The sequence below is a fragment of the Marinobacter shunpengi genome (assembly GCF_045449715.1).
Lineage (GTDB): Bacteria > Pseudomonadota > Gammaproteobacteria > Pseudomonadales > Oleiphilaceae > Marinobacter.
Map to the genome: position 1 here is coordinate 172291 of NZ_JBJJLA010000019.1, position 55615 is coordinate 227905.

The 55615-nt window shown below is 61.4% G+C and carries 57 protein-coding genes and 2 tRNA genes (2 of these 59 running past the window's edge); 17 read left to right on the forward strand and 42 right to left on the reverse strand.

Features of this window, described 5'->3' with window-relative positions:
* Positions 1-183 carry the 3' end of a Fe-S biogenesis protein NfuA gene (gene nfuA / locus ACJO3T_RS14250; protein ID WP_406963293.1) on the forward strand. 405 nt of this gene lie to the left of the window's left edge, so only the last 183 of its 588 coding nucleotides appear in the window; the start codon falls outside the window, past its left edge; it ends in the stop codon at positions 181-183.
* Between the two features lie 71 nt (positions 184-254).
* On the opposite strand, the gene ACJO3T_RS14255 is transcribed toward nfuA, so the two are convergent.
* The 9 genes from ACJO3T_RS14255 to ACJO3T_RS14295 all read right to left on the reverse strand — a co-directional run bounded on the left by ACJO3T_RS14255 (position 255) and on the right by ACJO3T_RS14295 (position 6170).
* Positions 255-572 carry a TusE/DsrC/DsvC family sulfur relay protein gene (locus ACJO3T_RS14255; protein WP_406963292.1) on the reverse strand — a complete coding sequence of 106 codons (318 nt, stop codon included), beginning with the start codon at positions 570-572 and terminating at the stop codon, positions 255-257.
* A 9-nt stretch (positions 573-581) separates the two neighbouring features.
* The gene (locus tag ACJO3T_RS14260) at positions 582-866 is read right to left on the reverse strand and encodes a DsrH/TusB family sulfur relay protein (protein ID WP_406963291.1); all 285 of its coding nucleotides are present in this window, start codon (positions 864-866) and stop codon (positions 582-584) included.
* Positions 863-1210 (reverse strand): DsrE family protein, encoded by a 348-nt coding sequence (locus ACJO3T_RS14265; RefSeq protein ID WP_406963290.1) that lies wholly within the window; start codon positions 1208-1210, stop codon positions 863-865. The genes ACJO3T_RS14260 and ACJO3T_RS14265 overlap by 4 nt, the downstream gene beginning before the upstream one ends.
* A 1-nt stretch (position 1211) precedes the next feature.
* Entirely contained in the window at positions 1212-1637 is a 426-nt protein-coding gene (tusD, locus tag ACJO3T_RS14270) for a sulfurtransferase complex subunit TusD (RefSeq protein ID WP_406978873.1), read from the reverse strand.
* A gap of 129 nt (positions 1638-1766) precedes the next feature.
* The gene (locus ACJO3T_RS14275; protein WP_406963288.1) at positions 1767-2483 is read right to left on the reverse strand and encodes a Bax inhibitor-1/YccA family protein; all 717 of its coding nucleotides are present in this window, start codon (positions 2481-2483) and stop codon (positions 1767-1769) included.
* Between the two features lie 204 nt (positions 2484-2687).
* Positions 2688-3128 carry a universal stress protein gene (locus tag ACJO3T_RS14280; protein WP_328189926.1) on the reverse strand — a complete coding sequence of 147 codons (441 nt, stop codon included), beginning with the start codon at positions 3126-3128 and terminating at the stop codon, positions 2688-2690.
* Positions 3129-3162: 34 nt separating this feature from the next.
* The gene (locus ACJO3T_RS14285; protein ID WP_406963287.1) at positions 3163-4446 is read right to left on the reverse strand and encodes a TRAP transporter large permease; all 1284 of its coding nucleotides are present in this window, start codon (positions 4444-4446) and stop codon (positions 3163-3165) included.
* Positions 4447-4478: 32 nt separating this feature from the next.
* A complete protein-coding gene (locus ACJO3T_RS14290; protein WP_406963286.1) occupies positions 4479-5069 on the reverse strand; it encodes a TRAP transporter small permease in 591 nt (196 codons plus the stop codon).
* A 69-nt stretch (positions 5070-5138) separates the two neighbouring features.
* Positions 5139-6170: a TRAP transporter substrate-binding protein gene (locus tag ACJO3T_RS14295; RefSeq protein ID WP_406963285.1), complete on the reverse strand. Its 1032-nt coding sequence runs from the start codon at positions 6168-6170 to the stop codon at positions 5139-5141.
* Between the two features lie 330 nt (positions 6171-6500).
* Between ACJO3T_RS14295 and ACJO3T_RS14300 the strand changes: the two genes are divergently transcribed.
* Positions 6501-7067 (forward strand): hypothetical protein, encoded by a 567-nt coding sequence (locus ACJO3T_RS14300; RefSeq protein ID WP_406978874.1) that lies wholly within the window; start codon positions 6501-6503, stop codon positions 7065-7067.
* A 49-nt stretch (positions 7068-7116) separates the two neighbouring features.
* On the opposite strand, the gene ACJO3T_RS14305 is transcribed toward ACJO3T_RS14300, so the two are convergent.
* The 6 genes from ACJO3T_RS14305 to ACJO3T_RS14330 all read right to left on the reverse strand — a co-directional run bounded on the left by ACJO3T_RS14305 (position 7117) and on the right by ACJO3T_RS14330 (position 11466).
* Positions 7117-7207, reverse strand: a tRNA-Ser gene (locus tag ACJO3T_RS14305).
* 165 nt (positions 7208-7372) lie between these two features.
* The gene (locus ACJO3T_RS14310) at positions 7373-8344 is read right to left on the reverse strand and encodes a 5-oxoprolinase subunit C family protein (protein ID WP_406963283.1); all 972 of its coding nucleotides are present in this window, start codon (positions 8342-8344) and stop codon (positions 7373-7375) included.
* The gene (gene pxpB, locus ACJO3T_RS14315) at positions 8341-9060 is read right to left on the reverse strand and encodes a 5-oxoprolinase subunit PxpB (protein ID WP_406978876.1); all 720 of its coding nucleotides are present in this window, start codon (positions 9058-9060) and stop codon (positions 8341-8343) included. Before pxpB ends, ACJO3T_RS14310 begins: the two co-directional genes overlap by 4 nt.
* A 3-nt stretch (positions 9061-9063) precedes the next feature.
* A complete protein-coding gene (locus ACJO3T_RS14320) occupies positions 9064-9810 on the reverse strand; it encodes a 5-oxoprolinase subunit PxpA (RefSeq protein WP_406978877.1) in 747 nt (248 codons plus the stop codon).
* Between the two features lie 41 nt (positions 9811-9851).
* Positions 9852-10949, reverse strand: a complete 1098-nt coding sequence (gene hemH, locus ACJO3T_RS14325) for a ferrochelatase (protein ID WP_406963280.1) — start codon at positions 10947-10949, stop codon at positions 9852-9854.
* An 82-nt stretch (positions 10950-11031) separates the two neighbouring features.
* Positions 11032-11466 (reverse strand): protein tyrosine phosphatase family protein, encoded by a 435-nt coding sequence (locus tag ACJO3T_RS14330; protein WP_406963279.1) that lies wholly within the window; start codon positions 11464-11466, stop codon positions 11032-11034.
* 440 nt (positions 11467-11906) lie between these two features.
* Between ACJO3T_RS14330 and ACJO3T_RS14335 the strand changes: the two genes are divergently transcribed.
* Positions 11907-12386, forward strand: a complete 480-nt coding sequence (locus tag ACJO3T_RS14335) for a phasin family protein (protein ID WP_406978879.1) — start codon at positions 11907-11909, stop codon at positions 12384-12386.
* Between the two features lie 7 nt (positions 12387-12393).
* Here ACJO3T_RS14335 and ACJO3T_RS14340 read toward each other — a convergent pair whose 3' ends face one another.
* From ACJO3T_RS14340 to ACJO3T_RS14385, 10 genes are all read right to left on the reverse strand, one after another.
* A complete protein-coding gene (locus ACJO3T_RS14340) occupies positions 12394-13026 on the reverse strand; it encodes a TetR/AcrR family transcriptional regulator (protein ID WP_406978880.1) in 633 nt (210 codons plus the stop codon).
* Positions 13027-13066: 40 nt separating this feature from the next.
* Positions 13067-13879 carry an exodeoxyribonuclease III gene (gene xthA, locus ACJO3T_RS14345; RefSeq protein WP_406978882.1) on the reverse strand — a complete coding sequence of 271 codons (813 nt, stop codon included), beginning with the start codon at positions 13877-13879 and terminating at the stop codon, positions 13067-13069.
* Positions 13880-13952: 73 nt separating this feature from the next.
* The gene (locus ACJO3T_RS14350) at positions 13953-14711 is read right to left on the reverse strand and encodes a hypothetical protein (RefSeq protein WP_406978883.1); all 759 of its coding nucleotides are present in this window, start codon (positions 14709-14711) and stop codon (positions 13953-13955) included.
* Positions 14708-15223 carry a DUF2878 domain-containing protein gene (locus ACJO3T_RS14355; protein WP_406963274.1) on the reverse strand — a complete coding sequence of 172 codons (516 nt, stop codon included), beginning with the start codon at positions 15221-15223 and terminating at the stop codon, positions 14708-14710. The genes ACJO3T_RS14350 and ACJO3T_RS14355 overlap by 4 nt, the downstream gene beginning before the upstream one ends.
* 5 nt (positions 15224-15228) lie before the next feature.
* Positions 15229-16509, reverse strand: a complete 1281-nt coding sequence (locus ACJO3T_RS14360; RefSeq protein ID WP_406978885.1) for a class I SAM-dependent methyltransferase — start codon at positions 16507-16509, stop codon at positions 15229-15231.
* A complete protein-coding gene (locus tag ACJO3T_RS14365) occupies positions 16497-17417 on the reverse strand; it encodes a DUF1365 domain-containing protein (protein ID WP_406963272.1) in 921 nt (306 codons plus the stop codon). The genes ACJO3T_RS14360 and ACJO3T_RS14365 overlap by 13 nt, the downstream gene beginning before the upstream one ends.
* Complete coding sequence (locus tag ACJO3T_RS14370) at positions 17414-18679, reverse strand: NAD(P)/FAD-dependent oxidoreductase (RefSeq protein WP_406978886.1); 1266 nt, start codon at positions 18677-18679, stop codon at positions 17414-17416. Before ACJO3T_RS14370 ends, ACJO3T_RS14365 begins: the two co-directional genes overlap by 4 nt.
* Entirely contained in the window at positions 18676-19473 is a 798-nt protein-coding gene (locus tag ACJO3T_RS14375) for an SDR family NAD(P)-dependent oxidoreductase (protein WP_406963270.1), read from the reverse strand. Before ACJO3T_RS14375 ends, ACJO3T_RS14370 begins: the two co-directional genes overlap by 4 nt.
* Positions 19470-19946: a nuclear transport factor 2 family protein gene (locus tag ACJO3T_RS14380; RefSeq protein ID WP_406978888.1), complete on the reverse strand. Its 477-nt coding sequence runs from the start codon at positions 19944-19946 to the stop codon at positions 19470-19472. The genes ACJO3T_RS14375 and ACJO3T_RS14380 overlap by 4 nt, the downstream gene beginning before the upstream one ends.
* Positions 19943-20896: an acyl-CoA desaturase gene (locus ACJO3T_RS14385; RefSeq protein ID WP_406978890.1), complete on the reverse strand. Its 954-nt coding sequence runs from the start codon at positions 20894-20896 to the stop codon at positions 19943-19945. The genes ACJO3T_RS14380 and ACJO3T_RS14385 overlap by 4 nt, the downstream gene beginning before the upstream one ends.
* 95 nt (positions 20897-20991) lie before the next feature.
* Between ACJO3T_RS14385 and ACJO3T_RS14390 the strand changes: the two genes are divergently transcribed.
* Entirely contained in the window at positions 20992-22041 is a 1050-nt protein-coding gene (locus ACJO3T_RS14390; protein ID WP_406978891.1) for an NAD(P)/FAD-dependent oxidoreductase, read from the forward strand.
* Here ACJO3T_RS14390 and ACJO3T_RS14395 read toward each other — a convergent pair.
* Positions 22022-23494, reverse strand: a complete 1473-nt coding sequence (locus ACJO3T_RS14395; protein WP_406978892.1) for an HD domain-containing protein — start codon at positions 23492-23494, stop codon at positions 22022-22024. The two genes, ACJO3T_RS14390 and ACJO3T_RS14395, sit on opposite strands and share 20 nt — an antisense overlap.
* A 117-nt stretch (positions 23495-23611) precedes the next feature.
* Here ACJO3T_RS14395 and ACJO3T_RS14400 point away from each other — a divergent pair, with 117 nt between their 5' ends.
* The 6 genes from ACJO3T_RS14400 (at position 23612) to ACJO3T_RS14425 (ending at position 28346) form a co-directional block, all read left to right on the forward strand.
* Positions 23612-24853 (forward strand): PP2C family protein-serine/threonine phosphatase, encoded by a 1242-nt coding sequence (locus tag ACJO3T_RS14400; protein WP_406978894.1) that lies wholly within the window; start codon positions 23612-23614, stop codon positions 24851-24853.
* A gap of 51 nt (positions 24854-24904) precedes the next feature.
* Positions 24905-25396 carry an STAS domain-containing protein gene (locus ACJO3T_RS14405; protein ID WP_328190008.1) on the forward strand — a complete coding sequence of 164 codons (492 nt, stop codon included), beginning with the start codon at positions 24905-24907 and terminating at the stop codon, positions 25394-25396.
* 51 nt (positions 25397-25447) lie between these two features.
* Positions 25448-26545 carry an NAD(P)H-dependent glycerol-3-phosphate dehydrogenase gene (locus ACJO3T_RS14410; protein WP_406963264.1) on the forward strand — a complete coding sequence of 366 codons (1098 nt, stop codon included), beginning with the start codon at positions 25448-25450 and terminating at the stop codon, positions 26543-26545.
* A 2-nt stretch (positions 26546-26547) separates the two neighbouring features.
* Complete coding sequence (locus ACJO3T_RS14415; RefSeq protein ID WP_406978895.1) at positions 26548-27000, forward strand: SixA phosphatase family protein; 453 nt, start codon at positions 26548-26550, stop codon at positions 26998-27000.
* A gap of 105 nt (positions 27001-27105) precedes the next feature.
* Positions 27106-27672 carry a DUF1285 domain-containing protein gene (locus tag ACJO3T_RS14420; protein WP_406963262.1) on the forward strand — a complete coding sequence of 189 codons (567 nt, stop codon included), beginning with the start codon at positions 27106-27108 and terminating at the stop codon, positions 27670-27672.
* A 212-nt stretch (positions 27673-27884) separates the two neighbouring features.
* The gene (locus tag ACJO3T_RS14425) at positions 27885-28346 is read left to right on the forward strand and encodes an FKBP-type peptidyl-prolyl cis-trans isomerase (protein WP_406963261.1); all 462 of its coding nucleotides are present in this window, start codon (positions 27885-27887) and stop codon (positions 28344-28346) included.
* A 111-nt stretch (positions 28347-28457) separates the two neighbouring features.
* Here the strand turns inward: ACJO3T_RS14425 and ACJO3T_RS14430 are convergent, their stop codons facing one another.
* Positions 28458-30110, reverse strand: a complete 1653-nt coding sequence (locus ACJO3T_RS14430) for an electron transfer flavoprotein-ubiquinone oxidoreductase (RefSeq protein WP_406963260.1) — start codon at positions 30108-30110, stop codon at positions 28458-28460.
* Positions 30111-30790: 680 nt separating this feature from the next.
* Between ACJO3T_RS14430 and ACJO3T_RS14435 the strand changes: the two genes are divergently transcribed.
* The 3 genes from ACJO3T_RS14435 to ACJO3T_RS14445 all read left to right on the forward strand — a co-directional run bounded on the left by ACJO3T_RS14435 (position 30791) and on the right by ACJO3T_RS14445 (position 33892).
* On the forward strand, positions 30791-31540 hold the full coding sequence (locus ACJO3T_RS14435; protein ID WP_406963259.1) for an electron transfer flavoprotein subunit beta/FixA family protein: 750 nt from the start codon (positions 30791-30793) through the stop codon (positions 31538-31540).
* Positions 31541-32482, forward strand: a complete 942-nt coding sequence (locus ACJO3T_RS14440) for an electron transfer flavoprotein subunit alpha/FixB family protein (protein WP_406963258.1) — start codon at positions 31541-31543, stop codon at positions 32480-32482.
* A gap of 162 nt (positions 32483-32644) precedes the next feature.
* The gene (locus ACJO3T_RS14445; RefSeq protein WP_406978896.1) at positions 32645-33892 is read left to right on the forward strand and encodes a saccharopine dehydrogenase family protein; all 1248 of its coding nucleotides are present in this window, start codon (positions 32645-32647) and stop codon (positions 33890-33892) included.
* On the opposite strand, the gene cydC is transcribed toward ACJO3T_RS14445, so the two are convergent.
* From cydC to ACJO3T_RS14465, 4 genes are read right to left on the reverse strand one after another with little or no spacing between them, the layout of a single operon-like run.
* Positions 33889-35520, reverse strand: coding sequence for a thiol reductant ABC exporter subunit CydC (cydC, locus tag ACJO3T_RS14450; protein WP_406978897.1), 1632 nt, complete (start codon positions 35518-35520; stop codon positions 33889-33891). The genes ACJO3T_RS14445 and cydC overlap by 4 nt on opposite strands.
* Complete coding sequence (gene cydD, locus ACJO3T_RS14455) at positions 35513-37189, reverse strand: thiol reductant ABC exporter subunit CydD (RefSeq protein WP_406978898.1); 1677 nt, start codon at positions 37187-37189, stop codon at positions 35513-35515. The genes cydC and cydD overlap by 8 nt, the downstream gene beginning before the upstream one ends.
* A complete protein-coding gene (gene cydB / locus ACJO3T_RS14460) occupies positions 37190-38191 on the reverse strand; it encodes a cytochrome d ubiquinol oxidase subunit II (RefSeq protein WP_406963254.1) in 1002 nt (333 codons plus the stop codon).
* Between the two features lies 1 nt (position 38192).
* Positions 38193-39605 (reverse strand): cytochrome ubiquinol oxidase subunit I, encoded by a 1413-nt coding sequence (locus ACJO3T_RS14465; RefSeq protein WP_406978900.1) that lies wholly within the window; start codon positions 39603-39605, stop codon positions 38193-38195.
* A 293-nt stretch (positions 39606-39898) separates the two neighbouring features.
* On the opposite strand from ACJO3T_RS14465, the gene ACJO3T_RS14470 reads away from it, so the two are divergent.
* Positions 39899-39985: transfer RNA gene (locus ACJO3T_RS14470), tRNA-Leu, on the forward strand.
* 141 nt (positions 39986-40126) lie between these two features.
* On the opposite strand, the gene ACJO3T_RS14475 is transcribed toward ACJO3T_RS14470, so the two are convergent.
* Positions 40127-40462 (reverse strand): YegP family protein, encoded by a 336-nt coding sequence (locus ACJO3T_RS14475; protein WP_406978901.1) that lies wholly within the window; start codon positions 40460-40462, stop codon positions 40127-40129.
* Positions 40463-40784: 322 nt separating this feature from the next.
* Here ACJO3T_RS14475 and ACJO3T_RS14480 point away from each other — a divergent pair, with 322 nt between their 5' ends.
* Positions 40785-41945 carry a C4-dicarboxylate TRAP transporter substrate-binding protein gene (locus tag ACJO3T_RS14480; RefSeq protein WP_406978903.1) on the forward strand — a complete coding sequence of 387 codons (1161 nt, stop codon included), beginning with the start codon at positions 40785-40787 and terminating at the stop codon, positions 41943-41945.
* A 124-nt stretch (positions 41946-42069) separates the two neighbouring features.
* Here the strand turns inward: ACJO3T_RS14480 and ACJO3T_RS14485 are convergent, their stop codons facing one another.
* The 7 genes from ACJO3T_RS14485 to ACJO3T_RS14515 form a co-directional block, all read right to left on the reverse strand.
* Complete coding sequence (locus ACJO3T_RS14485) at positions 42070-43365, reverse strand: DUF1552 domain-containing protein (RefSeq protein WP_406978904.1); 1296 nt, start codon at positions 43363-43365, stop codon at positions 42070-42072.
* Positions 43366-43375: 10 nt separating this feature from the next.
* Positions 43376-46630 carry a DUF1592 domain-containing protein gene (locus tag ACJO3T_RS14490; RefSeq protein WP_406978905.1) on the reverse strand — a complete coding sequence of 1085 codons (3255 nt, stop codon included), beginning with the start codon at positions 46628-46630 and terminating at the stop codon, positions 43376-43378.
* Positions 46631-46662: 32 nt separating this feature from the next.
* Entirely contained in the window at positions 46663-47709 is a 1047-nt protein-coding gene (locus ACJO3T_RS14495; protein ID WP_406978906.1) for a cellulose binding domain-containing protein, read from the reverse strand.
* A 164-nt stretch (positions 47710-47873) separates the two neighbouring features.
* Positions 47874-48503: a hypothetical protein gene (locus ACJO3T_RS14500; RefSeq protein WP_406963247.1), complete on the reverse strand. Its 630-nt coding sequence runs from the start codon at positions 48501-48503 to the stop codon at positions 47874-47876.
* A 218-nt stretch (positions 48504-48721) separates the two neighbouring features.
* Positions 48722-49228, reverse strand: a complete 507-nt coding sequence (locus ACJO3T_RS14505; RefSeq protein WP_406963246.1) for a DUF192 domain-containing protein — start codon at positions 49226-49228, stop codon at positions 48722-48724.
* A 13-nt stretch (positions 49229-49241) separates the two neighbouring features.
* The gene (locus ACJO3T_RS14510) at positions 49242-50003 is read right to left on the reverse strand and encodes an ABC transporter permease (RefSeq protein WP_406963245.1); all 762 of its coding nucleotides are present in this window, start codon (positions 50001-50003) and stop codon (positions 49242-49244) included.
* A 31-nt stretch (positions 50004-50034) separates the two neighbouring features.
* Entirely contained in the window at positions 50035-50958 is a 924-nt protein-coding gene (locus ACJO3T_RS14515) for an ABC transporter ATP-binding protein (RefSeq protein ID WP_406978907.1), read from the reverse strand.
* A gap of 198 nt (positions 50959-51156) precedes the next feature.
* Here ACJO3T_RS14515 and ACJO3T_RS14520 point away from each other — a divergent pair, with 198 nt between their 5' ends.
* Positions 51157-51606 (forward strand): hypothetical protein, encoded by a 450-nt coding sequence (locus ACJO3T_RS14520; protein WP_406978908.1) that lies wholly within the window; start codon positions 51157-51159, stop codon positions 51604-51606.
* A gap of 6 nt (positions 51607-51612) precedes the next feature.
* Here ACJO3T_RS14520 and ACJO3T_RS14525 read toward each other — a convergent pair whose 3' ends face one another.
* From ACJO3T_RS14525 to ACJO3T_RS14535, 3 genes are read right to left on the reverse strand one after another with little or no spacing between them, the layout of a single operon-like run.
* Entirely contained in the window at positions 51613-53103 is a 1491-nt protein-coding gene (locus ACJO3T_RS14525) for a PhnE/PtxC family ABC transporter permease (protein ID WP_406963242.1), read from the reverse strand.
* Positions 53104-53115: 12 nt separating this feature from the next.
* Entirely contained in the window at positions 53116-53772 is a 657-nt protein-coding gene (locus ACJO3T_RS14530; RefSeq protein ID WP_406978909.1) for a phosphonate ABC transporter ATP-binding protein, read from the reverse strand.
* Positions 53772-54638 carry a putative selenate ABC transporter substrate-binding protein gene (locus ACJO3T_RS14535; protein ID WP_406963240.1) on the reverse strand — a complete coding sequence of 289 codons (867 nt, stop codon included), beginning with the start codon at positions 54636-54638 and terminating at the stop codon, positions 53772-53774. Before ACJO3T_RS14535 ends, ACJO3T_RS14530 begins: the two co-directional genes overlap by 1 nt.
* A 126-nt stretch (positions 54639-54764) precedes the next feature.
* Here ACJO3T_RS14535 and senB point away from each other — a divergent pair, with 126 nt between their 5' ends.
* On the forward strand, positions 54765-55615 hold the 5' portion of the coding sequence (gene senB / locus ACJO3T_RS14540; protein ID WP_406978911.1) for a selenoneine biosynthesis selenosugar synthase SenB. Its footprint extends 124 nt past the window's final position; 851 of the gene's 975 nt are visible here — the first part of the coding sequence; it begins with the start codon at positions 54765-54767; its stop codon lies beyond the right edge, outside the window.

The window sequence follows — 55615 nt, forward strand, 5'->3', positions numbered from 1 at the left end:
GTGGAAATCGTCGACGAGTCCGTGGCCGTGCTCCGCTTCGGCGGTGGTTGCCAGGGTTGCAGTGCCGTCAGCCTGACCCTGAAGCAGGGCGTCGAGTCCACCCTGAAGGAGCGTGTTCCGGAGATCAGCGCAGTACGCGACGTCACCGACCACTCCTACAAGGAGAATGCCTACTACCAGTAAAGAGCCCGTCAGGGCTGATAGCTGGCGGTACCATGACCCTACAGTTTTCGGGCTGTGGGGTTTTTTATGGCCTACAGGCAGTTGGTGGGGCGGGGCAGCCCGGCAATACGGCAGGCGGTCTTGGCCGGGGCGCCGGAGAAGAGCTGCATCAGGTAGATGCTGTTGCCCCGGTCTTCTCCCAGGGTTTCCCGAACCGCCTTGACGAACAGCCGGTTGGAAGGGGGCGCCATTTCATGTTCCCTGTAAAAATCCCTCAGCAACCATATGATTTCCCAGTGTTTCTCCGTTAGCTCAATACCGGATTCATCAGCGATGGCCCTGGCCACCGCTTCGTCCCATCGCCAGGCGTCCTCCAGGAAACCTTCATTGTTTCGTTCGGGTAGTGCCACGGATGCCCCCTACCAGCTGATAATACGTGAGAAACGGTCGGTGAGTTGGACCATGCCCCGGTAGTCTACCAGCGGTATGCCACCGCCAACGCCCCGGGCCTCGCAATCGGCGGCGAGCGCCTGGGTTGATTCCGGTAGTCGGATATTGTCGTCCACCAGGGCGAGCACGGCATTTTCGGTCAGCAGCAACAGGTCCCCCTCAGCCATACCCACGAAACAGGCGGTAAATCGGGGATGTCCCGGTGTCTTGTTGAGGATATGGAGCGTGGGCGTGTTCTCGGTCTGGTTGCTCATAACTGCACTACCTGAAGGAACTGCCGGTAGAAGGCTGTATCCGGGGTGACGGACACGGCCTCCGGGGTCGGCTCGTTGAGGTCGAAACGGGCCATGGCGGAGGCGTCGGCATAGAGCTCCGACACCCCGAACATCCTGGCCGCTCCCAGGTTGCGGCTCACGGTCTTCTGCCGGATCGCATCACCGTCCTGGCCAGGGCGCAGCCAGTTAACCCCTTCACCGCGAAACAGCAGAGCCACCGGTCGGTCAAAGGCAGCCAGGGAGAAAGCCATGTCCAGCGTCTCGCGGCCATGCCAGTCGCCGTAGGGTGCCCGGTCGATCACCATCAGCAGCGTATCGTCCATCTCAGACGCCTCCGTGAAAATAGATAACGCGATCGGATGAGGTCTGGGCCTCCACCCATTCCCCAAGGCCGGCGATAGAGAAGCCGCTGGCCAGGTTGGAGGCCGGCCGCTCATACCGGGAGGCTTCCTGCTCATCCAGCAGGCCCCGGCGCAAACAGGAGGCTATGCAGGCCACGGCAGGAATCCGGTGTTGCGCCAGCAGGGCCTGCCACTCGGCGGTCCAGTCGGTTTCGTCCGATGGTGGGGTATTCAGGGCGGATGCAAGGTACACCCCATCACCATAGAGGAACAGGCGGTCACAGGTATGGCCAGTGTCGAGCAGGGCCTGACAGAAGGCGAGCGCCGTTGCCGGGGCCTGGCTGCTATACGGGGCACCGGTCACGACCAGGGTATAGCCGGGTGCCTGGTGTTCCTCGGTGTGGGGCATGGTGTGTCTCCTGGGATCCATGGGCGTTATTGTGCCATAAAGCGGCTGGTAGCAGGATTTCGGCCGGGCTGACGAAAAAGGCCCCGCGTTGCGGGGCCCTTAAGCGTACGAATAATGGCGCCGGAGCGTTTATTCGTTGAATGCCCCAAGGAGGTGGAGCAGGGACACGAACAGGTTGTAGATGCTGAGGTACAACCCAACCGTCGCCATCACGTAGTTGGTTTCGCCGCCGTTCACGATACGACTGGTGTCGTACAGGATGAAGCCGGACATCAGCAGCACGATGGCCGCGCTCAGGGCGAGGCTGAACATGCTGATATCAACGCCAAACAGGCTGGCGACCAGGCCACCCAGCATGGCAGCGATCACCACAACCATGCCTGCGACCAGGAAGCTGCGCATGAAGGAGAAGTCCTTCTTGGTGGTCAGCACGTAGCCGGACAGGGCAAAGAACACCAGGGCCGTGCCGCCCAGGGCCTGCATCACGACGGTGCCGCCATTGGACATGGCCAGGTAGTGGGACAGTAGCGGCCCAAGAGAAATGCCCAGCAGACCGGTAAAGGCGAATACCACACCGATGCCGGCGGGGCTGTTGGCGGTACGGGGAAGTACCAGCCAGATCAGCGCCAGGGCGCCGAGGGAGCACATCAGGCCGATGCCATGGCTCAGGTTGAGCGCCATGGCCACGCCCGCCATGACCGCACTGAATACAAGCGTCATGGCCAGCAGCATGTAGGTGTTACGTAGCACCTTCATGGCATCGGTGCTGATTCCGGTACCAGCACCGGCACGGGTGGCCGCGTAGGTACCCTGATTCTGGTTGACGTTAAAACGCCTGTTATCCATGTTCATCTCCGTCATCTGATCGATCGGTGTTACATCCGTACCGCCATAGTAATGGTCGGTGCTTAACTTTCAATCCTCAACATTATGCCATTGAGACATTTCACAGCGGAAATGGTTTCATGACATCTGCCTGATTTTTGTGAGTTGTCGTCTGTCCTCATTTTCAAACTGATAATGGGGGCAGGCGGCCAGTTTATCAATAGGTCAGACCACCAGGGTGGGGCACCTGGCCATGCTGGCCACCCGCTGGGAGACACTGCCCAGTATCATGCCATCCTTGTCGCTATGGGTACCACGGGAACCCACCACAATCAGGTCCACATCATGCTGTTTGGCAAACTTGACGATGGTCTTGGATGGCCTGCCGCCCTTGACGAAGCCGCGGACGCTCGGCGCGCCCGCCTGTATGGCATACTGCTTGGCATACTCAACCACATCCCTGGCGTACTCGGACAGGGCCTCATCCGGAATCTGAAGCTCCTGCGGGCGCACCATGGACAGTGACGCCTCAAACAGGCTGTGGTGTTTGTAGACGCAGATCAGGTACAGCTCGGCGCCGGTCAGTTTCTGGAACTCCACCGCCTTCTCAACCGCATCCAGTGCCGGCTTGGAGCCGTCCACGGCTACCAGGATTCGTCGAAACATGATCACCTCCTCAGCGCAAACCAGCGCTTTTTGATCAGCGGAATGCCACGTCCCGTAGGAACAGCGCGATTTGCGGGAAGGCAATGATCAGGCCTGCCGCTGCTATGAGCATGATGACAAACGGTGGCGTCCCTCGGATAACTTCCCAGTAGGGGCGTTTGAAAATCGCGATGGCCGTGAAAATATCGCAGCCGAAAGGCGGTGTGGCGGAGCCAATAGCCACCTGCAGCGTTATCAGCACACCCACCAGTACCGGATCGAGCCCGGTGGCCTGGATGGCCGGTGCGAAGATGGGCGTCAGCACCAGGATCACCACGATAGGATCCACAAACATACAGGCAATAAAGAACGACACGCAGATTGCGATCAGTACGCCCACGGGACCGGCTTCGTTGACACCAACCGCTGCCAGAATGGCCTGTGGAATCTGGGCGAACGAGATGATATAGGAGAAGCCGTTACCGGCGGCCACCAGGATAAAGACCACGGCGGTAATCAGGCCGGTGGACTTGGCGATGCGGTAGATATCGATGGTCTTGAGAGAGCGGAAGATCACGAATTCCAATAGCAGGGCGTAGAGCACACAGACCGCTGCCGCCTCGGTGGGACTGAAGATACCGCCATAGATACCACCCACGATAATCACCGGGAAGAACAGTGGCCAGAGGGCCTCCCGTACGGAGCGGGCCCTGTCGCCCCAGCTTGACTTATCTTCAGTGGGCACCTTGTTGCGGATGGCATAGAACAGACAGTAGGCAGAGAACATCACAAGGATCATGATGCCCGGGCCGATACCGGCAATGAACAGTTCGGCAATGGAGGTTTCTGAAATAACCCCGTAAATAATCATGCCGATACTCGGGGGGATCAGGAACGCAATATCACTGGCGTTGATGATCAGGGCCAGTGTAAAGGAGTCCGAGTAGCCGGCCTTGAGCATCTTGGGTCGCAGGGGCGAGCCGATGGCCACCACGGTGGCCTGGGTGGAGCCGGAGACAGCGCCGAACAGGGTGCAGGAGGTTGCCGTGCTGATGGCCAGGCCGCCTTTCACATGACCAATGAAGGACATGACCATGGCGATCAGCCGGTCCGCCGAGTGGCCGCGCGTCATGATGTCCGCCGCCAGGATAAACATGGGTACGGCGATCAGGGAGGCAGGCCGGATGCCGCCCATCATCTGCTGGACCAGGGTGGTCATCTGGCCAAAACCATTGAACATTTCGTAGAAGCCGACCAGTGCCGCGGTCAGCAGGGGAATCATCATCGGGAAGCCCAGCAGGAGCAGCACGATCATGATCACCAGTAGTAACGTTGCCATGTGTGATTCCTTTTTTCTTGCTCTTGCGGTGGTCAGACTTCGGTTTCAGTATCGGCGTAGCCGTCGAGCACCGACGTCGACAGGTAGACGTCCTTGGACACAAGGTTCTTGATGGCGGTCAGAACGTACTGCACGCCCGTGATGGCAAAGCCTATGGGAACCCATACATAGATGATCCAGATGGGGATCCCAAGGGCAGGCAGGACGCGACCACGGTCATACAGGTTAAGGATGTACTCCACCGAGTAGTAGCAGAGAAAGAACATCACCATGGAGGTAAACAGGGCGATGACAATCATCAGGATCTTGCGGCCCTTGGCGGGCAATGTGTCGTAGATGGCCGACATACGTATGTGACGCCCGTGGCGGGCGGCATAACCGAGGCCGGCAAAGGTAATCAGTATGATCAGGATGCGGTTGATCTCACCGGAGAAAAACAACCCCTCTCCGAAGGCAAACCGGGCAACGACGTTGATACAGGTATTAAGGGCCATCAATAGCACCCCGATGGCGAGCATCACGGCCTCTATCTTGGCTATTATCAGGTCGACAACGCCCAGTGGGCCAGGCAGGCCGGATTTGTAGCCTTCCGCTTCGTCCGGTTCAGTGGCTGAATTGGTCATGGTGAGAACTCCGTTTTAAATCCAGAAGAAAAGCCAGCCCCGGGGCACTACCCCGGGGCGGCTCAAGGATCAGTTGCTCTGGACCTCTTCCAGGTCTTCCTTGAATTGCTCAAGCAGTTCCTTGCCTCTTTCGCCGGTCATTTCGATAAAGGTTTCCTCTACCTGCGGCGCACGCTTGCGGAAGGCTTCGATCTGCTCGTCGTTCAGTTTGGTGACGGTCACGTCATCGCTGGCTTCCTGGATCTTCGCAAGGGATTCGTCCGCCAGACCGTCGATATGAGTGATGATCTTGTCGAACGCATAGTCCGCTGCTTCCTGAACCAGTTTCTGGTCTTCCTCGGACAGGCCCTCATAGAAATCCTGGTTGGCCATGATGGCGGTGGTGAACCAGCCGTGACCGGTAAAGATCAGGTTGGGGGATACTTCATACAGGCCGCCGGACTCAATCCAGAAGATGGGGTTCTCCTGACCGTCGATCATATTGGTCTGCAGGGCGCCGTACACCTCACCCCAGGGCAGCGGTGTCGGGGTGGCACCGAACGCCTCGTAGGTGGCCGACAGCAGCGGGTTGGTCATGACGCGGATCTTCTTGTTCTGCAGATCTTCGGGTGACGTGGCCTGCTCGTCCAGGGTGATGACCATCTCCCCTTCGGGGTACATCTTCAGCAGTTCCAGGCCCTGTTCCGAATAGAGCTCGGGAAAGTCCTCGTTGATGGCCTCACTGGTGCGGAAGAACTCAACAACGGTCTCCATGTCCGTGGGCATCAGATACGGAATGAAGAAGATCTGCGCTTCGGGAATCAGCGAACCGGTAAACCCGGGGGACTGGTTGACGAACTGCAGGATGCCGTTCTGGGTCTGCTCCATGATGTCGTCAGACTCACCCAGCTGTCCGAACTCGAAGATCTGGATGGTGTGATCGGAATTCTCTTCGACATAATCCTTGAAGTGTTCGGCGTAAACGTCCTGAACGTCTCCGTCGTATTCTTCGTGGGCATAACGCCAGGTTGCGGCGTTAGCGACACTGGTGGCGGCGATGGCCGTTGCCAGGGTCAGGGAGGATGCTCCTACGACTTTTCGAAACATTGTGCTCTTGTTCATGCCTTTCTTCTCCATCGTCCTCAAGAGGCACGGCTGGGGTATGACCGGCTTTATTATTGTATTAAGTGGGCCTGGATATCGGGCGCGAGAAACCCGAAGCCAGCCGTGGCAGTTTTGATTAACGCCTATTTAGACTGGCAAAACATTGATAATAAGGCAAGAAAACCACTGCAAAGGAAACGCAACTAATTGCTGTTTTGTGCTTGAATGGGCGGTTCTCAGGGGCCGTTATGGCATACCCTTGACGTTGCCGGAATGCCGTTGTGGCAGCTTTCGGGGCGATGCGGCCTGGATGGTTCGGCGACAGTCTTCAGAGTGGGAGGAACGTTTGTGACGAGGTGGATTGCGATACTCTGTACCGGTTTTTTCTTGTCGGTGGCAGTGAATGCCCAGGCGCTGACAGGGGATACGGTGAGCCGTTTTATTGCTTCCATGGAGGAGCTGCAGACGGATGAGTCCTTCTCCGGCCAGTTTATGGAAGCCTGGGAAGCGAGCCGGGAGGCACAGGATGATCCACGGTCACTGCTATTGTCGGATGCGGTCGCGTTCATGGAAGGCTCGGAGGGTTATGCCACCCTGCAAGCGGTGGTGAAAGAACACGGTTTTGACAGCCCTCAGGCCTGGGGGCGGGCAGGGGACCGGGCCCTGTTGGCGCTGACGCGACTGGATATGGCAGACAGCATCTCCGAGATGCAGGAACGATTGGTCGGTATGCGTAGGGAGGTGAGCAACAGCACCCAGTTCTCCGAGGAACAGAAGCGGCAGATGCGGGCTATGATCGACAGGACCGCCGGGATGCTTGAGCGCATGGAGCAGGTGCCTTCGTCGGATCTGGAAGCCGTCGAGCCACACCGTTCCGAACTGAAGCGGGTGCTGGAATACGATCTGGGGAACTGAGTTGCTGTTAGGTGTTCGAGGGAAGCGTTAAAAAAGAAGGAAAGAAAAATGGCGGTGGGCCAGGGATTCGAACCCCGGGAAGGCTACTAACCTTCGGCGGTTTTCAAGACCGCTGCATTCAGCCACTCTGCCAGCCCACCGTTTATCCATATTGTCACTGCCATTGCGACAGCGACGTGCATGATACCGGAATGTTCTGATGTGTCAACGCCCGGCCATAACGGTATTTTCCGCTTCCCGTGGACGCTTTGACCGTTGGTTGGGCGCCCTGTATCCGGGGGGCTGAGTCGATTTGCGCCATTGGCTCAGCCCGTCCAGCGGCAGTGCAGCGTGCCGTCGTTCCGCCATTGGCTGGTTGCCAGCAGCCGTTCGAACAGCATCCGCCCGGACTGGCAGTCGGCAACGTCCGACCACTGGAATTCGATCTGCTCCCCTGGACGTTTCTGGGCCAGCCTGCCGCAATCCAGTGCCGGAATAATCCCCGGTACCGGATAACCGCCAATGGTCTGGCGATCGTTGAGCAACACCATCGGCTTGCCGTCCCCGGGGATCTGAATGGTGCCACGGCAGACCCCACGGGAGGTGATGCCCCCCGGGGATTCCAGGGCGGGGCCCTCCAGCCGGTAGCCCATACGGTCGGACTGCTGGCCGATGGTGTACCACCCGTGGATGAAGCGGGCCAGGTCGGTGTGGGAAAAGGCGTCCCGTTCAGGGCCCGGCATCACCCGCAGTGGAGCATCGGCGGTCAGGTTCGGCCTCAGGTTGGCGGGCACCTCCCGTGCCCGGTAGTGTTCGGGGGCGGTGATGGGGCCTGACGCCATTACCGGCAGGTCGGCGCCGTCCTCCAGCAGACCCAGTCTCGCCAGGCCCTCCCGGGCAACGGCGGAGCGGCTGCCACAGAAAATGCGGGTCTGCCAGCCTCCGGCAACCGCGAGATAGGTGAGCAGGCCCGACCGTGGCCTGTCCAGCCGGAGCCGGTCCCCGGGCGCCATGGTAAAGGCCCGCCAGTGGCCCACTGGCTGGTCGTTGATCGTCGGCCCGCAGTCGGCGCCGGTGATTGCCAGCAGTAATGGCTGACGGGCGGTGGCGGTGAATCCGCCAAAGGTGATTTCCAGGCAGGCCGCATTGGGCGGGTTGTCCAGCAGGTGGTTGGCCCAGCGGTAGGAGGCCAGGTCGGCGGCCCCGCCGGGCGACAGTCCCTGGTGCTGATAGCCATGGCGCCCCAGGTCCTGGACCGTGGTTCGTGGCCCGGCGTGATCGATACTCAGGCCTGTCATGGCGTCGAATCCTCCCTGAAGGGGGTGTCGTCCCCGCCCAGGGACAGGAAGGTCTCCCGATCGACGGGCCGGAAGCGCACAGAGTCTCCCACGGTCAACAGGGCCAGGTCTTCCTCACTGAACAGTTGGGTGGGGCAACGGCCAATCAGCCGCCAGCCTCCGGGGGACGATGACGGATAGACTGCGGTTTGCCGGTTGGCGATGCCGACGCTGCCGGCGGGTACTTTCACCCGCGGTCGTTCCAGCCTGGGTTGCGCGATCCCGGGGTCTACCAGGCCCATAAACCCGAACCCCGGACTGAAGCCCAGCGCGTAGACCTGATAGGTGCCGGCGGTGTGTCGTTCGATAACCTGATCCACCGTCAGCTCACAGGCGATGGCAAGGGCTTCCAGGTCAGGACCCACTGACGGGTGGTACCAGACCGGCAATTCGATGTGCCGGCCACTGGTGGCCTCCGGTTTCGCTGGCAAGGTGTCGGGAATCGAGCGCAGGAGGTGGATCATCCGCCGGAAGTCGGCCAGCCCCGGATCGTAGTAGACTGTAATGGAGGTATAGGACGGAACCAGATCGGTGAGCATATCGCCCAGCCTGGTTCGTATGGCGTCACACCAGACCCGGATGACGGCGGTCAGTGCGGGATCAATGGTGTCGCCGAAGGAAACCAGTACCGCATCCTCGGAGACCGCCTGGATCGCTGGAACCGGACCGGTCACCATGGGTCAGGTGTCGGTGCTGGCCCGGTGAAGGGCCTTGCGGATAGCCCGGGTGGCGGCCAGGGCATGGACGTTGTCACCGTGCACGCAAAGGCTGTCGGCCTTCAGGTCCAGCCACTGTCCGGAGAGGCTGTGAAGGCCACCGTTGCTGGCCAGGGTCATGGCCTGGGCCAGGATCGTGTCCGGATCCTCGTGGACCGCGCCGGGCTGTTTGCGGGATACCAGTCTGCCGTTATCGTCATAGGCCCGGTCGGCGAAGGCCTCGAAGATCAGGGGCAGGCCCACCTGCTCCGCCAGGGTCTCGTGGTCAGCGGCGTGCACGGATACCGGGACCATCAGGGGCAGCCCGTCCTGATAGGCGGCAACCGCCTCCATCACGGCCCGTAAGGTGTCCTGGTCTTTCATCATGTCGTTGTTGAGGGCGCCATGGGGCTTGATATACTCGACCCGGCCTCCCTCGGCGCGACAGATCCCCTCCAAGGCGCCCACCTGGTACCAGATCAGGTGGCGGATCTCCTCGGCGGAGTGGGGGATGGAGCGGCGGCCGAAGCCCACCAGGTCATGGTAAGAGGGGTGGGCGCCGATCTGGACGTTGTGGGAGAGGGCCAGGCGAACGGTACGAGCCATGATGGAGGGATCGGACGCGTGGAAGCCGCAGGCGATGTTGGCCATGTCGATGTAGGGCATGACCTCCTCATCCTGGCCCATGGTCCAGGCGCCAAAGCTTTCGCCCAGGTCGCAGTTCAGTTTCATGGCGACAGTCCCTTCCTCTTATGGGAGATTCCAGTTTCAGTTTACCACCCGAGCTGTTTCCTGACTGCCTCCGCACGTTGCTGGCGGGCATCCAGTTCGTCCGGGTCATTGGCTGGAGGTTCCCAGCCCTCCAGGTTGTTTTCGATCAACTGGACCAGGGCATCGATATGTCCCTCGGTGGCATTGAGGGCGGGAATGTACTCGAAGGCCTTGCCGCCGGCCTTCATGAAATACTCCCGGTTCTCCTCGTTGATTTCCTCGATGGTCTCCAGGCAATCGGCGGAGAAGCCGGGGCAGAATACGTCTACGGACCCCACGCCCCGGGACGGCAGGGATTTCATGGTTTCGTCGGTGTAGGGTTTCAGCCATTCCTCCCGGCCGAACCTGGACTGGAAAGTGGTCATGTAGTCATCGGCGGAGAGCCCCAGCCTTTCCGCCAGTAAGCGGGAGGTCTTGTGACACTCGCAATGGTAGGGATCCCCCCGGTCCAGGTACTTCCGGGGAATACCGTGGTACGAGAGGATCAGTCGGTCCTGACGACCATGCTGGCGCCAGTGCTCCTCGATATGTCGGGCCATGGCTTCGATGTAGGGGGGGAAGTCATGGTAGTGGCTGACAAACCGGAAGTCCGGCAACCAGCGCCGCCGGGTGAAATCCGCCGCAATGGCATCGAAGGTGGACGCCGATGTGGATGCCGAGTACTGGGGGTAGAGCGGCAACACCAGCAGCTTGCGGACCCCCTGCTGCTGCATCTGGTCCAGCACGCTGGCAATGGAGGGATTGCCGTAGCGCATGGCAAAGCCCACCACCAGGTTGTCCCCGTACTTCTTCTGCAGGGCGGCGCGGATACCTTCGCACTGGTTGGCGGTGTGAACCAGCAGGGGAGAGCCCTCCGGCTGCCAGACCGAGCGGTAGGCCGCCGCAGAACGCGCTGGCCGGATGCGGAGGATAACACCGTGCAGGATCAGCCACCACAGCGGCCGGGGTGCTTCCACTACCCGTGGGTCCCACAGGAACTCGCCCAGGTATCGGCGAAGGGCACTGGTGGTGGGGGCGTCGGGTGTGCCCAGGTTGGTGACGAGTATACCCAGCCGTGAGGGCTGGTTGTGGCGGAATTCTTCCTCACCCTTGAAGCTCATGGGGCTGGTGGTCCTCGGCAAACGTGTTGGTCGGTTCAGGGCATGACAGCGCCCGGTTATACGGCGCGTCGGCAGGCCGGGATCAGTTCTGGTGGGTCTCGGCCTGTTGCTGTAGTCGCGGAATCAGGCCCCGCAGGTCGTAACCGGCCTGGCCGGCCCGCTGGATGATCGGCTCAAGGGGCATATGGCGGGCGGAACTCAGGGCCCAGAGCACGCTGCAGCGGGTACCGGAGCGACAGAAGGCCAGCACCGGCTTCTCGGCCTGCTCGAACATGGGGGCGAAGGCATCCACGTCCTCGTCCAGGATATTGCCGGACTCCACGGGCAGGTAGACCCAGGTGATGCCGTGATCACGGGCGGCCTGTTCCAGTTCCGCCATGGCGGGCTGGCCGGGTTCCTCGTGATCCGGACGGTTGGCCACCAGGGTGCGGAACCCAAGCCGGGCGATGTTGGCCACGTCGTCCGGGCTTATCTGCGGCGCGACGGAAATGGAGTCATCAATCTTGCGTATATTCACGGGCACTCGTCTCCTGGTTGATACCGGTGACAGGACCAACGGTCACTGGGCTTGACTGTGACAGGAATTCTACAGAAAACCATGGGGCAGCACAGCCAGCGGCGCCGGTAATAGTGCCTATCGAAGTGATTGGTCAGGGCTTTCATACCATGTCAGACAAAAAAAGGCCCGGCTCAAAGGCCGGGCAGAGGCGTGCGAGTAGTATCCATGAAAGACTTCCAGACAAACCGACATCAGCAGGGATGCCGGTCAGTTTCAGTATTGACGATATTTTGAACAGTTCAAGGAAAGACTTGGCTACTTTCAAACTGTTTTTGAATATAAATAGCACTCTTATAGTTAAACTGTATGGCGCCACTGGCACCGGCATGGTCACTGATTTGTGCGGAGGGATGTAATACACTAATCCAATTGGATTCACTCTGAAGGAAGTCGTGTTTATGACCGACCGCAAACGTCCCTCCCGGGAACCCCGGACATCGGCCCCGAGGACCGATGAAGACCCGCAACTGGCCGGACGCATCCGTGACTCGGCGCGGCAGATCTGGCTGGCGGGCCTGGGCGCCTATACCAAGGCGGAAGAGGATGCCGGCCGGTTCTTCGAGCGACTGGTGAATGAAGGCGAGGAACTGGAGAGCAGGACCCGTGGCCTGGTGGAACGCCAGGTGAAGGCGGTGGAACACCGGGTGGAGGATGCCCGTGACCGGGCCACCGGCACCTGGGACCGCCTGGAAACCCTGTTCGATGAGCGTGTGGCCGGTGCTCTCCGGCGCCTGGGCATTCCCCGCCGGGAGGATATCGAAGCCCTGGAGCAGCGGGTGGCGGAGCTGGAGCAGGAACTGTCCGAAATCAGGAATGCTGGCGGCAAGGATGCTGCTCCTCTGCGTGGAAGCCTGGTGGCCAGGGACGAGGAAGAATAGGCTCCGCTCAGTCCCGCCGGTAGTCTCCGGCCAGCAGCCGTAACTCGTCGGCTGTCTCCTTGTTCAGGTAGGGCATGAGCAGGTAGAACACCTGGTAGACGCCCCGGGCGGGATCCATCCCATTACGATTGCCCAGTTGCTTCAGGCTGTCGAAGCTTTCCCAGTAGCACACAGTGAGGGTCAGTTGCTCGCACAGGGCATCCTGGGCGTCCCGGCCTATGGACATCAGCCCTTGCCGGGTCAGACTCCCGCACAGAATATGGAAGCCCTTTTCCTTGCGTTGCAGTATCCGGCGGAAAGCCTTCTTCAGTTCCGGGTAACGGGACAGGATGTTCACCAGGTCGTGGTACAGGAAGCGGTAGTGTTCCAGGGTTTCGAACAGCAGGTGCAGGAAGAAGCCGAGCTGGTCCAGCCCCACGTCCACGTCCGGCGGAATCGCCAGCAGGTCGTCCATGGCCCCGCGGTAATGACTGAACAGCTCGTCCACAATATCTGACTTGCTGCGGAAGTGGTAATAGAGGTTGCCTGGGCTGATATCCAGTTCATCGGAAATCAGCAGGGTGGTGACGTTGGGCTCGCCCAGCTCGTTGAACAGGGCCAGGCTGGTGGACAATATCCGGTCACGGGTCTTTACCTTCACCGCCTTCTCCCTGGCCCTCGGACTCTTGTGTCAAGGGACACTATAGATCAAAGCACGCCCAGACCGGGCAATGATCCGATGGTCTTTCCATGCCCCGTATTTCATAGCTGACGCCGGCGGAACTGGCCCTGGGCAGCAACCCCTCGCTGGCCATGATCAGGTCAATGCGCAGGCCGCGCCTTGGGTCGCGCTCGAAACCGCGGCTGCGGTAGTCAAACCAGCTGAAGGTGTTGTCCTCGTCCGGATGCAGGTGACGGAACACATCCGTCAGGCCCCGGTTCTCCACGGCTGACAGCCAGTCCCGCTCTTCCGGCAGGAAGCTGCACTTGCCGGTACGCAACCAGCGCCGGGCGTTGTCGGCGCCAATGCCAATGTCCAGATCCGTAGGGGAGATGTTCATGTCTCCCATCACCAGCAGGTGATCACCCCGTTCCTTCAGCTCATCCACCAGGCGCATCAGGTCCTGGTAGAACTTCTCCTTGGTGGGGAACTTGACCGGATGGTCCCGGTTCTCGCCCTGGGGGAAGTACCCGTTGATCACGGTCAGCGGTTCGCCATTGATGGTGAAGCGACCACGGATCAATCGCCGCTGGGCCTCCCCATTGTCCCAGGGGTAGCCCTTGTGGACGTCCTCGGGTTCCTGGCGGGAGAGCAGGGCGACGCCGTAGTGGGTCTTCTGGCCGTGGAAATGGACGTGATACCCCATGGCCTCCACTTCGGCAACGGGGAACTGCTCGTCGCTGACCTTGGTTTCCTGGAGACCGATGATGTCCGGGCTGAACTGGTCGACAACCGCCTGTAGCTGATGCAGTCGTGTTCGTATGCTATTGACGTTAAAGGAAACGACTTTCATGGATTCGGTTCTGCCATTCGTGGGGAGTGCTCGCGCAAGTCTACCATAGCCACGACAATCGCCAAGGTGGCGGTCAGGATCGGGGCAGCAGGGCGCAGCCGGGGCGGGCGGTGACCTGATAGCGTATCGATACCCGGTAGTTTTCCTCCTGGTTGCGTCGGATATTGCCCAGGCCCTGGTAGTGGGTGAGGAGGCCGTCGTCCCTGTAGCCAAGACGGATGGGGTCCACCGCCAGACGCATGATCAGGCCCTCCGGGCGGATGCGGAAGCTGTGGTCGGCGCCGTCGATGGTTTCCGGTGCTGGTTCGACGACGAAATCGTAAGCCTCGCCCCGGGTAGGAGCCAGGAACCGGAAAGCCACCGAATCGCCGGTGGTGAGGGTGGTCCAGTTGGCGCGGATAAAATGGTCGAATCCGGCATCGATCACCTGATCGGGGCGCGGATTCAAGGTCCAGCTTCCGCCTTTCTCCCCTTCGATGGACCAATCTATGGCAATGGTGTCGCCCCTCCGGGCAATGTCGAGACGTTCGCCGAACGAAGGCTGGCGGAAATCCACATCCGGGGTCTGCAGGCTGTTCGGGTAGGTCAGGGCCTTGGTGGCAAATGCCTTGTCGTCATCGGGGCGGACATAGCGGACGTCCTGCCGGTCCGGCTGCCACCAGCCATCCGTACAGGAGCCGGAAACCTCATGGAATTCCTGATAGATGACCCGGTTACTGTCAGGGGCCGTTGCCGTGCCCTTGAAGGCCAGGCCGGGGGCTTCGTCCGCCAGGGAATGGGTGGTGGCTATCATCACCGCCAGGGCACCGGCGGCTGCAAGAATACGCTTCATATCAGTGTCTCCCTGAAGTACCGCCGCTGGATAGACATCAACAGCGGGAAGATGACACCCCAGCCCAGTGCGAGGACCGCCAGGGTCAGGCCCGGGTCCGGCATGTCAACGGCGCCCAGGCGGCTGGCGGCGTAGTAGGCCATTGGGCCGGCAACCGGCGCGAATATTAGTGGCAACCAGGTCCGCTGGTGCATCCAGGCCAGGGAGTGGGCCAGGGTGGTCATGAACATGGCCCAGATGGCTACGAGCCAGAGCGGCGTCCAGGCGCTGCCGGCACTGTCCTGGAGGATGCCGGTGCGGAACCAGAGCCCGTCGAGCAGTGAGCCCAGGACCACCCCCAGCAGGATAAAGCGTCCCTCGGCCCGGGCATGGTCGCTCACCACCGCCAGGTGGAAGGCTACGATGGCCACGGCAATGGCCACTGCCCAGGGGTTGGTGAGGATCACGCCCGCCAACCAGCCCGCCTGGAACAGGAGGAAATTGACGAGCTTGAACGCGGTGTCACGGGACATACCGGTCAGGCGCGGCCCGGGTCCGCCAACAGGTGGGGGCGTTTATTCTCCGGCTTGGCCAGCAGTAGCTGGTTGACGCCGATAGCCCGCTCGTCGAAGCCGGCCTCACAATAGGCAAAGTAGAACTGCCAGAGGCGACGAAACGCCTCGTCGTAGCCCAGCCCATCCAGGGCCTCGGTTTGCGACAGGAACCGGTCCCGCCAGTCCCGGAGCGTGCGGGCATAGTGGAAGCCGAAGTCTTCGGCGTGGGTCATGACCAGGTCGGTTTCCCTGCGCATGGCATCCAGAATGGCACCGAAGGACGGAATGAAACTGCCAGGGAAGATATAGCGCTGGATAAAATCCACATTCCTGAGGGCACGTCGATAACGCTGTTCAGGCATGGTAATGGCCTGCACCAGGGCCAGGCCGTCCGGTTTCAGCAGGCGGCTGATCTGGCCCAGGTAGCTGTCCAGGAACTGGGGGCCCACCGCCTCGATCATCTCGATGGACACCAGCTTGTCGAACCGGCCCTCCAGGTCCCGGTAATCGTCGAACAGCAGGGTGATCCGCTCCTCCAGGCCTTCCCGGGCGACGTTTTCCCGGGCCAGGGCGAGTTGTTCGCTGGAGATTGTGGTAGTGGTGACATGGCAGCCATAGTGTTTGGCGGCGTGGATGGCGAAACCGCCCCAGCCGGTGCCGATCTCGATCACCCGATCTCCGGGTTTCAGGTCCAGCTTGCGGCAGATCAGGTCCAGCTTGTAGGTGGCGGCCTCGTTCAGGAAGGCCTCCTCGCGGGGATAGACCGCCGAGGAGTACATCATGGTCGGGTCCAGGAACAGCCGGAACAGGTCGTTGCCCAGGTCGTAGTGGGCGGAAATGTTCTTGCGGGACCCCTCCCGGGTATTGCGGTTAAGCCAGTGCAGCGCCTTCAGGGCTGGTTTGCTGAGCCAACTGAACCGATCCTCGAAGGCATTCATGCGATCCACGTTTCGGGTGAAGAACCGGAGCAGGGCGGTCAGGTCCGGGGTGCTCCAGTCGCCGGCAACGAATGCCTCGGCGGCACCTACGCCGCCACCGGTAAGCAGGTCCCGCCAGACCGAGTGGTCATGCACATCAAGGCGGGCCACCGGCCAGCGTCGGTCGCCGTCCCCAAGCACCTGCTCCTGTTGCCCCGGTTCCCGGATCACCAGCTCACCGGAACCCAGTTGCCGGAGCTGACCCAGAACCAGGTGACGGGCAAGGCGGCTGATGACCGGCGGTCTTGCCTCGACGGTGTCCGGGGAAATCTTGTCTATGTTCTCCATGAACTGATCCTCGTGGAACCTGAATCTTTCGAACTCTTGGCCGTTGCTTCCCTTCCACGATCCTCCCGGCCCTGGCCCCGGTGGGGGTGATCCCCCGGGAGCTTGTCCGGATGGGTATGGAAGGGGACGCCCTTGAGCCGGAGCCTGAGGGCATGCCAGTAGATGCCGGCGATCACCCTGAAGGACTCCAGGGGAAACTGCCTCAGGCTTCGGTGGATACTTTTACGAGTGACCGGGGTGCGTTGGACCACCAGGGTAGCGTCGAAAACCCGTTGACGGGTGTCGTCTTTGCCGGAGGGCCGGTTAACGTTCATGTGGATACGCAACTCTGGGCCCCGGAAGCTGAAGGTCCACCGGTAGTCCTGGTCCATGGGGTTGAACGGGGAGACATGGAAACGCTTGGCGAAATTCGCCTTGATGGTGCGCCAACCCTGGTTCGTGGTGGTGACATCCGCCACCTCCAGGCAGTAGACATGCCGCTGGTGCCAGGGGGTGTTGGTGATCTGGGCCAGGATCACCGCCGGTACGGCCCCTTCCGACGGGGTGTCCCCGGCCCGGTAGCAGAAGTAGAAACTGACCGGGTTGAACACGTACCCGAAATACCGGGGGTGGGTGATCAACTCCACGGGGCCGTCCGGCCTCCAGCCAGTGGCTCCCTCGACACGGTCAGCCACTGCCTGGCGCAGGTCGGGATGGCCCGGGTCCAGGTAATCCCCCCGCCGGAGGGACATCCAGTTGAAGCGTCCCACCGATACCAGCGGGCTGACGTCTCCAAAACGGGACCACTCGTCCAGGTCCAGGGCCAGCATGCCTGTGTGGTAACGGAACTCGTGCCCCACCGGTGAGTGGCGGCGATGGCGAACGGTGCCGCTCAGCCAACTGCTGGCGTAGTGCCCCGGTGTTTTCACAGGGAGACTCCAAAAGCGGATGTCACCCGCAGGGCGCTCTGCACGCCATCTTCATGGAAACCGTTGAACCAGTAGGCGCCGCAGAAGTGGGTGCGGTTGCGGTTACCGATCTCGTGGTAACGCTGCTGGGCCGCGACGCCGTCCAGGGAAAACACCGGATGGGCGTAGGTGTAGCGCTCGATGATGCGGTTTTCATCAATGTCACGGCTACGGTTCAGGGTCACACAGAAGGTTTCCGGTGCCTCATGGAAGTTCTGAAGGATATTCATGTTGTAGGTCACCGACACCGGCTGGTCCCCCCGCTCAGGCAGGTAGTAGTTCCAGGCGGCCCAGGCCCGGCGGTTTGAGGGCAGCAGGGTGGCGTCGGTATGCAACACCACATCATTGTTCTGGTACGGGATGGCCGACAGGATCTCAGTCTCTGCCGCTGAGGCATCCCCCAGTAGGGCCAGGGCCTGGTCGCTGTGACAGGCCAGGATCACCTGGTCAAAGCGCTGGTTCTCGCCCTTCACCCGGACGGTCACGCCGTCATCATCCCGGTCAATGCGCTCCACGGGGCTGTCCAGGTGTGTCCGCTCGCCGAGCCGGTCCATCATGCGATCGATATAGCGGGCGGAACCGCCGGAAATCACCCGCCACTGGGGACGGTCGTCCACCGACAGCATGCCGTGGTTATTGAAGAACTGCAGGAAGAAGCGTACCGGGAACCGTGTCAGCACCATCTCCGGGGCGGACCAGATGGCAGCCCCCATGGGCACGATGTAGTGATCCCGGAAATAGCGGGAGAAGCCGTGGCGGTCCAGGTAATGGCTCAGGGTTTCTGTGTCGTCCAGTGAGTCCGTCTGCAGGTCGGCCCGGGTCTGGCGGTTGAAGCGCAGGATTTCCCGGATCATCCGCAGAAAGGGCGGATTGACCAGATTACGGCGCTGGGCGAACAGGGTGTTGAGGCTGGTGCCGTTGTACTGCAGCCCGATGGTGGGTGCATTGACGCTGAAGCTCATGTCGCTGTCTTCATAGGCCACCCCGAGCCGGTCCATCAGCCTGATAAAACCGGGGTACGTCCAGTCATTGAAGACGATAAACCCCGTGTTGACCGGCCAGGTCCGGCCGCCAGCGGTTACGGGGCGGGTGTTGGTGTGGCCGCCGGCCTGTCTGCCAGACTCGAACAGGTGTACGTCGTGGTGCTCCGCCAGCAACCAGGCGGCTGTCAGCCCTGAAACGCCGGCGCCGATAACGGCAATACGCTGGGATATCTGGGTCATGTCTGTTGTTGGTTCCCGGAAGTGTCGCGTGCCATGGCCGCGGCCATGCGGTCAACCAGCGCCTGGGGCAGGTTGCCGAGCAGTCGCAGTGTCCACGTAAATTTACGTGGAAATTCAATGTTGCAGTGGCCTTTTTTAAGGCCGTTTATAATCCGCTTGGCGGCATTGTCCGCCGTGACAAGGAAGGGCATCGGAAAGTCGTTGCGGTCTGTCAGCGGCGTTTTCACGAATCCGGGTGACACCAGGAAGACGTCAATGCCTTCCCGGGCCAGATCCGCCCGCAGGGAATGTGCCAGATAGGCCAGAGCCGCCTTGGATGCGCCATAGCCTTCCGCCCGGGCGAACGGAAACCACCAGGCCGATGACCCGACGATGACCAGGGCCGCGGGCCTGCCGAGCCGCCGGGTCCGCCGGAGCCGGGGCAGGGCCTGTTCAATGCTGCGTACCGTACCCATGACGTTGGTTTCGATGTTGCGGCCAATCAGCTCGCTATCGAAGTGTTCAATATCCAGGTACTCGCAGGTGCCGGCGTTGAGGATGGCAATATCGACCGGCTCGCCGCTATCGAGTATCGAACCCACCCTGGCCAGCTCCCCGGCATCCGTGGTATCGGCAGGCGCGGTCCTGACCCGGTCGGCATCAAGCCTGGCCAGTTCGTCCAGGGCGGATTGGCGACGACCGGTGACCACCAGTGAATGTCCCTCCCGGATCAACTGACGGGCCAGGGCCTCGCCAATGCCCGAGGTGGCGCCGGTCAGCCACACGTTGGACGCTTTCCCGAGAAACCGGCTCATGACGCAAAGCTCCGGACCAGACGAACGGCGGAGCCCAGCAGGGGCAGGTTCTCGTAGAGCAGTTCACCGGCGTCAAAATAGTCCCGGTGGTAGCGCACCCGGCCTTCGGCAATGGTCAGCCGGCTGATGCCATGAACGGCCAGTTCGCGGCCACGGCGCAGCCTGGGGTGTTGCAGGTGCATGGTCCATTCAATGCAGGCCTGGTCACCGGACACCAGGGTATCGTCGAATTCGAACCGGCAGGCGGTAACATTGGTGTAGACCTTGTCTAAGTAGGCCTGTAGTTCCTCCAGCCCCTCCACGGAGGAAAACGGATCGACAAACCGGACCTGTTCGCTGTAGACCTCAGCCAGGCCGGTGACCCGACCGGCTGAGAGCGTATTGAACAGGCGCTGGAAGCGTTCCACCGTAACCGCAACAGACTCGTGCTGGCGGAAATCGGTGGCGGTAGCGGATGAGGGGTGCCTGGTCATGGGATCCTCCGTTGCTGATCAAGGCGACGGGCTTCTTCCCGGACGCGCTCTGGCAGGGGCTTGAGCCCATGGATAATACCGGCTTTGGAGAGTAACCATAGCCCGTAGTAGGTCAGGTCGATTTCATACCAGCGAAAGCCCTGACGAGCCGACTGGGGGTAGCGGTGGTGGTTGTTGTGCCAGCCTTCGCCAAACGTTACCAGTGCCAGCCAGAAATTGTTGCGGCTGTCATCCGGAGTATCGAAACGGCGCGATCCCCAGACGTGGGACAGGGAATTGATGGACACCGTGGCGTGGAACAGCACCACCGTGGACACGAAGAAACCCCAGACCAGCAGTTGCAGGCCGTTGGTGCCAAGTCCCGGGGCCCAGGCAGCGAGCGCTTCACCAAGTCCGTAGATGGCCAGGGCACAGGCCGCCGGCACCAGGGCATCGAAGCGGTTGATGAAACGCAGTTCCGGATAGCGCAGCCAGTCCTTCACCCGGCGCTCATCGGTGCGGAAGCCGGCATCGCAGGTAAACCAGCCGACATGGGACCACCAGAATCCGCCATGGTGTGGCGAGTGCAGGTCGTCCTCACGGTCGGAATGCTGATGATGGTGGCGATGGTGGGCGGCCCACCACAGGGGACCACGTTGGGCGGCGGAGGCTCCCAGCAGGGCAAACACAAACTGCCATCCACGGCTGGTGCGGAAAGTCTTGTGGGAGAAATAGCGGTGGTAGAAGCCGGTAATGGCGAACATGCGGATGGTGAAGAACGCCAGCGCGAACCCCAGGGCGAAGGCGCTGACACCCGTCAGGAAGGCCAGGAGGCAGGCTGCATGCAGGGCAATGAAAGGCAGTACCCGCACCAGGTTGAACTGTCGTGATGTCTGGTCGAGCTGATCCGAACCGGCTTCGGAATCGAACCATCTCAGGATGTTATTGAGCCAGGAATGCACTCTGGTCATGCTGTTACAACCTTGTCCGGTACATTGATACGATGGCAGCGAATGCTGCGCCCTTAACTACGTTGGTCACCAACGTTCTGGATGTTCAGGAAACCATGTTTGATTCCCACAAGACCCAATCCGTAATACGTCGTGTCGCGATTGTTGGTTCAGGGCTCGCCGGTCTGGTCACTGCAACCAGGCTTCGTGCCGCTGGTGTCGAGGTGACACTGTTCGAAAAGAGTCGTGGCCCCGGTGGCCGCATGGCCGCCAAGCGATTGCCGGAGCCCGCCGGTGGTTCGGCGGACATCGGCGCCCAGTACTTCACCATCCGCAACCCGGAGTTCCGGCAGTTCCTGGACCAGTACGCCGGACCGTCCGCCTATGGTGAGTGGAATGGTGTTTTCCGCTACCAGGACAGTGAGCAGGGCTGGCAGGATATGCGGTCGGCCCAGCGCTACGTGGGGATTCCCAGAATGTCCGCGATTACACGGGCGATTTCCCGGGATCTCGACGTGCGGTCCGGCATTCGTATCGCCCGGCTGAAACGGGACAGCGATGGCCTCTGGCAGCTCCGGGATACTGACGGCAAGGTCTATGAGCGGTTTGATGCGGTGGTACTGACGCCGCCACCGGCGCAGACAGTGGAATTGCTGTCCGGCAGTGGCCTGGCGGAGCTTGCTGGCGATCTGAACATCCGGGTCAGCCACATGCAGGCCTGCTGGACGGTAGTGCTCCATTTCCCGGAGGGTGCCGGAGCAACCTTCCAGGCGTTGATGCCGGACAGCCGCCGGTTGCACTGGATTGCCAACAACTCCAGCAAACCCGGCCGTGACGACGAGGGCGAGTGGTGGGTGCTTCACGCGGACCCGGACTGGTCCGATGCCCATACCGATACGGCCCCCGAACAGGTCCGCGAAGAGTTGCTGGAAGAGTTCCGGGCCTGCAGCGGCATTACCGCCCTTCACCGGGAGTCCCTGGTGCACCGCTGGCTTTATGCCCGCCCCCGGGCCCGCACCACGCCGGGACACCTCTGGTTCCGCGACAGTCGCCTTGCCATTGCCGGCGACTGGCTTGAGGGTGGTCGCGTGGAGGGCGCCTACAACAGCGCCTCCGGGCTGGTCGGCCGGCTGGAATCGGAAGGCCTTATTCCGACGTCCCGGTAACTTCCCGGGGGCGCAGGTAGAAATGGGTGATGGTGCCATCCGCAAATTTACTGAAGAAGGCGCTCACATCGGTGATCCGTCGCAGGCGCCGGGTGCGGGAAATCGGGTCACGGACCAGCACCTGGATGCCGTCGAAGCTTTCTCCGATGCGGGAGAATTTGGCCCGCATGGTGCACGTCACCACATCCCCGGGTGGCAGTGACAGCTCCCGGGCGAGCCAGTGCCGGTGGGCGCCCAGTTCGTCCGGCTCCAGGTTCTCCCGGGTGTCCAGGTGGTGCAGCTTGACCCGGTCCACGATGCACCGGGAATAGCTGGCGGGCCGTCGCCGGGCGATGCGCCGGAAGGCCTCCCAGAAGAAGCTGTCGGTGAGATCGGAAAAATAGCCGATGTCACTTAGGCAGATGTTGATCCAGTCGAAAATCTCCGGATCTTCCAGGGCTTCGTTGATGGCCTCCCGCAACAGCCAGTCAAAACCCAGCGCCGTCTTGTGGGCATAGACCTTGCGGTACATCTGGTAGCGGCTGTAGACGAAATCCTCCAGCGCCCCCAGCCCCTTGTGGGTGATGGCCAGGCCCAGCCAGGGCGTGCGGGTATCCCAGCCGAACCGCAGGTTGCTCAGCAGGTGATCCAGGTTGAACCCGCCGATGGTCACCGACGAATGGAAGCCGTCCCTCAGCATGTAGTCGGCCCGGTCAGCGTCGATCTCGCCGGACACAATGGACGACAGCATCCCCATCACCAGCTTCGGAATATCGGCGTTACGCAGCCGGCCCGAATCCGAATCTTCGCCGGCAATGAATTCCCAGAAGGTATGGGCATGGCGGCAGAACGCCTCGCTGGGGGTGACCTCGGTGGTCTCCATGATGCCCATCACATCCTCCAGGTATAGCCCCGCCTGCTCCAGGTCAATGCTGGTCAGGATCTCGTGGGCAACTCGTACTGAATAGTGCTCATGTTCCAGCTCCGCCGGAGGCTTCCGGAAATACCGCGTGAAATCCGCCCCTTCCCAGAGCTGTTCAAACCGGTTCGGCTGGGCCATCAGTTCATGGATGCGCCGTGCTTGGGTGAACTGGTGAGAGAAGCTGGAATGGCCGCTGTCATGGAGCAGACAGCCCAGCCGGATGGTCTTGGAGAGGTAATCGATGGCGTCAAGCTGGCTGAGGGTCAGGTCCACCTGTTCACTGAGCTGACGCTCCCGCAGATAGGCATCAATCATGGCGCGGAACATGCGCCCGCCCACATGCATCACGCCCACGCTGTGCAGGAAGCGGGAATGGGTGGCGCCGGGAAAGACCAGGCTGAGGATATCGTTCTGGCAGATATTGCGCAGGCGCTGGAACAGGGGATGGTCGATGACCCGTATTTCGTGGCGGTAAAGGGGGATGCCGCCGTGAACCGGATCCATGATGATCTTGTCATAAGCACCGAGAAGGTCATTGACCGCCTTGCGCATGATTAAACCTCGCCGGGAAAACAGGTTGGGTACTTGTTATATCACAGCACCATGCCAGAATACCCAGTATGCGGTAACCGGTGATCCCGGCATAATTGAAACAATGAAGGTCGAAGCATGGCAGCGCGCACCGAGCGCATACTGATTATCGATCCCGACGAATCCGCTCGTGGGGAGCTTGACCGCTATCTGGTCTCCCGCGGTTTCTATGTACACGGTTACGGCAGTATATCCGATGCCCGTCAGCTCTTTGACGACCGTCCTCCGGACGTCATCTTTGCGGACCTGCCTCCGTCTACCATCCGGGAACTGACCACCTGCCTGCGCAGCGACGGTGCCTTTATCCCGCTGATTGCCTGCTCCCACGCCACCGATGCCGCCGAGGTTATCGAGGTGCTGCGGGCCGGGGCGGTGGATTTCATCCTCAAGCCGGTAACGGACCGGTCGATGGTGGAGGAAGTGCTGGGGCGCATTTTCGATCGGGTTCGGGTGCACCGGCTCAACCAGCTTTACCGTCAGGAACTGGAGGAGGCCAACACCGACCTGCGCGAGGGGATCTCCGAGCTCAGGGCCGATCAGCGGGCCGGGCGCAAGGTCCAGCTCAAGATGTTGCCGGATCACCAGGTCATGCTCAATGGCCTGGCCATTGACCACCTGATCAAGCCGTCCCTGTTCCTGAGCGGCGATTTCCTGGACTATTTCCGGATCTCCGAGGACCTGACCCTGGTGTACATCGCCGACGTTTCCGGCCATGGCGCCAGTTCCGCCTTCGTCACCGTATTGCTCAAGAACCTGACCAACCGGCTCCAGCGCAACCTGCGCCGGGGATCGTCGGACGACATCCTGTATCCGGAGCGCTTCCTGCAACGGATTAACTCTGAATTGCTGGATACCGGGCTGGGCAAACATGTCACGGTATTTGTGGGGCTCATCTCATCCTCGGCCAGAACCCTGCGTTACGCTGTAGGTGCGCACTTTCCGATGCCCATGATCTCGTTCAGGGATGGGGAAACGCGGTTCCTGGAAGGGTCCGGCCTGCCGGTGGGGCTTTTCGATGAGCCGGAATGGGAGGAATATGAAATCCCCCTGCCGGGGCCGTTTCACCTGTTCCTGTTTTCCGATGGCATCCTTGAGGTTCTGAAGGCGGAGAATCTGGATAAAAAGGAACAGCTATTACTTGAACTCGTATCAGGAGGCCGTCACACTATCGCATCGCTGAGCGACGCCCTGCACCTGGAAGGGACCGCAGAGCTCCCAGACGACATCGCGATCGTGTCGGTATCCGATATCACAGTGACCGATTCCGATTTGCATGGCGTATCTGTCACTGATGCCGGGAAGCCGGCGGGTGTCGGGTGAGTCAAGCTCACCGGGCGTTTCCGTTTTGTCGAATGACTGGCAGTAGAAGACATGGCTGGCTATAAGATTCTGCAGGCTGAGAAGCAGGGGATTTACGTCCTCAAGTTTATCGGTGAAATCCGTCTCAACCTGTGCTCGACGCTGGATAACCTGGTGGAGTCCATCACTTCCGATCCGGCGTTCAAGACCGTGGTGATTGATCTGACGGAAACCGAGGTGATCGACAGCACCACTCTGGGGTTGCTGGCCAAGATCGCCATGGCCGCCAAGAAGCAGAGTCATTTTCTGCCGACGCTGATCTCCACCAATCCGGACATCACCCGCATCATTACGTCGATGGGGTTTGACCGGATTTTTATTATTGTGCGGGAACCGGCGTCGCGCATCGAAGAACTCGAGGAGATTCCCGTACTCCGTGCCAGTGAGCAGGAAGTCCGGGACAAGGTACTGGATGCCCACCGCGTACTGATGGGCCTGAACAGCCGTAACCGGGAGGAGTTTCACAACCTGGTACGCGCCCTGGAGTGCGAAGACACCGGCTGATTCAGCGTGACATGCCCCAATCAGCCACGCGCGGGCCGAAACGGAAGCTCTATGTCTGAAAACAACCCGCCCGGCGACGGGCAATCGTCCCCCTCATCTCCACAGGCATCACCCGGGGGCAAACGACACGTTGCCGTCCTGGGCGGCGGCAGCTTCGGCACGGCCACGGCCAAGGTGCTGGCGGAAAACGGCCATACCGTCCACTTCTGGATGCGCGACGAAAACCAGGCCCGGGAGCTGGCGGAGAAGCGCACCAACAGCCGCTATATGCCAGGCGTCGAGATTGAAGGCGACCTGCAGCCCACCACTGATTTCGCCACCGCCGTTGCCGCCGCGGACACGGTGTTCGTGGCCATCCCCAGTAAGGCCTTCCGAGAGGTTATCCGGACCCACGCCGGCGAGTTCCGCCCCGGGCAGATCGTGATCAGCCTGACCAAGGGTATTGAGCGGGAAGGGTTCAAGCTGATGAGCGAGATCCTCCAGGAGGAAATCCCCCGTACCCGTATCGGTGTCCTCAGTGGTCCCAACCTGGCGGCGGAGATCGTCAACCGGGAGCTCACCGCTACGGTGATTGCTGCCAAGGATCCGGACGTCCGTCGGGAGGTCCAGGCCCTCCTGGGCTGTGAGTATTTCCGGGTCTATGCCAATGTCGACGTCTATGGGGTTGAGCTTTCCGGCGCCCTGAAGAACATCTACGCCATCGTCGCCGGGATGGGCGCCGCCCTGGACCTGGGGGAGAACGCCCGTGCCATGCTGCTGACCCGTAGTCTGGCGGAGATGAGCCGTTTCGCGGTCAGTCTGGGGGCCAACCCCATGACCTTTATGGGGCTGGCCGGTATCGGTGACCTGGTGGTGACCTGTACATCGTCTAAGAGCCGCAACTACCGTGTCGGCTACGCCGTCGGCAAAGGCACGGCACTGGACGACGCGGTGGCCGAGCTGGGGCAGGTGGCCGAGGGCATACACACCCTGCTGCTGGTGAAGGAAAAAGCTGAGTCTGTGGGGATCTACATGCCCCTGGTGAAGGGGCTATACGATATCCTGTACGGCGGGGCCTCCATCAAGGCCGTGATCAGCGGCCTGATGACTGCGGTCCAGAACTCCGATGTGGAGTTCATTCTGCCGCGAACCCTGGCGGGGCAGGGCTGACCATGAACCTGCTGGTGATGCGCCATGGTGAGGCGGGCTGGCATTCCATCGACCAGGAACGGGAGTTGACCGAGTCCGGCCGCAAGGGGTGCGCGCTGGTTGCCCGCCAGATCGCCAGGTCCCACTGGCGCCCCCGGGAGATCTGGGCCAGTCCCCTGGTACGGGCGCGCCAGACAGCCGCCATTGCGTCGGAGATCCTCAATTGCCGGGTCACGGAGAAGCCCTTCCTGACCCCCGAGGACGACCCCGGTCTGTGCCTGGATGCCCTACTGGAGGAGCCGGTAGCCAACCGGATCATGATCGTGTCCCACATGCCCCTGGTAGGTGCCCTGGCAACGCTGCTGGTAGACGGTCATCGCCATGGTATTCCCTTTATGACCAGTCAGGCGGTGGCCCTGGACATGCCGGTGGTGGGCCCGGGCTGCGCCGACCTGCGGGAGCAGTTTCTGCCCTGACAGCCCGCCCTTTGGCTTCGGGCCTTGTAACCCACCACAAAAAACCCCATTTCCACATCATGTCGTACCCCATACTTACGTATCCCTATGATCAGGAGGACACCCATGAGCCAGGATCCCAAGCGTCTGGAGGAGCAGGTGAGGGCGGCCGCCGTTGAAGCCGGCGATCTCCCGCCCATTGAAAAATGGCACCCGGACCTGTCCGGTGACATTGATATCCGTATCGCCCGGGACGGTGCCTGGTATCACGAGGGAGAGCCGATCCAGCGCGAGGCGATTGTGAGGCTGTTCTCAACCATCCTGCGACGGGAGGAGGACGGTCACTACTATCTCGTGACCCCGGTCGAAAAGTGGCGCATCCGGGTGGAGGATACGCCATTGCTGGCCCACACTCTTGAGAAGGAGGGAGAGGGCGAGCGGCAGACGCTGGCGGTAACCACCAATGTGGGCGAAAAGCTGCTGCTGGGCACCGAGCATCCGCTGGAAGTGGGGCAGTACGAGGATGGCAGCCCCCGTCCCCTGGTCCGGGTTCGCCGGGGCCTTGAGGCAAGACTGGTCACCGCGGCCTATTATGAACTGGCAGACCTGTTGGTCGAAAACGAGGCAGCCGGAGGGGCGCCGTCACTCGGTGTCTGGAGCGGTGGGGAATATTTTCCGGTGGGTAACGGTTGAAAAGCTGTCCGGCGTCTCCAACATTGGGGGTAACACGGTAGAAATGGCCGTCTGACACTTGTTAGACTGGTATTTCTGTTTTGTTATCGAACCCGGCTCTCACATGAGAGACCCGGTTGTCGTTAGTTCCTCTGTGCAGTCCGACTGTTCAAGATCACTTTCGATCAACCGAATACACATTTTACAGTCATTACGACATGCAAGGAGAAACCATGGCCCAACCTCGCGTTGTTACCATTCATTACACACTGACCAATGATCAGGGAGAAGAGCTGGACTCCTCCCGCGTGGAAGGTCGTGAGCCACTGTCGTATCTGGAGGGTGCACAGAACATCATCGGCGGTCTCGAGAACGCGCTGAATGAGAAGGAACCTGGCGACCAGGTCAAGGTTTCCGTTGACCCCGCAGAAGGTTACGGCGAGAAAAATGACGAGCTGATCCAGCCGGTTCCCCGCTCCGCTTTCGAGGGTGTGGACACCATCGAGCCGGGCATGCAGTTCCAGGCGCAGACCCCAGGCGGTCCCCAGATCGTTCGGGTGGTCGAGGTAAACGACGAAACCGTCACCATCGACGCCAACCATCCGCTGGCCGGTGAAACCCTCCACTTTGACGTGGAAGTGGTTGAAGCCCGTGACGCAACGGATGAAGAGCAGGAGCACGGTCACGCGCACTAAGCCGGACCCGGTTTCCTGTACAGAAAGCGGCCTTATGGCCGCTTTTTTTATGCTTTTTCAAAGGCACAAAAAAGGACCCCCGAAGGAGTCCTTTTGGTTGCCGAACCGGTGTTACATGTTCGGGTAGTTCGGACCACCGCCACCTTCCGGTGTTACCCAGGTAATGTTCTGGGCCGGGTCCTTGATGTCGCAGGTCTTGCAGTGGACACAGTTCTGGGCGTTGATCTGGAACGTCTTGCCACTGCCATCTTCCGCTTCCACCACCTCGTAGACACCCGCCGGGCAGTAACGCTGTGCCGGTTCGTTGTATTTCGGCAGGTTCTGCTGGATGGGGATATCCGGGTCCGTCAACTTCAGGTGGATCGGCTGGTCCTCTTCATGGTTGGTGTTGGAAATGAACACCGAGGACAGCTTGTCGAAGGTCAGGGTATTGTCCGGCTTCGGATAGTCGATCGCCTTGCACTGGTCCGCCGGCTTCAGGGTGGCGTAATCCGGCACGGTATCGTGGAACGTCATCGGCAGCGGGCGGCCCAGGATATTCTGCTCGATAAAGGCAATGGCACCACCGCCAACCATGCCGAATTTATGCATGGCCGGACCGAAGTTGTGCTCCTTGAACAGCTCCTTGTACAGCCAGCTGTTCTCGAAACGCTCCTGGAAGCTGCTGATCTCCTCACCGGCCTTGCCTTCCTTGAGCGCTTCAAAGACGGCTTCTGCACCCAGCATGCCGGACTTCATGGCAGTGTGGGAGCCCTTGATCTTGGAGAAGTTCAGGGTGCCGGCATCACAGCCCAGCAGCAGGCCACCCGGGAAGCTCATCTTCGGCAGCGAGTTCAGGCCGCCCTTGGTGATGGCGCGGGCGCCGTAGGACACGCGCTTGCCGCCTTCCAGATACTTCTTGAACTCCGGATGCGTCTTGAGCCGCTGCATTTCATGGAACGGGCTCACGTGGGGGTTGCTGTAGGACAGGTCGGTGATCAGGCCAACATACACCTGGCCATTTTCCAGGTGGTACAGGAAGGAGCCGCCGGTGGTGCCGGACTCGTTCAGGGGCCAGCCGGTACTGTGAACCACCAGTCCCGGCTCGTGTTTCTCCGGATCGATATCCCACAGTTCCTTGATGCCGATACCGTAGTGTTGTGGGTCCTTGCCTTCGTCCAGCTTGAAGTCGTTGATCAGGCGCTTGCCCAGGTGGCCGCGACAGCCCTCGGTGAACAGGGTGTACTTGGCGCGCAGCTCCATGCCCGGCATGTAGCCTTCCTTCTCGCTGCCGTCGCGGGCAACGCCCATGTCACCGGTGATGATGCCCTTGACCTGGCCATCCTCAACGATGGTTTCGGCTGCCGGGAAGCCCGGGTAGACCTCAACGCCGAGTCCTTCGGCCTGCTCGGCCAGCCAGCGGCACAGGTTGCCCAGGCTGATGATGTAGTTGCCTTCGTTGTGCATGTTCTTGGGCACAAAGGCATTGGGGATCTTGGTGGCCTTGTCCTGACTCTTCATCAGGAAGATGTCGTCACGGGTGACCGGCGTGTTCAGGGGCGCACCTTTCTCTTTCCAGTCCGGGAAGAGTTCGTTCAGGGCGGTGGGCTCGAATACGGTACCCGCGAGGATGTGGGCGCCGATCTCGGAGCCTTTCTCCACCACGCATACGGTCAGTTCCTCGCCGGCTTCCTGCGCCAGTTGCATGGTGCGACAGGCTGCCGAAAGGCCCGCGGGCCCTCCGCCGACGATCAGAACATCAAATTCCATGGATTCGCGTTCCACGTTGGTCTCCTCAAACTTCTCATCAGTTGAACAGAAGGAATCTGGCACGTTCGGGTGCTGACCGAATTCAGCCCAGGGCAGGTGGCGCTGGGCGCACGCTGCTCGCAACCCTTCATCTTTTATTAAAGCAGAACCACAGACCTGACGGCTTCTGCCGTGGCCTTTGCCCTCAGGGCAAAACGCCTATGATACCGGACACCCGGCTGTATAACGACAGTTTACCCCGCATTTCATTCAGTTCAAACGACCGTTTGAATGCGGGAGCCTTTTCTGGCATGTTACCACCGCATTACCGAATGGGGCGCAGCTCTGCCAGGGAAAGGTCGCAACCGGATAGCTAGTAAAGGGAACTATACCATATTTTGCGAAACAGTGTTTCGAAAACAGGCCCGAAAATGCCTTTCAGGCCTCAAAATCAGAACAGGTGGTGGCATTATCCGGATGTGAATGCGTCTCAATACGGCATTAACTATTGACCCGCCCGGTCTTTGCCGTCAGTATTATGGCGCCCTGACAGCAGGTCCCATGGAGTTTTTGCTGTTTGAATCAACGTTCGGGCGCCTTTTCCAGGCGTTCGAAGCGACAGGAATCATGAATACTCTGGTGTCGCCCCAGGCGGGTTAGTCGAGAGTCTTTCTGATTACGAGTCATTAAACCCATCGTAGAAGAACGAGGAATCTATGAAGGTTCTGGTCGCGGTAAAACGAGTTATCGACTACAACGTGAAGGTACGCGTCAAGCCGGACAACTCCGGTGTTGATCTTGCCAACGTCAAGATGGCGATGAACCCTTTCTGTGAGATCGCGGTTGAAGAAGCGGTCCGCCTCAAGGAAAAGGGCGTTGCCAGCGAGATCGTCGTGGTTTCCATTGGTCCCAAGGCTGCTCAGGAGCAGATCCGTACAGCCCTGGCACTGGGTGCGGATCGCGGTATCCACGTTGAAACGGACGAGGAAGTCCAGTCACTGGAAGCTGCCAAGCTGCTGAAGGCGGTTGTCGAGAAGGAAGAGCCCAAGCTGGTTATTCTCGGCAAGCAGTCCATCGATTCCGACAACAACCAGACCGGCCAGATGCTGGCCGCGCTGACCGGAATGGGGCAGGGCACCTTCGCTTCCGAGGTTGTTGTTGAGGGCGAAAAGGTCAACGTCACCCGTGAAGTGGACGGCGGCCTGATGACCCTCTCCCTGAACCTGCCGGCGGTTGTAACCACCGACCTGCGTCTGAACGAGCCGCGTTACGCTTCCCTGCCGAACATCATGAAGGCCAAGAAGAAGCCGCTGGATGCCACCACCCCGGCCGACCTGGGTGTTGACATGGCTCACCGTCTGGAAACCGTCAAGGTTGAGGCTCCGGCCGCACGTCAGGCTGGCATCAAGGTAGAAGACGTAGCCCAGCTGGTCGACAAACTGAAGAACGAAGCGAAGGTGATCTAAATGAGCATCCTGGTATTTGCTGAACACGATAACAGCAGCCTGAAGCAGGCTACCCTGAGTGTCCTGGCCGCGGCCAAGGAAATCGGCGGCGATATCGACGTTCTGGTTGCCGGCGAGAACTGTGGTGCGGTTGCCGAGCAGGCTGCCAAGGCCGATGGCGTCAACAAGGTACTGGTTGCCGACAACGCGGTCTATGGCCACAACCTGGGTGAGAACCTGGGTGAGCTGGTCGCCGAGGTAGGCAAGGGCTACAGCCACATCCTGGCCGCTGCCGGCACCACCGGCAAGGACTTCATGCCCCGCGTTGCGGCGCTGCTGGACGTTGCCCAGGTTTCCGACATCATGGGCGTTGTAGACGCTGACACCTTCGTTCGTCCGATCTATGCCGGTAACGCCATAGCGACCGTCAAATCCAAGGACGACACCAAGGTGATCACCGTTCGTCCGACCGCGTTTGATCCGGTTGCCGGCGAGGGTGGTTCCGCTGCCGTCGAGAACCTGGATGTGGTCAAGGACGCTGGCGTTTCCTCCTTCGTGAGCGAAGAGCTGGCCCAGTCCGACCGTCCTGACCTGGCAAGCGCTGACATCGTGATCTCCGGTGGTCGCGGCATGCAGAACGGCGAGAACTTCAAGATGCTGGAGCAGGTTGCTGATCTGCTGGGCGCTGCTGTGGGTGCATCCCGCGCCGCCGTTGACGCCGGCTTCGTGCCCAATGACATGCAGGTTGGTCAGACCGGCAAGATCGTTGCCCCGCAGCTGTACATTGCCGTGGGCATCTCCGGTGCCATCCAGCACCTCGCGGGTATGGGCGACTCCAAGGTGATCGTTGCGATCAACAAGGACGAAGAGGCGCCGATCTTCCAGGTAGCCGACTACGGCCTGGTTGCCGACCTGTTCGAAGCTGTACCCCAGCTTGAAGAGGAACTGAAGAAAGTTCTGTAAGAACCTGCTTCAGAAAGAAAAAGGGGCACCTGAGGGTGCCCCTTTTTTGTGTCTGGTCCTGCTATTTTCCCGTGGTTGTTGGAACCCGCTCTGCTATGCTGGGATGCTCTGGACCAGGCCTGACAGCTTGCACCCATACCCCATCAGCGACAGGAGAATCGCATGGAACCCCGGTACGATATCGTACTCTTCGGCGCCACCAGTTTTGTGGGCAGGATACTGACGCGACGCATGGCGGAGCGTCATGGTTTCGGATCACTGGACGATAACGGCGGCGTTCGCTGGGCCATAGCCGGTCGCTCCAAGGCAAAACTGGATCAACTGAAGGACGAGCTTGGCCCCGGCGCCGTGGACCTGCCCATGGTGATTGCGGATGCGGCGGACGAAGACTCCCTGGCCGCCCTGTGTGAACAGACCCGGGTGGTGGTCTCCACGGTGGGACCGTATGCCCTGTATGGGGAGCCCCTGGTCCGGGCCTGCGTGGACAGTGGCACCGATTACTGCGACCTGACCGGCGAGGTGCAGTGGATCCGGCGGATGATCCAGCTCTACGAGGACCGGGCCAAGGCCTCCGGCGCTCGTATCGTCCATTGCTGTGGCTTTGATTCAGTCCCGTCGGACCTGGGGGTCTGGCACCTGCAACAGGAGGCTGTTGCCCGCTTCGGGCAGCCCTGCCAGCAGGTGAAGATGCGGGTCAAGGCGGCCAAGGGGGGGCTCTCCGGCGGTACCGTCGCCAGCCTGATGAACGTGGTGAAGGAAGCCGCCTCCAACAAGGCCCTTCGCAAGGAACTGGCCAACCCGTTCTCGATCTGCCCGCCGGACCATCGCTCTGCCGTACGCCAGCCCAACGTGAAGTTCGCGGAGTTCGACCCGGAACTGGAATCCTGGGTGGCACCCTTCCTGATGGCGGCGATCAACACCCGGGTGGTGCACCGCTCCAACGCGCTGCAAGATGCTCCCTACGGGACAGAGTTTCTCTATGACGAGGCCACCATGACCGGTCGGGGGCTGAAGGGCAGGGCCGCGGCCATGGCCCTGGCCGGCGCCATGGGCGGGTTTGCCCTTGCCACCGCCATCAAGCCGACCCGCTGGGCCCTGGAGCGCTTTGTGCTACCGGAATCGGGAGAGGGCCCGGACGTGAAATCCCAGGTGCAGGGCTTCTACGATCTGCGTTTTATCGGCCTTACCGAAGGCGGCCAGACCATCATCACCAAGGTGACCGGCCAGGGCGACCCGGGGTATGGTTCCACCAGCCGTATCCTCGCCCAGGCGGCGGAGTGTCTGGCGTTCGATGTACCCGAGGATGCCCCGGGTGGTTTCTGGACACCAGCCAGCCTGCTGGATGGCAAGCTGCTGGAGCGACTTAAAAACAATGCCCGGATGACCTTCGAGGTATTGTCAGCCAGCTAGTCCAGGTTGATAGCCATGTCGGCATCGGGCAGTGTGTCGGTGTCGTGGGCGGCCAGGATGCAGGTTCGATTGGCCAGCCAGGGCTCAATCCGGACCTTGATCCGTTCCCGGGTCGCCTCGTCCAGGCCGGTAAAGGGCTCATCCAGTAATAGCAACCAGCCGGGGCGGAGCAGGGCCCTGGCCAGGGCCACCCGACGGCGCTCACCGCCGGACAGGTGCCGCCCCTGGTCGCCGATCCAGGTATCCAGCCCCCGGGGCAGCCGTTGCACCAGTTGTGTCAGGCCGACAGCCTCGATGATGGCCCATAGTTCCTGTTCCGTGGCATCGGCCCGGGCCATCAGCAGGTTGGCCCGCAGGCTGTCGCTGAAGAAGTGTGTGCGCTGGCTCAGATAGCTGACACCGCCACGCCAGGATGGCAGCGTCGCCGGATCAAGCGGTTCACCGGCCAGATGCACCTGGCCCTCCACCGCACCGGATACCCCCGCGAGATAGTCCAGTAGCGTCGACTTGCCGGAACCGGACCGACCCACCAGTGCCAGTCGCTGCCCGGGCTGTAGTGTCACCGTCAGCGGCGGGAACAGGTGCTCGTCATTGCGCACGGCAACCAGCGACGACAGGGCGACCACTCCCGGTGATACGGGAGGTACGCTTTCCCGTGGCTGGGGCCGACCTTCCCCGTTCAGGCGGGTGGCCGCCCCCAGGGTGGCGCCCAGTCGCCCGAAGGCGGCCGGCAGCCCGGTGAAGGCCTCGCCAAGACCGAGCACCGCCAGGGTAAACAACAGCGCCACCGGCCCGCTTAATGCCCCATCACGCCACAGCGCCAGACCGGTCCAGAGGGAGAGGACCACCGCCAACTGGATGGCCAGCAGGGTGATGCCATTGGCCACGGCGGTGCGGGACTCGATGGACTGCCTCGCCCGGTCCAGGCGGCGGCTGCGGTCCAGCAGGGAGCGGGCCTCATCGGTCCAGTGATGGGCGGCCTGCAGTTCCGCCATCCCCTCGATGGCATCCACCAGTTGGCCTCGGAGCGCTTCTTCCTGATATCCCTGGCGGCGGCTGATCCCCAGGGTGGATCGCGCCAGCAGCCACAACACTGCCGGCAGCAGGGCCAGCGGAACCAGCGCCAGCAGCAGAGGCGGCGCCACGGCCACCATGACACCGGCCAGCAGCACCAGGCCTGCCAGTGCCATGGCCGGCGGCGCCACCAGTTGCAGGTAGAGGGTATCCAGGGTATCGATGTCCCGAGTCAGGCGATTGAGCCAGTCCACCGCCCGTTTCCGGCCCAGGGTGTCCGGTGATGAGGCTGCCAGACGCTGGAAGAACACCACCCGGATATCCGCCAGTAGCCGCAGCACCGTATCGTGGTTGTAGAGGCGTTCCAGGTAACGGGACACCGTCCGGCCCAGGGCGAAGAACCGGATACCGCCGCCGGGGGCGTAGATATTCAGATAGGCGCTTCCCCCGGAGGCCAGGATCAGCCCGGTCAGGGCCGTGGCGGTGATGAACCAGCCGGAAAGCGCCAGCAGGCCAACACCGGCGAGTATGGTGGCGAACATCAGCAGCCCACCGACCAGCAGGCGCTGCCGATGCCGCAGGATCAGCCGCAACCAGGGATAGAGTTCAGCCATCGGCCAGCCTCCCGTCCGCCAGTGCCAGCCGCCGGTCCGCCACCGCCTTGAGGGCCTGGTGATGACTGGCGATCACGATGGTGATGCCGAGGTCCCGCAGTGACCGGATGGCGTCGATGACCTGTTGCTCACTGCGGGCATCCAGCCCGGCGGTGGGTTCGTCCATCAGCACCAGCCGGTGGCGGGCCAGGAACAGGCGCGCCAGGGCCAGGCGCCGGGCCTGCCCGCCGGAGAGGCCGGCGCCGCCCTCGCGGATGGTGGTATCGAGGCCGTCGGGGCGATTCCTGACCAGTTCCCCCAGACCCACCCGGGCCAGGGCCTCCAGCAGTTCATCGTCCGAGGCATCCGGTGCTCCAAGCCGCAGGTTGCCGGCCCAGGAGTCAGCGCGGACAAACGGCGTCTGACCGAGCCAGCCGAAGGGCTCCCCGCCCGGTTGCTGCCCGAAGGTACTGACATAGCCCGCGGACGGCGCCAGGAAGCCCGCCATGGCATTCAGCAGAGTGGTCTTGCCGCTGCCGGAGGGACCTTCCAGAAGCACCAGTTCCCCCGCCCTGATCTCCAGAGACACCCCAGCCAGCCCCGTGCGGCCATCCGGATAGGTGACGTTAAGCTGGTGGACATGGACCGCCGTATCGGGAGCTGTACTGGTGCCTGGCTCCACCTCCGGTGCCGGGTGAGGGCGGTCATCCAGCCGTGCCTGGAGCTGCGCGGCGGCCCCGAGGGCGGTGGCCCGGTCGTGGTAATGTTGGGCCAGTTGCCGTAACGGCTGGAAGAACTCCGGCGCCAGCAGCAGGATGAACAGCCCGGAGAACAGGGTCAGGTCCGGGGAGGGGCCATACTGGATATATCCCAGCAGCCCGAAGCCGATATAGATGGCGATCACTGCGATGGCCACCGAGGCAAAGAACTCCAGTACGGCGGAGGACAGGAACGCCACCCTCAGGGTCTTCAGGTTGATCCTCCGGTACTCGTCCGTGGCCCGGGCGATCCCTTCGGTGGCCGGTTCCGTGTACTGGAACAGTTGCAGTGTGGTCAGCCCCCGTAGCCGGTCCAGGAAGTGACCCGACAGCCGGCCCAGGGTTTCCATGTGCTGCTGGTTCAGCTTTTCCGCCCCCATGCCCACCAGCGCCATGAACAGGGGGATCAGTGGTGCGGACAGCAGCAGGAACAGCGCCGCCAGCCAGTCCAGCCAGACCACGGTAGCCAGGATCATCACCGGCACCACCACACACAGGATCATCTGGGGCAGGTAGTGGGCATAGTAACCGTGGAGGGCATCCACCTGATCGATCCATTCCGCCGCCAGGGTACCCGCCGACTGCCGGGCAAGCTGCACCGGGCCTGACGCGCCCATGTGGTCCAGCAGTTCCTGCCGCAGGCGGCCCCGCACCTCGTCGCTGGCCCTTGCCGCCAGGTGGTTCTGGTAACCGGTGGCCACCGAACGCACCAGCAGGGCCACCAGTACCATCCCGACCACCGGGAGCAGTTGGCCGGTACTGGCCTCCTCCACCAGCGTGCCGTGGGCAATCCACGCGATGCCCGCCAACTGGACGATGGTCGCCAGTGCCACAACGGCCCCGGCCAGGGCGGCCAGGCGAATGGAGACAAGGGCGGGGCGCTGGCGTTCCTTCAGCCAACGCGCCGCCTCACGGGGAGAGCCAGATGCCACCTAGTGGTAGCCTTCGCCAGCCTTGACCTTGCCCCGGAACACCCAGTAGGTCCAGGCGGTATAGCCCAGCACCACGGGAATCACGAACAACAGCCCCAGCAGCAGGAACAACTGCGAGCCGTAGGCGGATGAGGCATCCCACAGGGTGTAGTCCGGCGGCACCACGTAGGGCCACTTGCTGACGATCAACCCCAGGTAGGTGAAGATAAACAGGCCCATGGTGGCCACAAAGGGCATGCCATCCTGGTGGCGTCGAGTGGAGCGGAAGATCATGTACGCGCATACCAGCCCCAGGGCCGGGAAGATCCAGATCAGCGTCAGGTTGTTGAACCAGCGGTCACGGACGAACTCATCCACAAAGGGTGTCCAGATGCTGATGATGGCAAACACCGCCAGTACTGCAACCAACAAGGGGGTCACCAGCCCGCGGGCCCACTGCTGGATGTAACCCTCGGTCTTCAGCACCAGCCACGTGGCCCCGAGCAGGCTGTAGCCCGCCAGCAACCCAAAGCCGGTCAGCACGCTGAAGGGAGTCAGCCAGTCCAGGGCGCCGCCGACATAGACACCATTGGCGGTCTCGAAGCCCTCGATATAGGCCCCCACCACAACGCCCTGGGCGAAGGCGGCAATGGTGGAACCACCGGCAAAGGCCCAGTTCCACAGGTAGCGGGAGGTGTTGGCCTTGAAGCGGAACTCGAAGGCCACGCCCCGGAAGATCAGCCCCGCCAGCATCAGGAACACCCCGATATAGAGCGCCGGCAGCAGGATCGAATACACCATGGGGAAGGCCGCCAGCAGGCCGGCACCACCCAGCACCAGCCAGGTCTCGTTGCCGTCCCACACCGGGGCCACGGAGTTCATCATCACATCCCGGGCGTCCTCGTCCGGGGCGAAGGGAAACAGGATGCCCACGCCCAGGTCGAAGCCGTCCATCAGCACATACATGATCACGCCAAAGCCGATGATAAAGGCCCAGATCAGGGCCAGATCGAACAGTTCCATATCAGTATCCCCCCTGGCGGACGACGTCCTCGTTGAACTCGAATGGCACATGGGCGGCGGACAGCGGTCGCTTGGGATGATCGGATTCGTGGGTATCATCCTTTGCTTCCATGCCGTCGTGGAGCACCCGCATCAGGTAGTAGACGCCGGCGGAGAACACCAGGGCATAGACCACGATATAGCCAATCAGGGTAAACAGCGCCATGCCGCCGGTGAGGGACGGCGTCAGGCCCTCGGCGTGGGTCATCATGCCGTACACCAGCCAGGGCGCCCGCCCGATCTCGGTCACGAACCACCCCGCCAGTACCGCAACGAACGGGGTGAAGGACATCAGACGCAACCCGTTCAGGAACCAGCGGTTGGTGGCATAGCGCCCGCCGGGGCGCAGGAAAAGACCGGCCAGGGTAAAGGCGATCATCAGCACACCAAGCCCGACCATCACCCGGAAACTCCAGAACACAAGGGCCACGGGGGGCTGTTCCTCCGGCGGAGCCAACTCCAGCCCGGGGACCTCACCCTGTACGTCATGTTTCAGGATCAGGCTGGCCATACCGGGAATGCCAACCTCGAAATGATTGGTCTGGCTGTCCTGGTCGGGCAGGGCGAACAGCAACAGGGGAACGTTGGTATCCGTCTCCCAGTTACCCTCCATGGCGGCCACCTTGACCGGCTGGTGCTCCAGGGTATTCAGGCCGTGGAAATCACCGATAACCGCCTGCAGGGGCGCAACCAGCAGGAGGAACCACAGGCACATGGACAGCGCCTTGCGATTGGTTTCCACCTCACGGCCCCGCAGCAGGTACCAGGCACTGACCCCGGCCACCACAAAACTGCCGGTCAGGAACGACGCCACCACCATATGGGCGAAGCGGTAAGGGAAGGACGGGTTGAAGATGGCCTCGGACCAGGACAGCACATGGAAGACCCCGTCCCGGAATTCCACCCCCTGCGGGGTGTGCATCCAGCTGTTGGCCGACAGGATCCAGAACGAGGAGATGAATGTGCCCACCGCCACCATGATCGCCGCCAGCAGGTGGACACCCGGTGGCACCTTGTCACGCCCGAACAGCAAGACCCCCAGGAAAGCCGCCTCCAGGAAGAAGGCCGTCACCACCTCGTAACTGAGCATGGGGCCGATGAAGTTGGCGGTGGCCTGGGCAAAGTTCGACCAGTTGGTGCCGAACTGAAACGACATCACGATCCCGGACACCACCCCCATGCCGAACACCACGGCAAACACCTTGGTCCAGAAGGTGGACAGTCGCGTCCAGACTGGGTTCTCCGTCTTGAAGGCCAGGGCCTCGAGGGTGGCAATGAATGACGCCAGGCCGATGGTAAACACGGGAAAGATCGCGTGGAAGGAGACCACGAACGCGAACTGGATTCGCGATAGCAACAGGGGATCGAGCTCCATTGGAACCTCCGGTAACCACAGTAGTGAGGGAAGAATACTTCCACCCAAGCAAACCGCCCGATGATTGTGCAGTTCTTGTTGTACCGGCAGATGCTTACGATGCTAACCCAACCATAGCTCAATCCCAATGGGACGGAATGTCGCAGGGGTTGATATACCGCAAGATCGTGGTGGAATGCCCCCCAGGGGCGGATGAGGTGAACGGGGCCACCGGCGAGTCCAGCGTCACCGCCCCGGAATTGCGTTGACGGCCAGGGCCTTATACAATCCGGCCCTCCACGATTGCTCGCCCTGCCCGGGTGGTGAAATTGGTAGACACTGGAGACTTAAAATCTCTTGACCGTTAGGTCGTGCCGGTTCGAGTCCGGCCCCGGGCACCATTCGAGCACTCAATACAGAAGAAGAAAACTTCTATCAGTTCCAGGGCAACTGTTAGTCGGATCGAGTAGCCACCTTCTCGGGCGGCGACTACCCGATCAGGTAACGGGCAAGCGGTTAAGGGGCTCTAAAAGGCAATTGCTTCAAGCAACCTCTTCCACCGCCGCATCAGGCGCATGGTTTTGCACCGACTTGGCACCGCTTTCAGCCCCCTGTTTTGATGAGTATCCCTGGCTGGCAAGGATGACTTCCTGATTACCAGCTTTGAGGTTGAAGTACCATTTCCCTCCATTGCCCTCGAAGACGGTAAAGCGTTCCTCAAGTGCGGCGTTCTTTTTTACGGATTCGATACCGTTGGTGGCGCCAGACTTCGATTTATAGCCCTGGGAGGCGCCGATGGTCTCGCCGTTACCAGCTTTCAGGCGGAATCGATATTCTCCTGCTTTATCTGTGTACAACTCGAACTTTCCGTTTGCCATTTTGTTGTCCTTATTGGTTTGATCAAGCTATTTCGGTTGGGATGTGGTAAGCGGCCATGCCGCTTCATTTGATGCTAGCACACGATTCCCAGGTTTCGAGTTTGCGGCTCAACGGCACTTCCCTTAAGGATAATGAAGGATGTTTCGATGGACAGGGAGGCCAGAAATAAGAGTGCAAGAACCGTCTCGTCGGAATGGACGATTTTTAACCAAACAGTTGATTGGTCATATGGCCGGGGCTACTGTGTCAGGACATGAATTGTATCGGGTTTCCGTCCCGTGACTCTTCGCAATACAACAATAACGCCCAGGGAGTCGTGCCATGTCCAAACCAAGCCTTTTCCGTACCCTGTCTGCCAGCCTGTTGATGGGGGGAGCCGCATTGGCGACCACCGCCCATGCCGAGACGCTCAGCTATGCCTTGGGGTATCCCCCCGGGAGTGATTCGGCCAAGGCCGCCCAGAACTATGCCGACCGGGTGGAGGAGTTCTCCGGCGGCTCGCTGACCGTCAAGGTGTATCCGCTGTCGCTGCTCAACTTTGCGGAAACGTCCGCTGGTGTCCGGGATGGTATGGCGGACATTGGTTACCTGCTCAGCCCGTACTTCCCGTCCGAATATCCCCACACCAACCTGTTGGCGGAAGCGGCGATGCAGCTGCAGCTTTTCGGGAAGGAAATCCAGGGCAAGGAAGGGCCTGCCTATATCGGTGCCCTGGCCGAGTACATCTTCTTTCAGTGCGAGGAGTGCCTGGAGGACTTCCAGGCCCAGAATCAGGTCATTACCGGCATCGCCTCAAGCTCCAACTACATGCTCAACTGCAGTGAACCGGTAACCAGCCAGGAGGACCTGGAAGGCAAGCGGCTGAGATCGTCGGGTTCACAGTGGTCCCGCTGGGCGGAGCGTTTTGGCGCCAGTCCGGTCACGCTTTCCGGCAACGAAGCCTATGAGGCCCTGGACCAGGGCGTTGTGGACTGTGTGGTTATTTCCGCGCCGGATCTTGAGAACCTTGGCATCATCGAGGCGACCACGGATATCACTACCGATGTACCCGGTGGCGTGTTTGCGGGGGCTGAGATCACCAATACCAACCGGGACCGCTGGCAGAGCCTGACCGACGAGCAACGCCAGGCCATGCTGCATGCCGGTGCCTATATTTCCGCGGAGATTCCGTGGGTGTATCACCAGCGGGAAGCCGAGGTGCTGAAGCGGGCCCGGGAGGAACTGGGCATCGAGCTGCACACCGCGTCGGAGGACCTGGCCGCCGCCACCCGGGAGTTTGTACGTGAGGATATGGAGGTTATCGCCCAGTACTACGCCAAGACCTATGGTGTGGAAAACGGTGCCGAGATGCTTGAGGAATTCCGGCCGGTCCTGGAGAAATGGGTGGACCTGGTAAAGGACGTGGATAGCCAGGAGGAACTGGCGGAACTGTACTGGAAAGAGGTCTTCTCCCGGGTTGATCCATCCACTCACGGGATGTAACGCCCGACCAGCGCGCGTAAAAAAGCCCCGGCGTGTCGCCGGGGCAGCATTTTTTCTCTTTCTCAGACCGAGTTGTTGTTGTACCTGCGGATAGCGCCACGTCCCTGTGGCGCGCAGTACCATTCTAGGCCAGCAGGCCGGGCAGGCCGCCGGTGCCGTGGCCGGTGTAACCGAAGCTGTCGATGTCGACGTCCAGCATGTTGGCGATGGACACCAGCAGCTTGCTGTGGGCGTCGCCAGCAAAGTCCACGTAGCGGCCGGTCTGCAGCGCCCCGCCGGCGTTGCCCGCCAGGATGAAGGGCATGTTCCGGTGGTCGTGGGCGTTACTGTCGCCCAGTTCCGAGCACAGGAAGATGACCGTGTTGTGCAGCAGGCTGTTGCCATCGGTATCCGTGCGGCTGGCCAGGTTCTCGATCAGGTAGCGGAACTGGTGCATGTGGTACTGCTTGTACTGCACGAACTTGTCCGCGGTGTCGCTGTCCCGGTTGCCGTAGTGGGAGGTGTCGTGGTGGCCCTGGTCGATGCCCTCCACCCGCAGCGGACTGACCGGGTGGGACCACATCAGTGAGGCTACCCGGGTCATGTCGCAGGAGAAGGCCTCGGTGATCAGGTCCATTTGCAGGCGCCCGATGGTCTGGTAGTGCTCGTCCAGGTGGATCTTGGGCGGGTAGCCGTTCCAGCCCTCGGGCACGGTGAAGTTGTCACTGTTGAAGCCCCCGGTGTTGCACACGCCGGCTTCCGCCCCCGCATCCAGTATCCGGGATTCCACCTCGCGCAGGCTCTGGGTGTGGAACTCCAGTTTCTCCCGCTCGTTCTGGCCCAGTTTGCTGTTCATGGCGTTCAGGTCCGCCAGCACCCGGTCTAGGATGCTGCGTTTGCGGCGGTCCGCCAGCGGCTCGCCACCCCCGTTGCCACCGCCACCGAACATGGTGTCGAAGGCGTTGATGGGGTTGTCGTTGGGGGTGATGGGCACGTTGCCGGAACTGAAGTTGAACACGTTGCCTTCACCGTTCTGGAAGGTGGCGGCGACCCCCAGGTTCATGGACTTGAACGGTGTGGCGGAGCCAAGGCGCTGGGCCAGGAAGTAGTCCAGCGACTCGGTGTGGTTGCCGGTGAGTACCTTGGCAACACCGCCCTCGTGGGTGTGGCCACCTTCGTACATGTTCAGGCCGCTGGCGAACAGGCAGTGCTGCCGCACGGACTCCAGCGGGCTGGTCATCTCGTTAAGCTGGAAATCAAACTCGCCGCCGGTGGGGTGGAACCGCTCGGGGATACACCCGTCCGGGATGTACATGAAGACGGCACGCTTGGCGATGGCGCCCTGCGCTGTCGCAACCCGGGCCCAGGGCATCGTCGCCAGGGGCAGCGCGAGCGCGCTGCCACCAAGGCCTTTGAGAAACTGACGTCTGTTGGAATTCATGACGATCTCCTTATTGATCTCTGCGCAGGGCAAAGGTCTGCAACTGAGTGATGCCCACCATCAGATCCTTCAGCCGGTAGTCATTGGCTGCGAACAACCGGGTCAGGTTATCGATGGTGTTTTCATCCGATGACGTTTCGATATAGCCACGGGCAAACCGGTAGAACTGGGTGGCCAGACAGCTCTTGCTGCTGTCGGTCTGGGCCAGCACCTGTTGCATCTCGCGCACGCCGTCGTAGGCCACGCTGGACTCCTCGAGCAGGCTTTCCAGGCCGTAGATCTCACCGTAGGTGTTGACCTGCTTGCCGTTGTCGGTGGTGCGATAGCCACCGGCACCGTCAAAGGCGGCGAAACCGAAACCAACGCCGTTGATGTACAGGTGACAGGTCTGGCAGTCCGGGTCGCCGGTTTTCTCCTCAAACCGCTCGCGGGTGGTGTAGTTCGGGTCCGGGTCCGGGAAGCTGGTGTCCAGTTCCTCCGGGGGCGGAGGCAGCTCCTGGCACATCAGGCGCCGGCGAACGAAGTTGCCCCGGGGAATGGGGGCCGACTCGTTGGCGTGGCCATGGGAGGCCATGACCGCGCCGGTGGCGAGGATGCCGCCCCGGGTGCCGGTGGTGTCGGTGACCTTGCGGATGTTGTCACCACTGACGCCGGACAGGTTGTAGTAGTTGGCCAGGGCCTGGTTCACGAACACATAGTCGGCGTTCAGCAACTCCTGGAACTGGCCGGTGGAGTCGTACATCACGTGGGTGAAGAAGGCACGGAGCTCCTGGTGCATGGCATCGCGAACCTGGCCGTTGAAGCGCGGATAGATGTTCGGGTCCTTGCTACCCATGGAGGCCGGGTCGGACTCCAGCCACTGCTCGGCGAAGTGCCCCATATGCACGCGGGCCTGCTCGGTTTCCAGCAGCCGACGGGCCTGGGCGGCCAGTTGTTCCGGGGTTTCCAACTGGTTGCTGGCCGCCGCGGACAGCAGTGTGTCGTCCGGGATGGTGCCCTGGAAGATGAACGACAATTGCGACGCCAGCTCGTACTGGGTCAGCTTGTAGACACCATTGCCCTGGGCTTCGCCCAGCTCGCTGATGTAGAGGAAGTTGGGTGAGATCAGCATGGCCTCGATCACCGCGGTCATTCCGCTGTTGAAGTCGCCCTGGTCCTGGAACAGGCCCAGGTAGCCGCTACGTTCCTCGTCGGTCAGCGGACGGCGGAAGGCTTTCAGGCCGAAGTTGTCGACAAACTGCTCGTCGCAGCCGTCGGCGTTCTCGTCACAGGGGAGCAGGGTGCCCTTCTGGTTGCTGACGGCGTCGTCGGCCAGTTGTTCGGCGGCCCGCATGTACTCGTCGAAGTGACGGGCGCTGACGAAGTTCTTGGCGGCGTTGTTGCTGAAGCCCTTCACCCTGGCTTCCGTGGGGAAGTTGTTGGTGATGTTGGCCGCATCAATGCCCAGAAGGTCGGATACCGCGTTCTCGTACTGGTAGCGGGTCAGCAGGTTGAGCTGGCGCGGGCCGGCGGTCTCGTCTTCCAGGTTGACCGGATCGCCATCACCCTGGTCGCTCCAGAAGTTGTCGGCGATGTGCTCGCCCACGGCCTGGGCGCAGTCACCCACGCAGCGGCCGGCATTGCCCAGGGGCATGGTGCTGTCGATATAGCTGACCAGGGAGTCCAGTTCGGTGGACTGGGTCAGCGAGACACCGACAGCGCCACCGGTGCCGTCAGCCCCGTGACAGGAAGCGCACTGGGTGGCATAGATCTCGGCGCCGTCCAGCTCATTGCCGTCGTCTCCGCCATCATCGTTGCCACTGCCGTTGTCGCCCCCGTCATCGCCGGAACCATTGTCTCCGCCGTCGTCGTTGCCGGAACCGTCATCGTTGCCCGGATCGCCGCCATTGTCGTTGCCGCCGTCATCGTCGCCGGGGTCATCGCCCGGATCGGTGCCGGGATCATCGCCGCCATCATCCCCGGGCATGTCGTCGGACGGCTGGGCGTTGACGATGACATTGCCGGAGGACATGGATGGCACGCTGTCGTTCACCGCGATCACGCGGTAGGTGTAGTTGCCCTCGGCGTCAAGCTGTTCCATCCATTGGGTCTGGTTGGCATCCACGGCGTCCCGGGTTTCCCAGTAGCCATCGCCCTGGCGACGCTTGATGACAAAACCGGTTTCGTTGCTGCTGAGGTCCTGCCAGCTTAGGGTCACCGTGCTGTTACCTTCGGTGTAGGACGCATCCACGATGGACGGCGCTGCCGGCGCGTCACCGACTTCCACCGGCATCAGGTTGTCGGCGTCGTCGCCACTGATGGCCGAGAAGCTGAGGTTGAAGTACACCGGTACGGTCTGCCCGATGGCGGACAGGCCGGCAAGATTGCGCAAGGTCTCGATACCTCCCACCAGCTCGAAATCACCGCCCTGGACCATCACGGGCCGCGCGGTGCGTACGGCTACACGGTTGTCGGCGGTGCGGATCACCATGACGTCGGCGGTGGTGTCCTGGCTGATGCCGTTCAGGCTGAGCCGGCCGTCCAGGGTCATCATTTCCGCCTCACCTGGCTCCAGGCTGGTTACCGTCGCCATATCCACCTGGGTGGTGAAGGTCAGGGTGGGCAGCAGGCCGCTGGCAAACAGGTGGTCGCGGATACGCTCATCCCGTATGTCAATACCGGTGTCCACCGTGTTCAGGTCAATGGCCAGGGTGGCCTTGCCGCTGGTGTCCACGAAGGCCTGCAGGTTCTGGAAGCTCTGGGCCTCGGCCACATCGGTGTTCTTGACGGTGACGAACGAGAAGTCGGAGTCGGCTCCGTTCAGGGACCAGCCCATGACCGGCTCGTCCGGTGAATCATCTCCGGGGGAGTCATCGCCAGGGTCTGACCCGCTGCCGTCCGCCGGGCTGCCGCAGCTTTCCCCGTTGAGGAAGAACTCGGTGGGCAGGCTGCCGGACGGGTTCTCGATATTGAAGCCGAAATCAAACTGGCCGCCGCTGGTGACCGTGCCGTTATAACCGGCATCGATCACGCCGATCTGCTGGCCCTGTTGCTCGAAATGGCCTTTCCAGAGGTTGGAGATGGTCTCGTTGCCGGGGAAGGTCCAGGACAGGTCCCACTGTTCAATACGCGGCCCGTTGTACTGCACGGTCACCTGGTGGGTGGCGCCGTTGCCCCAGTTGTTGATTTCCTGATAGTCCACGGTACAGAGCTCATTGGCCAGTGCGGCATTGCCGGCCATCGCCCCCGCAGTCAGTGTCAGCAGGTTTCTTAGTAAGGGTTTCATAAAAGCCTCTCTCATGCGGTGTCAGGAGCGCGTCACGGGGTGGTGGGCTCGTCGGCTTCAAAGAACAGGGCGAAATCCACCGGTACGGCAATGCTGATGGAATCCAGGCCGGCCACTTCCCGTAGTGCCTCCACGCCGTTTTCAAGGCCAAACTGGTCGGCGGTGATGATCAGCGGTTGGGCACTGCTGACGAGGAACCGCTGGTTACCCAGGTGCTGGACGCGGAGCTGGCTGTTGATATCGCGGGTTTCACCGCTGATCTGTACCTGGGCCGGAACATCCAGGGTCATCACTTCGCCGGCGGACAGGCCCTGCACCTGGGAGAGGTTGTCGCCCAGCTCGATGGCCACCGTGGCGGTGGGCGTCTGGCCGGTGTTGAACAGCATCTCCTTCAGGCGCTGGTTGCGGATATCAATGCCGGTTTCGACGCTGTTCAGGTCGATGTCCAGGGTGGCGGTGCCGTCGGCAACCGAGCCGGAGAGAGTGCCGAAGCGATGGCTTTCCACCTTGTGGGTATTCTTGGTGGTGACGAAGCCGAGGTAGGAGTCGCCGGCATCAAGGGTCCAGGCGGTACGTGTGGCCGGATCATCGTCGCCGGGATCACCGCCATCGCCGGGTTGGTCGCCGCCGTCGCCCGGGTTGTCACCGGGATTGTCGGGCTGGTCGGGGTCGTCCGGCTGGTCCGGGGTGTCGTTGACCTCCTCGTCGCAGGGCTCTCCGTTGAGGTAGAACTCCACCGGCACCTCACCGGACGGGTTACGCACGTTGAAACCAAATTTGATCTCCCCACCCTCGGACAGGCGGGCGTTCCATAGCAGGTTTTCGACAACGACGTCCTGTCCGTTCTGGGTATGGGTGACGTTGAAGATGGAATCGATGGTATCCCCGCCGGGGAACGTCCAGCTCAGCTCCCAACCGGTGACATCCGGGCCGTTGTAGGTCATCTGTACACGGTGTACGGCACCGGTCTGCCAGCTATGCTGGATCCTGTAGTCGACCTCGCAGAGCGAGTCGGCGACGGCTGTGCCGGCCATAGCCGTGCCGCACAGCAGTAGTGCCAGTCTGGATTTAGTCTTCATAGCGCACGTTTTTAATCCTGTACCTGGTGGTTAAACACGACTACCGCGATAACGCGGGTAGCAAACGTTGGCCCTTACTGCCGGAACAGGCCCTGGAAAACTGCAGGGGGTACTGCGTCTGCAATTGAATTCGGGTTACAGCGTGGGCAGGACTTGCGCCCGCCCTACGACCTGACTTCCCGCCGGCGGGCGGGGCGGTCAATGACGAAATACTTGATGGGATCCAGAAACAGCTTGAACACCAGTAGCATCAGCAGGCAGGTGCTGCTGAGCATCAGGAAATAGAACGCCAGGATGTTTTCCATACCGGTGTTGAAGTTGAGGGACCGGGCAATGCCCAGCACCAGGGGGAAGCCCCAGGAAATGATGGAAATGCTGGAGAAGGTGAACATCATGGCCTTCTCGTCGACGGTGACCCGGTGGAACATCTGATGCCCCAGGTTCCGGTCAAGGATGGGGAATACCTTGTGGTGCAGGAAATAGCCGTTGACGGTCAGGACCACCACAATGACCAGTTTTGCCCAGATCTTGGGGTTGCCCAGCAGTTCGGGCTGGTGCTGCCAGTAGATCCAGAGGAAGGCCAGGCCGGTAACCCACAGGATGAACAGGCCGGTACTGACCAGGCGGGCGATAAAGTGGAACAGCACCAGCTTCTCCCGGGTGATGCGCTCCAGGTAGAAGTAGCGGAAGGCAATGATATCCAGGGTCAGGGCGCCGCCGACGCCCAGTGCAAGACCAATCAGGTGGCCGGCAATGAACAGGGTTTTCAGCGTTTCAACGGAGGGCAGATCCATCTCGCGACATCCTTGGCTTGACTCCCTTGGCCCGGGACATCCTTCTCCGGGTCGACCTGGCAACATTCACATAAATGAAATATTATTCATTAATGACAGTCACTTACGACCGGTCAGCAATAAAAACCGCGGGAAGTATAAGGATATACGCAAGAGCAGGGACAGGGGAGAAACCGGAGGCTGTGAGACTGTTCAACCGGGCAGCGGGAAAGTGATACCTAATCAACCGTGGGACAGGTCGTATGGTCGTTCAGGTTTGTGATTAACCTGTCTCCGATATTTACATGATTTTCCTCGAAAAAGTCGGCGTTCATCTCCAGTACGTTCCGGTGACCGACCCCGGGAATCCAGCTTGGGCACTGAGTGGCGGATTCGGTCTCGCAGGGCACCATGGTGTCCATGGCCACGATGACACCGTCTTCATCCAGCCAGGCGATATCCAGGGGGATCAGGGTGTTGTACATCCAGAAGCCCGCCCTGGGGCCCCGATTCTCCTGGTAGACGAACAGCATCCCACCGTTATCCGGCAGGGAGGTGCGCTCCATCAGTCCGAAGCGATGCTGGAGCGGTTCAATGGCCTGCTCCAGCTTCACGGGGATGGCTTCGGATTCGGTGACCAGACAGGCCTGGTAGGGTTCCAGGAACTGGGGAGGCGGGGCCTGCTCCGCCATGGCGACAGGGGTAGCCAGCAGCATTGTCGCTATCCAGGTTGTCCGCCAGTTCATGAGCAGTCTCCGGTCAGGGTTTGAGTCGGTAGCCGGTACGGAAGATCCAGGCAATCAGCACCATGCATAGAGTCAGGAAGACGATGATCATGCCGACACTGATACCGATATGGATATCAGAAACACCATAGAATGCCCAGCGGAACCCGGAAATCAGGTACACCACCGGGTTGAACAGGGTGATGGTCTGCCAGATCTCCGGCAGCATGTCGATGGAATAGAAGGTGCCGCCCAGGAACACCAGGGGCGTGACGATCATCAGCGGAACAATCTGCAGTTTCTCGAAGCCGTCAGCCCAGACACCGATGATAAAGCCGAACAGGCTGAAGGTGACCGCCGTGAGCACCAGGAAGGCGATCATCCAGAACGGGTGCAGCACGCTGTAGTCCACGAACAGTCGTGCCGTGGCCAGGATGATCAGCCCCAGGATAACGGACTTGGTGGCGGCGGCCCCCACGTAGCCAATGACCACCTCGATATAGGATACCGGCGCCGACAGCACCTCGTAGATGGTGCCGGAGAAGCGGGGCATGTAGATGCCGAAACTGGCGTTGGAAATGCTCTGCATCAGCAGCGTCAGCATGATCAGTCCGGGGATGATGTAGGCGCCATAGCTGATGCCGTCGATATCGCCCATCCGTGACCCGATGGCGGAACCGAACACCACGAAGTACAGCGACGTGGAGATGACCGGGGACGCGACACTCTGCATCAGGGTGCGCCACATGCGGGCCATTTCAAACTTGTAGATGGCGAGGATGCCATACACGTTCATAGTGATACTCCAGTTCTGTCACGGGGCCGGTTCAGTCGTGGTGAACCAGACCGACGAAGATTTCCTCCAGCGAACTCTCCCGGGTCTGCAGGTCCCGGTATTCCACACCCAGTTCGCCCAGGGACCGAAGCAGCAGGGCAACCCCCGTCTGTTCCCGCTGGCTGTCGAAGGTATAGATCAGCTCATAACCGTCCTCGGACAGTTCGATGGGCTGGTCCTTCAGTTCCGGCGGAAGCTCATTCATGGCGGTCTGCAGATGCAGGCGCAGTTCCTTGCGGCCCAGCTTGGACATGAGCGTGCTCTTGTCTTCCACCAGGATCAGCTCACCATTGCGGATGACGCCGATGCGGTCGGCCATCTCCTCCGCCTCCTCGATATAGTGGGTGGTGAGGATGATGGTGACACCGCTTTCCCGGAGTTTGCGGACCATTTCCCACATATCCCGGCGCAGTTCCACGTCCACCCCGGCGGTGGGCTCGTCCAGGAACAGGATGTCGGGTTCATGGGACAGGGCCTTGGCAATCATCACCCGGCGTTTCATGCCGCCGGACAGGGACATCACCCGGTTGTTGCGCTTGTCCCACAGGGACAGGTCGCGCAGGATTTTCTCGATATGGTCCGGGTTGGGGGCCTTGCCGAACAGGCCGCGGCTGAAACTGACGGTGTTCCAGACCTTCTCGAAGGAGTCGGTATTCAGTTCCTGGGGCACCAGGCCGATCTTGGTGCGGGCCTCGCGGAATTCCTTCAGGATGTCGTGGCCCGCCGCCGTCACGGAACCGTGGCTCGGGTTGACCAGCCCGCAGATGATGCTGATCAGTGTGGTCTTGCCGGCGCCATTGGGGCCGAGCAGGGCGAAGATCTCACCCTTCTGGATCTCCAGGGTGACGTCCTTCAGGGCCTGAAAGCCGTCACCGTAGGTCTTGCTGAGGTTCTGGACCGATAATTCCGGGTGCACAGCGGGTACTCCGTCAGCAGGTTTGGAAAAGGCAGGCATTTTCGCACGTTATGGGGTATCAGGGCACCCCGTATAGCCCCTTATAGTTTTGCATGCTATGGGACTTGTCGTTCCGTTGGTGCATTCCGGGCCGAAAGGGCATAATGCCGTCGCCGGGCCCTCCCTCTGTCGGCCCATTGGTGTTAATCGGGATCCTGAATGATACGTGGTCTGTTGATGGTAGTGTTGGTAATCGGGCTGGGAGCCCTTGCCGTTATGGGCCCGCGCTGGTTTGAGTCCAGGTCGGCGGGGGCCAGTGACGCCGGCGACAGACCCGACTGTCATCCGCTACAGGAAGCTTGCCGCTGGCAGACCGATTCCGGCCAAGCCTCTGTCCGCATAGAGCGCCTGGCGGGCAATGAACTGGAACTGACGGCTACCTTGCCGACCGCCCCGGACCGGGTCATGGTCCTGTTGACCGGGGAGACCATGTACATGGGCGAGTATCCCCTCAGGATGGAAACGACCGATGAAACAGGCCATTACCGGCTTCGTTTTGTTCCTCCTTACTGCACCACAGGCGATGCCATGACATGGCGAGCAAGCCTGCGTGCCGACGGCGCTCCCATGGGCATACCTTTCAATGTCCTGTTCCAGCCCACAGAGTAACGGCTTTCAGCAGGTGGGCATGGTCTGCAGGGCCAGTCTACCGCGGATCCTGCGGGACAGGGAGTCGATGCCGATGTTCAGTAGCGCGGTCACCAGGATCAGGATCATGGCCTTGTCGAACTGGATGTTCTGGATCGCGCTGTCCACGTAGAAGCCCAGGGTGTAGATCCCCAGGATGCCGAGGATGGCGGTTTCCCGCATGATGATTTCCCACCGGTAGAACAGGAACGCCAGGAACGACGGGTACAGTCGCGGTACCAGCTCGTAGCCGTAGCGGGTGATGCCACGGGGCGCATCCGGCCTCAGGTACAGGCCACTGGACTGACGGCCGATCAGGTGCCCGATGATACCGCCGTTGTGCAGGGACAGGGCCACCACCGCCGGCAGCATGGATGGTCCCCAGAGCTGCAACAGGATGTAGGCCAGGATGTACTCGGGGGTTGAGCGGGCAATGACCAGCAGCACATGGCCGCCCGTGCGGCTCACCCGGTTGCCGAAGTGCCTGGAGATCAGTGGGAAGGCTGCCAGCGCCACCAGTCCGGTCGCCACCAGGGCCATCTGGGTCAGCAGCAGGGTGTTCCAGATGCCCGGCAAGGCCTGGTCGATCACCAGTTCCGACAGCCACGGCCAGAGTTCATCGCTACCCACGCCTTCCCTCAGTGGCGCGGGCACGATGTCCTCGGTAAAGAACCGTTTAACGTTGCCCCACACGATGGGCAACCCGTCCCCCAGGAAAAAGGGCGCGGCGACAATGTAGAAGGGCAGCAGGCGGGGACGTACCCACAGGGGAATGGTGGCAATCAGCCCATAGAACAGCAACAGCACCGCGCCGGCCTCGGAATAGTGCCCCTGGGAGAAGGACGATTCCAGGAAGAAGCCGAGGGTGGGCAGTCCCACGAAGCCGAGGATGGCACTGGAGCGCAGGCCACATTCCAGGCGGTAGGAGGTATAGGTACGCAACTGGTCCCAGCAGTCCGGGATACGGGCATAGACAAAGGCTGATAGTGCGCCCACGCCGGGCGGCAACAGGGTCCGGGGCTCGGGATCGGCCTCGTCCAGGATCTCGGAGTACACCTTGGCGAAGATGCCGGAGTAGGGGATGGCGATGGCCAATACTCCGGTGAGCGGGTGGAAACCGAAGAACTGCAGGAAAATCAGCGCCCAGAAGAGTTCGTGGATGGCCCGGATAAAGGCGCAAAAGGTGCGTACCAGCCGGATCCGGTAGATCAGCGCCAGCCCGAAGCCGCAGATGCTGCCAATGGTGACGCCGACAAAGGCAAAGGAGACGGTTCGCAGCAGCGCGGTGGCCAGGCCTTCGCTGGAGAAGAAATCCGGGGTTATCATCCCCCAGAAAAACCGGAACAGGTCCTGCCAGGGATTGGCGGTGGTAATGGCGATATCCGAGAACGCCAGGCATACCAGGGCCAGGACCAGGAAACCGAAACTGGTGCGGGCGGTTCTGGAGCGGCTCAGGGGCACATTGGGCCAGGCTGGCATGGGCGTCTACCGTCAGTCGTAGAGTGGTCGGATATCCGCGGGCGTCAGCTCGTGGCTGGGTGCGTCCAGGGCTATCTCGCCGTTGCGGATGCCCACCACCCGCGTTGAGTATTCCAGGGCCAGGTCCACGTCGTGCAGGGCGATCAGGTAAGTGGAGAACCTGGACGTCAGCAGGGACATGACTCGGTGTGCCAGGGGGCCGTCCAGGGCGGATACCGGTTCATCCCCCAGCAGGAAATCCGCCTTGTGGAACAGTGCCCGGGCAATGGCGGTCCGTTGGCGCTGTCCGCCAGACAGGGCGGCGGCGGGGATCCACAGTTTTTCTTCCATGCCCAGTTGTTGCAGGATCGCTGTCACTGCTTGCCGGTCCGCCTGGAAGGGGCGAACCAGGGACACCAGGTTGTACAGGCTGTTGTGCTGGTCCAGCCGGGCCATGAAGACATTATGGAAAACCGGCAGCGCGTTCACCAGGCCCAGTTCCTGGGGCACCAGGGCGACCTGGCTGGCCACCCGATCGTGGATCAGCCGGATCAGGGTGGACTTGCCGGCGCCACTGCGACCGACTAGGGCGACCTGTTCGCCGGGCCGTATGGTGAGGGACAGCGGGCCCACCACCCGCTGCCCTCCGAAAAAACCGGACAGGCCGTTAAACTCCAGGTCAGTTTCCATCAACGTAGCAGGCCAAGTTCCTCGGCGGTGTCCTCAATGGCGGAATAGTCGTCATTGGAGGCGGGAATGAAGCCTTCCCGGGGGAACCGTTTCAGCAGATCCGGATCATCCATGTTCAGCAGGGCCTCGGTGACACGCTCCTTGAAGCCTTCGCCAAAACGCTCGTTGACGTCACCACGGATGGTCCATTGATAATCGGCGTACTCCGGGGTTTCCCAGATCACCTGAACCTTGTCGGTGTCCACCTCGCCGTTCTCGACGGCGGTTTCCCAGACCTTGAAGTTGAGCGCGCCAACATCATAGGTGCCGGCTTCCACCAGGCGGATGGTGCGGGTGTGGTTGCCGCTGAAGCCGACACGGGAGAACACCTCGTCGGGCGCTTCGGAGAACGCTTCGCGAAGGTAGTACTCGGGCATCAGTCGACCGGAAGTGGAGCCCTTGGAGCCGAAGGTGAAGGTTTTGTCCCGCAGGGCATCGGACAGTTCGCTGGCCGGTTCCAGCCCGGATTCGGTATTGGCGATGAAGTAGCTCCGGAATCGGGTGTCCTCCACGCCCTGGGCAATCGCCTCCGAGCCCGGTACCAGCCGACGGGCCTGGACCCCGGACAGGCCACCGAACCAGGCCAACTGCACCTGGTTGTTGCGGAAGGCGGATACGGCGGCAGCGTAGGATTTCACCGGGACATAGCGTACATCGACGTCGAGCTGCTCCTCCAGGTAGGCCTCCACGGCGCCAAAACGCTCAACCAGCTGGGTTTCATCCTGGTCCGGAATGGCGGTGAAGACGAATGTCTCCGCAGCGGCGGATAGGGCAAAGGTCTGCATGGCGGCGGCTATGGTAGCCAGGCCAAAGAGTTTTCTGAGCATAGGAGTCATTCCTTGAAGTGACGGGGTCAGGCACCAATGTGCCGGTTGTAATGATACTCTACGATAGCCTGACTGGATTAGCCTAACGTAGAAATCATCAGACACATTCTGAATGGTAGCAACTTAATGAAACTACTGCTATTGACGCCGGCGCCGGAGGGCTCCCTGTCCGGCAACCGGGCCACCGCCGAGCGTTGGGCCGGACTGCTGGAACAGGCGGGGCACCGGGTTGTTGTCGGGACCGACTATGATCCCTGGGAGGCCGACAGCGCTGATCTGCTGATTGCACTCCACGCCTGGCGGAGCCGGGAGACCGTCGCCCGCTGGCGTCGGGAACAGCCCGGCAAGCCCGTTGTTGTCGCCCTGACCGGGACCGACCTGTACCGCTACCAGTTCACCAAGCCCGAACAGACCCTGCCAACCATGGAGCAGGCCGACCGGTTGATCGTGCTGCACCGCCTGGCGGCCCGGGATGTTCCCCACCGCTTGCAGGGGCGGGTCAGTGTGGTGTTGCAGTCAACGGAACAGCCTGACGCCCCGGTCAGCCCGTCACCGGACCACTTTGATGTGTGTGTGATCGGACACCTGAGGGACGAGAAAGACCCCCTGAGGGCCGCCCTGGCCGCCCGGCAGCTACCACCGGCCTCGGCCATCCGCGTGTTGCAGGCGGGGCGGGCGCACAGTGAGGAATGGGCGCAGGCCGCCCGTCGGGAAATGGCCGATAACCCGCGTTACCATTGGCTGGGCGAACTGGACCGGAGTGCCACCCGACGCCTGATGGCCAGCAGCCGGATCATGGTCATCAGTTCCATCATGGAGGGAGGGGCCAACGTGGTGTCCGAGGCGTGCCGTGCCGGCTTGCCGGTACTGGCTTCCGACATTCCCGGTAACCGGGGCCTGCTGGGGGAGCAGTACCCGGGGCTCTATCATGTGAGGGACGAGGCCGCCCTTGCGCAGCGGCTGGCCAGGGCGGAGAA

Bases quoted from the DNA above. Each gene is read 5' to 3' on its own strand.
- ACJO3T_RS14260 (WP_406963291.1), bottom strand. From the start codon at position 866: ATGAGCAACCAGACCGAGAACACGCCCACGCTCCATATCCTCAACAAG.
- ACJO3T_RS14265 (WP_406963290.1), bottom strand. From the start codon at position 1,210: ATGGACGATACGCTGCTGATGGTGATCGACCGGGCACCCTACGGCGAC.
- tusD (WP_406978873.1), bottom strand. From the start codon at position 1,637: ATGCCCCACACCGAGGAACACCAGGCACCCGGCTATACCCTGGTCGTG.
- ACJO3T_RS14275 (WP_406963288.1), bottom strand. From the start codon at position 2,483: ATGGATAACAGGCGTTTTAACGTCAACCAGAATCAGGGTACCTACGCG.
- ACJO3T_RS14280 (WP_328189926.1), bottom strand. From the start codon at position 3,128: ATGTTTCGACGAATCCTGGTAGCCGTGGACGGCTCCAAGCCGGCACTG.
- ACJO3T_RS14285 (WP_406963287.1), bottom strand. From the start codon at position 4,446: ATGGCAACGTTACTACTGGTGATCATGATCGTGCTGCTCCTGCTGGGC.
- ACJO3T_RS14290 (WP_406963286.1), bottom strand. From the start codon at position 5,069: ATGACCAATTCAGCCACTGAACCGGACGAAGCGGAAGGCTACAAATCC.
- ACJO3T_RS14295 (WP_406963285.1), bottom strand. From the start codon at position 6,170: ATGAACAAGAGCACAATGTTTCGAAAAGTCGTAGGAGCATCCTCCCTG.
- ACJO3T_RS14310 (WP_406963283.1), bottom strand. From the start codon at position 8,344: ATGACAGGCCTGAGTATCGATCACGCCGGGCCACGAACCACGGTCCAG.
- pxpB (WP_406978876.1), bottom strand. From the start codon at position 9,060: ATGGTGACCGGTCCGGTTCCAGCGATCCAGGCGGTCTCCGAGGATGCG.
- ACJO3T_RS14320 (WP_406978877.1), bottom strand. From the start codon at position 9,810: ATGAAACTGAACTGCGACCTGGGCGAAAGCTTTGGCGCCTGGACCATG.
- hemH (WP_406963280.1), bottom strand. From the start codon at position 10,949: ATGAGCTTCAAGGGTGAGGAAGAATTCCGCCACAACCAGCCCTCACGG.
- ACJO3T_RS14335 (WP_406978879.1), top strand. From the start codon at position 11,907: ATGACCGACCGCAAACGTCCCTCCCGGGAACCCCGGACATCGGCCCCG.
- xthA (WP_406978882.1), bottom strand. From the start codon at position 13,879: ATGAAAGTCGTTTCCTTTAACGTCAATAGCATACGAACACGACTGCAT.
- ACJO3T_RS14350 (WP_406978883.1), bottom strand. From the start codon at position 14,711: ATGAAGCGTATTCTTGCAGCCGCCGGTGCCCTGGCGGTGATGATAGCC.
- ACJO3T_RS14355 (WP_406963274.1), bottom strand. From the start codon at position 15,223: ATGTCCCGTGACACCGCGTTCAAGCTCGTCAATTTCCTCCTGTTCCAG.
- ACJO3T_RS14360 (WP_406978885.1), bottom strand. From the start codon at position 16,509: ATGGAGAACATAGACAAGATTTCCCCGGACACCGTCGAGGCAAGACCG.
- ACJO3T_RS14370 (WP_406978886.1), bottom strand. From the start codon at position 18,679: ATGACCCAGATATCCCAGCGTATTGCCGTTATCGGCGCCGGCGTTTCA.
- ACJO3T_RS14375 (WP_406963270.1), bottom strand. From the start codon at position 19,473: ATGAGCCGGTTTCTCGGGAAAGCGTCCAACGTGTGGCTGACCGGCGCC.
- ACJO3T_RS14380 (WP_406978888.1), bottom strand. From the start codon at position 19,946: ATGACCAGGCACCCCTCATCCGCTACCGCCACCGATTTCCGCCAGCAC.
- ACJO3T_RS14385 (WP_406978890.1), bottom strand. From the start codon at position 20,896: ATGACCAGAGTGCATTCCTGGCTCAATAACATCCTGAGATGGTTCGAT.
- ACJO3T_RS14390 (WP_406978891.1), top strand. From the start codon at position 20,992: ATGTTTGATTCCCACAAGACCCAATCCGTAATACGTCGTGTCGCGATT.
- ACJO3T_RS14395 (WP_406978892.1), bottom strand. From the start codon at position 23,494: ATGCGCAAGGCGGTCAATGACCTTCTCGGTGCTTATGACAAGATCATC.
- ACJO3T_RS14400 (WP_406978894.1), top strand. From the start codon at position 23,612: ATGGCAGCGCGCACCGAGCGCATACTGATTATCGATCCCGACGAATCC.
- ACJO3T_RS14405 (WP_328190008.1), top strand. From the start codon at position 24,905: ATGGCTGGCTATAAGATTCTGCAGGCTGAGAAGCAGGGGATTTACGTC.
- ACJO3T_RS14410 (WP_406963264.1), top strand. From the start codon at position 25,448: ATGTCTGAAAACAACCCGCCCGGCGACGGGCAATCGTCCCCCTCATCT.
- ACJO3T_RS14415 (WP_406978895.1), top strand. From the start codon at position 26,548: ATGAACCTGCTGGTGATGCGCCATGGTGAGGCGGGCTGGCATTCCATC.
- ACJO3T_RS14420 (WP_406963262.1), top strand. From the start codon at position 27,106: ATGAGCCAGGATCCCAAGCGTCTGGAGGAGCAGGTGAGGGCGGCCGCC.
- ACJO3T_RS14425 (WP_406963261.1), top strand. From the start codon at position 27,885: ATGGCCCAACCTCGCGTTGTTACCATTCATTACACACTGACCAATGAT.
- ACJO3T_RS14435 (WP_406963259.1), top strand. From the start codon at position 30,791: ATGAAGGTTCTGGTCGCGGTAAAACGAGTTATCGACTACAACGTGAAG.
- ACJO3T_RS14440 (WP_406963258.1), top strand. From the start codon at position 31,541: ATGAGCATCCTGGTATTTGCTGAACACGATAACAGCAGCCTGAAGCAG.
- ACJO3T_RS14445 (WP_406978896.1), top strand. From the start codon at position 32,645: ATGGAACCCCGGTACGATATCGTACTCTTCGGCGCCACCAGTTTTGTG.
- cydC (WP_406978897.1), bottom strand. From the start codon at position 35,520: ATGGCTGAACTCTATCCCTGGTTGCGGCTGATCCTGCGGCATCGGCAG.
- cydB (WP_406963254.1), bottom strand. From the start codon at position 38,191: ATGGAACTGTTCGATCTGGCCCTGATCTGGGCCTTTATCATCGGCTTT.
- ACJO3T_RS14465 (WP_406978900.1), bottom strand. From the start codon at position 39,605: ATGGAGCTCGATCCCCTGTTGCTATCGCGAATCCAGTTCGCGTTCGTG.
- ACJO3T_RS14475 (WP_406978901.1), bottom strand. From the start codon at position 40,462: ATGGCAAACGGAAAGTTCGAGTTGTACACAGATAAAGCAGGAGAATAT.
- ACJO3T_RS14480 (WP_406978903.1), top strand. From the start codon at position 40,785: ATGTCCAAACCAAGCCTTTTCCGTACCCTGTCTGCCAGCCTGTTGATG.
- ACJO3T_RS14485 (WP_406978904.1), bottom strand. From the start codon at position 43,365: ATGAATTCCAACAGACGTCAGTTTCTCAAAGGCCTTGGTGGCAGCGCG.
- ACJO3T_RS14490 (WP_406978905.1), bottom strand. From the start codon at position 46,630: ATGAAACCCTTACTAAGAAACCTGCTGACACTGACTGCGGGGGCGATG.
- ACJO3T_RS14495 (WP_406978906.1), bottom strand. From the start codon at position 47,709: ATGAAGACTAAATCCAGACTGGCACTACTGCTGTGCGGCACGGCTATG.
- ACJO3T_RS14500 (WP_406963247.1), bottom strand. From the start codon at position 48,503: ATGGATCTGCCCTCCGTTGAAACGCTGAAAACCCTGTTCATTGCCGGC.
- ACJO3T_RS14505 (WP_406963246.1), bottom strand. From the start codon at position 49,228: ATGAACTGGCGGACAACCTGGATAGCGACAATGCTGCTGGCTACCCCT.
- ACJO3T_RS14510 (WP_406963245.1), bottom strand. From the start codon at position 50,003: ATGAACGTGTATGGCATCCTCGCCATCTACAAGTTTGAAATGGCCCGC.
- ACJO3T_RS14520 (WP_406978908.1), top strand. From the start codon at position 51,157: ATGATACGTGGTCTGTTGATGGTAGTGTTGGTAATCGGGCTGGGAGCC.
- ACJO3T_RS14525 (WP_406963242.1), bottom strand. From the start codon at position 53,103: ATGCCAGCCTGGCCCAATGTGCCCCTGAGCCGCTCCAGAACCGCCCGC.
- ACJO3T_RS14530 (WP_406978909.1), bottom strand. From the start codon at position 53,772: ATGGAAACTGACCTGGAGTTTAACGGCCTGTCCGGTTTTTTCGGAGGG.
- ACJO3T_RS14535 (WP_406963240.1), bottom strand. From the start codon at position 54,638: ATGCTCAGAAAACTCTTTGGCCTGGCTACCATAGCCGCCGCCATGCAG.